The 52,879-nt window shown below is 62.9% G+C and carries 67 protein-coding genes and 1 tRNA gene (2 of these 68 cut by a window edge); 23 read left to right on the top strand and 45 right to left on the bottom strand.

Annotation, left to right across the window (positions count from 1 at the left end):
• Positions 1–129, top strand: partial view of an oleate hydratase gene (locus tag ACQR0Z_RS23075; RefSeq protein WP_434920162.1) — the final stretch only. 1,431 nt of this gene lie to the left of the window's left edge; 129 of the gene's 1,560 nt are visible here — the last part of the coding sequence; the start codon falls outside the window, past its left edge; the stop codon is at positions 127–129.
• Positions 130–634: 505 nt separating this feature from the next.
• Here the strand turns inward: ACQR0Z_RS23075 and ACQR0Z_RS23070 are convergent.
• Positions 635–1,516 carry an AraC family transcriptional regulator gene (locus ACQR0Z_RS23070; RefSeq protein ID WP_434878648.1) on the bottom strand — a complete coding sequence of 294 codons (882 nt, stop codon included), beginning with the start codon at positions 1,514–1,516 and terminating at the stop codon, positions 635–637.
• Between the two features lie 101 nt (positions 1,517–1,617).
• Positions 1,618–2,493, bottom strand: coding sequence for a class I SAM-dependent methyltransferase (locus ACQR0Z_RS23065; protein WP_434878647.1), 876 nt, complete (start codon positions 2,491–2,493; stop codon positions 1,618–1,620).
• A 533-nt stretch (positions 2,494–3,026) separates the two neighbouring features.
• On the opposite strand from ACQR0Z_RS23065, the gene ACQR0Z_RS23060 reads away from it, so the two are divergent.
• The 4 genes from ACQR0Z_RS23060 to ACQR0Z_RS23045 all read left to right on the top strand — a co-directional run bounded on the left by ACQR0Z_RS23060 (position 3,027) and on the right by ACQR0Z_RS23045 (position 6,272).
• Positions 3,027–3,482, top strand: coding sequence for a helix-turn-helix domain-containing protein (locus ACQR0Z_RS23060; protein ID WP_315729054.1), 456 nt, complete (start codon positions 3,027–3,029; stop codon positions 3,480–3,482).
• A gap of 4 nt (positions 3,483–3,486) precedes the next feature.
• A complete protein-coding gene (locus ACQR0Z_RS23055) occupies positions 3,487–4,077 on the top strand; it encodes a PIN domain-containing protein (RefSeq protein ID WP_434920161.1) in 591 nt (196 codons plus the stop codon).
• A gap of 103 nt (positions 4,078–4,180) precedes the next feature.
• A complete protein-coding gene (locus ACQR0Z_RS23050) occupies positions 4,181–4,540 on the top strand; it encodes a DNA-binding protein (RefSeq protein ID WP_434920160.1) in 360 nt (119 codons plus the stop codon).
• Between the two features lie 235 nt (positions 4,541–4,775).
• Entirely contained in the window at positions 4,776–6,272 is a 1,497-nt protein-coding gene (locus tag ACQR0Z_RS23045) for an AbiV family abortive infection protein (RefSeq protein WP_434920159.1), read from the top strand.
• Here the strand turns inward: ACQR0Z_RS23045 and ACQR0Z_RS23040 are convergent.
• From ACQR0Z_RS23040 to ACQR0Z_RS22965, 16 genes are all read right to left on the bottom strand, one after another.
• Positions 6,178–6,567 carry a hypothetical protein gene (locus tag ACQR0Z_RS23040; RefSeq protein ID WP_434920158.1) on the bottom strand — a complete coding sequence of 130 codons (390 nt, stop codon included), beginning with the start codon at positions 6,565–6,567 and terminating at the stop codon, positions 6,178–6,180. The two genes, ACQR0Z_RS23045 and ACQR0Z_RS23040, sit on opposite strands and share 95 nt — an antisense overlap.
• 2 nt (positions 6,568–6,569) lie before the next feature.
• Positions 6,570–6,794 carry a hypothetical protein gene (locus tag ACQR0Z_RS23035; RefSeq protein ID WP_434920157.1) on the bottom strand — a complete coding sequence of 75 codons (225 nt, stop codon included), beginning with the start codon at positions 6,792–6,794 and terminating at the stop codon, positions 6,570–6,572.
• A 7-nt stretch (positions 6,795–6,801) separates the two neighbouring features.
• The gene (locus tag ACQR0Z_RS23030; RefSeq protein WP_434920156.1) at positions 6,802–7,275 is read right to left on the bottom strand and encodes a hypothetical protein; all 474 of its coding nucleotides are present in this window, start codon (positions 7,273–7,275) and stop codon (positions 6,802–6,804) included.
• Positions 7,275–8,042, bottom strand: coding sequence for a glycoside hydrolase family 108 protein (locus ACQR0Z_RS23025; RefSeq protein WP_434920155.1), 768 nt, complete (start codon positions 8,040–8,042; stop codon positions 7,275–7,277). The genes ACQR0Z_RS23030 and ACQR0Z_RS23025 overlap by 1 nt, the downstream gene beginning before the upstream one ends.
• Positions 8,043–8,259: 217 nt before the next feature.
• Complete coding sequence (locus tag ACQR0Z_RS23020; RefSeq protein WP_434920154.1) at positions 8,260–9,177, bottom strand: tail fiber protein; 918 nt, start codon at positions 9,175–9,177, stop codon at positions 8,260–8,262.
• Between the two features lie 4 nt (positions 9,178–9,181).
• Positions 9,182–9,832, bottom strand: a complete 651-nt coding sequence (locus ACQR0Z_RS23015) for a phage tail tip lysozyme (protein ID WP_434920153.1) — start codon at positions 9,830–9,832, stop codon at positions 9,182–9,184.
• 164 nt (positions 9,833–9,996) lie between these two features.
• Positions 9,997–13,290: a hypothetical protein gene (locus ACQR0Z_RS23010; protein ID WP_434920152.1), complete on the bottom strand. Its 3,294-nt coding sequence runs from the start codon at positions 13,288–13,290 to the stop codon at positions 9,997–9,999.
• The gene (locus ACQR0Z_RS23005; RefSeq protein WP_434920151.1) at positions 13,291–14,703 is read right to left on the bottom strand and encodes a hypothetical protein; all 1,413 of its coding nucleotides are present in this window, start codon (positions 14,701–14,703) and stop codon (positions 13,291–13,293) included.
• A 4-nt stretch (positions 14,704–14,707) separates the two neighbouring features.
• Positions 14,708–15,568 (bottom strand): tail fiber domain-containing protein, encoded by an 861-nt coding sequence (locus ACQR0Z_RS23000; protein WP_434920150.1) that lies wholly within the window; start codon positions 15,566–15,568, stop codon positions 14,708–14,710.
• 1 nt (position 15,569) lies between these two features.
• Positions 15,570–15,980 carry a hypothetical protein gene (locus ACQR0Z_RS22995; RefSeq protein WP_434920149.1) on the bottom strand — a complete coding sequence of 137 codons (411 nt, stop codon included), beginning with the start codon at positions 15,978–15,980 and terminating at the stop codon, positions 15,570–15,572.
• On the bottom strand, positions 15,964–16,272 hold the full coding sequence (locus ACQR0Z_RS22990; RefSeq protein ID WP_434920148.1) for a hypothetical protein: 309 nt from the start codon (positions 16,270–16,272) through the stop codon (positions 15,964–15,966). The genes ACQR0Z_RS22995 and ACQR0Z_RS22990 overlap by 17 nt, the downstream gene beginning before the upstream one ends.
• Entirely contained in the window at positions 16,269–17,750 is a 1,482-nt protein-coding gene (locus ACQR0Z_RS22985; RefSeq protein ID WP_434920147.1) for a hypothetical protein, read from the bottom strand. The genes ACQR0Z_RS22990 and ACQR0Z_RS22985 overlap by 4 nt, the downstream gene beginning before the upstream one ends.
• A complete protein-coding gene (locus ACQR0Z_RS22980) occupies positions 17,750–18,379 on the bottom strand; it encodes a hypothetical protein (RefSeq protein WP_434920146.1) in 630 nt (209 codons plus the stop codon). Before ACQR0Z_RS22980 ends, ACQR0Z_RS22985 begins: the two co-directional genes overlap by 1 nt.
• Positions 18,380–18,478: 99 nt before the next feature.
• Positions 18,479–18,883, bottom strand: a complete 405-nt coding sequence (locus tag ACQR0Z_RS22975) for a hypothetical protein (protein ID WP_434920145.1) — start codon at positions 18,881–18,883, stop codon at positions 18,479–18,481.
• A gap of 78 nt (positions 18,884–18,961) precedes the next feature.
• The gene (locus ACQR0Z_RS22970) at positions 18,962–20,029 is read right to left on the bottom strand and encodes a N4-gp56 family major capsid protein (protein ID WP_434920144.1); all 1,068 of its coding nucleotides are present in this window, start codon (positions 20,027–20,029) and stop codon (positions 18,962–18,964) included.
• A 171-nt stretch (positions 20,030–20,200) separates the two neighbouring features.
• The gene (locus ACQR0Z_RS22965) at positions 20,201–21,121 is read right to left on the bottom strand and encodes a hypothetical protein (protein ID WP_434920143.1); all 921 of its coding nucleotides are present in this window, start codon (positions 21,119–21,121) and stop codon (positions 20,201–20,203) included.
• A 273-nt stretch (positions 21,122–21,394) separates the two neighbouring features.
• Here ACQR0Z_RS22965 and ACQR0Z_RS22960 point away from each other — a divergent pair, with 273 nt between their 5' ends.
• The 3 genes from ACQR0Z_RS22960 to ACQR0Z_RS22950 are packed head-to-tail and all read left to right on the top strand — an operon-like array spanning position 21,395 to position 23,362.
• Positions 21,395–21,604, top strand: a complete 210-nt coding sequence (locus ACQR0Z_RS22960) for a hypothetical protein (protein ID WP_434920142.1) — start codon at positions 21,395–21,397, stop codon at positions 21,602–21,604.
• Positions 21,605–21,649: 45 nt separating this feature from the next.
• Positions 21,650–22,738 (top strand): radical SAM protein, encoded by a 1,089-nt coding sequence (locus ACQR0Z_RS22955; protein WP_434920141.1) that lies wholly within the window; start codon positions 21,650–21,652, stop codon positions 22,736–22,738.
• 3 nt (positions 22,739–22,741) lie between these two features.
• Positions 22,742–23,362, top strand: coding sequence for a head GIN domain-containing protein (locus tag ACQR0Z_RS22950; RefSeq protein WP_434920140.1), 621 nt, complete (start codon positions 22,742–22,744; stop codon positions 23,360–23,362).
• 84 nt (positions 23,363–23,446) lie between these two features.
• Here ACQR0Z_RS22950 and ACQR0Z_RS22945 read toward each other — a convergent pair whose 3' ends face one another.
• The 8 genes from ACQR0Z_RS22945 to ACQR0Z_RS22910 all read right to left on the bottom strand — a co-directional run bounded on the left by ACQR0Z_RS22945 (position 23,447) and on the right by ACQR0Z_RS22910 (position 30,256).
• On the bottom strand, positions 23,447–24,205 hold the full coding sequence (locus ACQR0Z_RS22945) for a hypothetical protein (protein ID WP_434920139.1): 759 nt from the start codon (positions 24,203–24,205) through the stop codon (positions 23,447–23,449).
• On the bottom strand, positions 24,205–24,345 hold the full coding sequence (locus ACQR0Z_RS22940; protein WP_434920138.1) for a hypothetical protein: 141 nt from the start codon (positions 24,343–24,345) through the stop codon (positions 24,205–24,207). The genes ACQR0Z_RS22945 and ACQR0Z_RS22940 overlap by 1 nt, the downstream gene beginning before the upstream one ends.
• Positions 24,346–24,620: 275 nt before the next feature.
• Entirely contained in the window at positions 24,621–25,979 is a 1,359-nt protein-coding gene (locus tag ACQR0Z_RS22935; RefSeq protein ID WP_434920137.1) for a hypothetical protein, read from the bottom strand.
• Between the two features lie 400 nt (positions 25,980–26,379).
• Positions 26,380–26,613 carry a hypothetical protein gene (locus ACQR0Z_RS22930; protein WP_434920136.1) on the bottom strand — a complete coding sequence of 78 codons (234 nt, stop codon included), beginning with the start codon at positions 26,611–26,613 and terminating at the stop codon, positions 26,380–26,382.
• Between the two features lie 560 nt (positions 26,614–27,173).
• Entirely contained in the window at positions 27,174–28,499 is a 1,326-nt protein-coding gene (locus tag ACQR0Z_RS22925) for a PBSX family phage terminase large subunit (protein ID WP_434920135.1), read from the bottom strand.
• Positions 28,480–28,977: a DNA-packaging protein gene (locus tag ACQR0Z_RS22920; protein ID WP_434920134.1), complete on the bottom strand. Its 498-nt coding sequence runs from the start codon at positions 28,975–28,977 to the stop codon at positions 28,480–28,482. The genes ACQR0Z_RS22925 and ACQR0Z_RS22920 overlap by 20 nt, the downstream gene beginning before the upstream one ends.
• 97 nt (positions 28,978–29,074) lie before the next feature.
• A complete protein-coding gene (locus ACQR0Z_RS22915; RefSeq protein WP_434920133.1) occupies positions 29,075–29,521 on the bottom strand; it encodes a hypothetical protein in 447 nt (148 codons plus the stop codon).
• 393 nt (positions 29,522–29,914) lie between these two features.
• Positions 29,915–30,256, bottom strand: a complete 342-nt coding sequence (locus tag ACQR0Z_RS22910) for a hypothetical protein (protein ID WP_434920132.1) — start codon at positions 30,254–30,256, stop codon at positions 29,915–29,917.
• A 306-nt stretch (positions 30,257–30,562) separates the two neighbouring features.
• Between ACQR0Z_RS22910 and ACQR0Z_RS22905 the strand changes: the two genes are divergently transcribed.
• Complete coding sequence (locus tag ACQR0Z_RS22905; RefSeq protein ID WP_434920131.1) at positions 30,563–30,805, top strand: hypothetical protein; 243 nt, start codon at positions 30,563–30,565, stop codon at positions 30,803–30,805.
• Positions 30,806–31,120: 315 nt separating this feature from the next.
• On the opposite strand, the gene nusG is transcribed toward ACQR0Z_RS22905, so the two are convergent.
• From nusG to ACQR0Z_RS22860, 9 genes are all read right to left on the bottom strand, one after another.
• Entirely contained in the window at positions 31,121–31,720 is a 600-nt protein-coding gene (gene nusG / locus ACQR0Z_RS22900; RefSeq protein ID WP_434920130.1) for a transcription termination/antitermination protein NusG, read from the bottom strand.
• A 207-nt stretch (positions 31,721–31,927) separates the two neighbouring features.
• Positions 31,928–32,593: a hypothetical protein gene (locus ACQR0Z_RS22895; RefSeq protein ID WP_434920129.1), complete on the bottom strand. Its 666-nt coding sequence runs from the start codon at positions 32,591–32,593 to the stop codon at positions 31,928–31,930.
• 181 nt (positions 32,594–32,774) lie between these two features.
• A complete protein-coding gene (locus tag ACQR0Z_RS22890; protein WP_434920128.1) occupies positions 32,775–33,011 on the bottom strand; it encodes a hypothetical protein in 237 nt (78 codons plus the stop codon).
• 22 nt (positions 33,012–33,033) lie between these two features.
• Positions 33,034–33,909, bottom strand: coding sequence for a hypothetical protein (locus ACQR0Z_RS22885; protein ID WP_434920127.1), 876 nt, complete (start codon positions 33,907–33,909; stop codon positions 33,034–33,036).
• A 14-nt stretch (positions 33,910–33,923) separates the two neighbouring features.
• Positions 33,924–34,079 carry a hypothetical protein gene (locus ACQR0Z_RS22880; protein ID WP_434920126.1) on the bottom strand — a complete coding sequence of 52 codons (156 nt, stop codon included), beginning with the start codon at positions 34,077–34,079 and terminating at the stop codon, positions 33,924–33,926.
• Positions 34,080–34,117: 38 nt separating this feature from the next.
• Entirely contained in the window at positions 34,118–34,276 is a 159-nt protein-coding gene (locus ACQR0Z_RS22875; protein WP_434920125.1) for a hypothetical protein, read from the bottom strand.
• 10 nt (positions 34,277–34,286) lie between these two features.
• Positions 34,287–34,574, bottom strand: a complete 288-nt coding sequence (locus tag ACQR0Z_RS22870) for a hypothetical protein (protein WP_434920124.1) — start codon at positions 34,572–34,574, stop codon at positions 34,287–34,289.
• Entirely contained in the window at positions 34,571–34,957 is a 387-nt protein-coding gene (locus tag ACQR0Z_RS22865; RefSeq protein WP_434920123.1) for a helix-turn-helix domain-containing protein, read from the bottom strand. Before ACQR0Z_RS22865 ends, ACQR0Z_RS22870 begins: the two co-directional genes overlap by 4 nt.
• Positions 34,958–34,993: 36 nt before the next feature.
• Complete coding sequence (locus ACQR0Z_RS22860) at positions 34,994–35,356, bottom strand: hypothetical protein (RefSeq protein WP_434920122.1); 363 nt, start codon at positions 35,354–35,356, stop codon at positions 34,994–34,996.
• A 58-nt stretch (positions 35,357–35,414) separates the two neighbouring features.
• Between ACQR0Z_RS22860 and ACQR0Z_RS22855 the strand changes: the two genes are divergently transcribed.
• Positions 35,415–35,657 (top strand): hypothetical protein, encoded by a 243-nt coding sequence (locus ACQR0Z_RS22855; protein ID WP_434920121.1) that lies wholly within the window; start codon positions 35,415–35,417, stop codon positions 35,655–35,657.
• A gap of 5 nt (positions 35,658–35,662) precedes the next feature.
• Here the strand turns inward: ACQR0Z_RS22855 and ACQR0Z_RS22850 are convergent, their stop codons facing one another.
• Entirely contained in the window at positions 35,663–35,890 is a 228-nt protein-coding gene (locus ACQR0Z_RS22850) for a hypothetical protein (RefSeq protein ID WP_434920120.1), read from the bottom strand.
• A gap of 45 nt (positions 35,891–35,935) precedes the next feature.
• Here ACQR0Z_RS22850 and ACQR0Z_RS22845 point away from each other — a divergent pair, with 45 nt between their 5' ends.
• From ACQR0Z_RS22845 to ACQR0Z_RS22800, 10 genes are all read left to right on the top strand, one after another.
• Entirely contained in the window at positions 35,936–36,304 is a 369-nt protein-coding gene (locus ACQR0Z_RS22845; protein WP_315729014.1) for a helix-turn-helix transcriptional regulator, read from the top strand.
• Positions 36,305–36,614: 310 nt separating this feature from the next.
• A complete protein-coding gene (locus ACQR0Z_RS22840; RefSeq protein ID WP_434920119.1) occupies positions 36,615–37,016 on the top strand; it encodes a hypothetical protein in 402 nt (133 codons plus the stop codon).
• A 16-nt stretch (positions 37,017–37,032) separates the two neighbouring features.
• Positions 37,033–37,704 (top strand): SprT-like domain-containing protein, encoded by a 672-nt coding sequence (locus ACQR0Z_RS22835; RefSeq protein WP_434920216.1) that lies wholly within the window; start codon positions 37,033–37,035, stop codon positions 37,702–37,704.
• 28 nt (positions 37,705–37,732) lie between these two features.
• Entirely contained in the window at positions 37,733–38,542 is an 810-nt protein-coding gene (locus ACQR0Z_RS22830) for an ERF family protein (protein ID WP_434920118.1), read from the top strand.
• 11 nt (positions 38,543–38,553) lie between these two features.
• On the top strand, positions 38,554–38,871 hold the full coding sequence (locus tag ACQR0Z_RS22825; protein ID WP_434920117.1) for a YqaJ viral recombinase family protein: 318 nt from the start codon (positions 38,554–38,556) through the stop codon (positions 38,869–38,871).
• Positions 38,872–38,888: 17 nt separating this feature from the next.
• Positions 38,889–39,170, top strand: a complete 282-nt coding sequence (locus ACQR0Z_RS22820) for a hypothetical protein (protein ID WP_434920116.1) — start codon at positions 38,889–38,891, stop codon at positions 39,168–39,170.
• Positions 39,167–39,571: a recombination protein NinB gene (locus ACQR0Z_RS22815; RefSeq protein WP_434920115.1), complete on the top strand. Its 405-nt coding sequence runs from the start codon at positions 39,167–39,169 to the stop codon at positions 39,569–39,571. Before ACQR0Z_RS22820 ends, ACQR0Z_RS22815 begins: the two co-directional genes overlap by 4 nt.
• Positions 39,568–39,963, top strand: coding sequence for a hypothetical protein (locus tag ACQR0Z_RS22810; RefSeq protein ID WP_434920114.1), 396 nt, complete (start codon positions 39,568–39,570; stop codon positions 39,961–39,963). The genes ACQR0Z_RS22815 and ACQR0Z_RS22810 overlap by 4 nt, the downstream gene beginning before the upstream one ends.
• Positions 39,964–40,066: 103 nt before the next feature.
• Complete coding sequence (locus ACQR0Z_RS22805) at positions 40,067–40,300, top strand: hypothetical protein (protein ID WP_315729007.1); 234 nt, start codon at positions 40,067–40,069, stop codon at positions 40,298–40,300.
• Positions 40,290–41,378, top strand: a complete 1,089-nt coding sequence (locus ACQR0Z_RS22800; protein WP_434920113.1) for a tyrosine-type recombinase/integrase — start codon at positions 40,290–40,292, stop codon at positions 41,376–41,378. Before ACQR0Z_RS22805 ends, ACQR0Z_RS22800 begins: the two co-directional genes overlap by 11 nt.
• 65 nt (positions 41,379–41,443) lie before the next feature.
• On the opposite strand, the gene ACQR0Z_RS22795 is transcribed toward ACQR0Z_RS22800, so the two are convergent.
• From ACQR0Z_RS22795 to ACQR0Z_RS22765, 7 genes are all read right to left on the bottom strand, one after another.
• Positions 41,444–41,521 (bottom strand) — tRNA-Pro (locus ACQR0Z_RS22795).
• A gap of 215 nt (positions 41,522–41,736) precedes the next feature.
• Positions 41,737–42,285 (bottom strand): MerR family transcriptional regulator, encoded by a 549-nt coding sequence (locus ACQR0Z_RS22790; protein WP_434920112.1) that lies wholly within the window; start codon positions 42,283–42,285, stop codon positions 41,737–41,739.
• A gap of 116 nt (positions 42,286–42,401) precedes the next feature.
• Positions 42,402–42,761 (bottom strand): integration host factor subunit alpha, encoded by a 360-nt coding sequence (locus ACQR0Z_RS22785; RefSeq protein ID WP_434862164.1) that lies wholly within the window; start codon positions 42,759–42,761, stop codon positions 42,402–42,404.
• A 124-nt stretch (positions 42,762–42,885) separates the two neighbouring features.
• Positions 42,886–43,860: a beta-ketoacyl-ACP synthase III gene (locus ACQR0Z_RS22780; protein WP_434920111.1), complete on the bottom strand. Its 975-nt coding sequence runs from the start codon at positions 43,858–43,860 to the stop codon at positions 42,886–42,888.
• The gene (gene plsX, locus ACQR0Z_RS22775) at positions 43,857–44,918 is read right to left on the bottom strand and encodes a phosphate acyltransferase PlsX (protein ID WP_434920110.1); all 1,062 of its coding nucleotides are present in this window, start codon (positions 44,916–44,918) and stop codon (positions 43,857–43,859) included. The genes ACQR0Z_RS22780 and plsX overlap by 4 nt, the downstream gene beginning before the upstream one ends.
• Positions 44,919–45,238: 320 nt before the next feature.
• Positions 45,239–45,862 (bottom strand): YceD family protein, encoded by a 624-nt coding sequence (locus ACQR0Z_RS22770; RefSeq protein ID WP_434920109.1) that lies wholly within the window; start codon positions 45,860–45,862, stop codon positions 45,239–45,241.
• Between the two features lie 4 nt (positions 45,863–45,866).
• On the bottom strand, positions 45,867–46,403 hold the full coding sequence (locus tag ACQR0Z_RS22765) for a ubiquinol-cytochrome C chaperone family protein (RefSeq protein WP_434862160.1): 537 nt from the start codon (positions 46,401–46,403) through the stop codon (positions 45,867–45,869).
• A 116-nt stretch (positions 46,404–46,519) separates the two neighbouring features.
• Here ACQR0Z_RS22765 and ACQR0Z_RS22760 point away from each other — a divergent pair, with 116 nt between their 5' ends.
• The 3 genes from ACQR0Z_RS22760 (at position 46,520) to ACQR0Z_RS22750 (ending at position 49,445) form a co-directional block, all read left to right on the top strand.
• On the top strand, positions 46,520–47,005 hold the full coding sequence (locus tag ACQR0Z_RS22760; protein ID WP_434862159.1) for an outer membrane protein assembly factor BamE: 486 nt from the start codon (positions 46,520–46,522) through the stop codon (positions 47,003–47,005).
• A gap of 155 nt (positions 47,006–47,160) precedes the next feature.
• Positions 47,161–48,168 carry a Bug family tripartite tricarboxylate transporter substrate binding protein gene (locus tag ACQR0Z_RS22755; RefSeq protein ID WP_434920108.1) on the top strand — a complete coding sequence of 336 codons (1,008 nt, stop codon included), beginning with the start codon at positions 47,161–47,163 and terminating at the stop codon, positions 48,166–48,168.
• Positions 48,169–48,362: 194 nt separating this feature from the next.
• The gene (locus ACQR0Z_RS22750; protein WP_434920107.1) at positions 48,363–49,445 is read left to right on the top strand and encodes a DUF2336 domain-containing protein; all 1,083 of its coding nucleotides are present in this window, start codon (positions 48,363–48,365) and stop codon (positions 49,443–49,445) included.
• A 435-nt stretch (positions 49,446–49,880) separates the two neighbouring features.
• Here ACQR0Z_RS22750 and ACQR0Z_RS22745 read toward each other — a convergent pair whose 3' ends face one another.
• Positions 49,881–52,001, bottom strand: coding sequence for a sodium-translocating pyrophosphatase (locus ACQR0Z_RS22745; RefSeq protein WP_434920106.1), 2,121 nt, complete (start codon positions 51,999–52,001; stop codon positions 49,881–49,883).
• Between the two features lie 204 nt (positions 52,002–52,205).
• A protein-coding gene (gene thiL / locus ACQR0Z_RS22740) for a thiamine-phosphate kinase (RefSeq protein WP_434920105.1) crosses the window boundary here: on the bottom strand, positions 52,206–52,879 show its 3' portion. 319 nt of this gene lie beyond the right edge of the window; the window shows 674 of its 993 coding nt (coding positions 320–993); the start codon falls outside the window, past its right edge — the gene reads right to left on this strand; it ends in the stop codon at positions 52,206–52,208.

Raw genomic sequence — 52,879 nt, 5'->3', positions numbered from 1 at the left:
TATTCGGTGCGCGCAGCGCAGATGGCGGTCTATCAGCTGCTCGACATCAACAGAGCCATTCCGCCGATCACGCGCCACGACAAATCGTTCCGCGTGCTGATCGAGACCGTGGAGAAGGCGTTCGCCTGACGTCGCGGCGCGCGACGCCACCGCCAAAACGAGCGCGCCCGGATCTGGCTGATCCGGGCGCGTCCACAGCTCGCCACTATGTATCCTAGCGTGAATTCGTCAGTAGCCCAGCAGAGCGAGGCCGACATAGCTCACGGCAAACAACGACACGACCGATGTTGCAGCGGCGAAAACGGACAATGAGACTTTCAAAGTCTTGAGGACCATACGCGCCTCCTTCAACGATAAAAGCTGCCATCGGGATAAACCCCGAGGCCGATCCAAAATTTCCTGAAAAATCGACTCGACGGGAGCCGAACATCAGGTTGGTGCGCACGTCTGCGCGAAGGTTCAATGCCGGGGCCACAGTCCCCCGATCGCTCGCGACATCAACGTTAAAAATGATCCAGGGTTCCCGTGATGGAACTGGAACCATTCAAAACCGGAGCAAACGTCCCACCCACTCGGAATGGGATGCCCGCCGGGTGGTGGCCTTCTGCGACGGGTCACATCGTGCCTCGGGGTCTCACTTCAGCGGCAGGAATAGGTCAGCCACGGTCTCGTGCTCGGCAACCTCGGGAAACAGATTCAACCTTTGGCAGTAGATCGGAAAATCTCGCGTCTCCTCGCCGCTGGCTGGAAGCCAGTCGCGGTAGAGGTAGAGAGCGGCCGGCTCGAGATTATGGGTGTTGCCGATGACGCGTAGCACGGCGCAGCGCCCGCCGGGAATTTCGCCGGCCTTGATGTCGAAGCCATGGGCCATGATCGGCCGGTCGGTGCCGACGCAAAGGTCCACGCTGTAGTCGGCGGGCGACGCCGGACGCCGCTCGGAGCGCCAGACCGTGAAGGTCGGATGGGTCTTTGGATGCAGGCCGGCCGCCTTGCGCCACGCGATGAACCTCTGGATGCTCGCGCCGAGTGTCGCGGGGTCGCCACGGTGTTCCACGATCGCCACCGGCGTGGTCGGCACGTCGCGAATCGTCACGTCATCAGGAGAAAAGGTCGTCGTCATCAGCTTGCTCCTCGCTTCGTCGAGAGGCCCGAAGGCCGCAAGCCACGGCTCCCAATCGGGAGACTTCCGGAACGACGACGGCGATTGCCCGAACCGCTGCCGAAAGGCGCGGGCAAAGGCGTCCGGGGCATCGTAGCCCGCATCCAGCGCGACATCCGTCACGCTGTCGGCATCGCTGTAGACCAGCTGATAGCTCGCGCGCTTCATGCGGGCGAGCTGGACATAGCGATGCACGGACAGGCCGAACGTGGCCGTGAACTGCCGGTGAAAATGATACTTGGAATAAGCGGCGAGGCTGCTCAGCGTGTCCAGATCGAGATCATCGTCCAGATGCCGGTCGATGTGATCCAGCACCCGTTGCATCCGGGCGTGGAAGTTTCGCAGCGCCGCCGTCATCGTTCCTTGCTCCGTGGCGGCACCAGCTAACAGCGCCCACGCCGGATACGCTCGACCGATCTTGCGGCTTTGCGGAAAGGCGACGGCCGCGGCGCGCGCGTCTACGGATCGACCGCCGTCACGATCCAGAATGAGGCGGGGACCATGACGCTCGGTCCCTTGGCGTAGCGCGCAAGCGCCTTGCGCACGGCAGCCGTGGCCGCCTCGACGGCTTCGGACCGCTGCCCGGCCACCGCGCGAGAGCTGGGGCCAAGCGCCAACGCGGTCTGCACCGCGCCGTCGAGGCCGCTGCCTGCCGCGAGATCGAGGCTGACATCGCAGCGTTCCAGCCGGACCCGTCGCAGGCCAGCCTCGGTCATCACCCTCTCGACCCATTCGGCGGCGCCGAAAGCAAAATCGTCCGGCGCATGCGGCCGCAATCCCGGCAGCTTGGCGACGTAATCATAGGCCGCCTGCAGCGGCTCAAGCGCCCACGGATTGTCGCGCAGCTCCCCCCAGCAGGCGAATGCGACACGGCCCTCGGAACGCAGCGCGTTGCGGATGTTCAGCACGGCGCGCACGGGGTTGGCGAAGTACATCACGCCGAGCCGTGAAATCACGAGGTCGGCGCTCGCGGCCTTGAAGTGATGCACCATGGCATCGCCCTGCACGAAGCTGACCGGCGCCTCGGCCGGCGCGAGCTCGTGGGCCGATGTGAGCATGGAAGCGGAGACATCGAGGCCGAGCACGCTGCCGGTGGGGCCGACCTTCTCGGCCGCCGCGATCAGGGTCGCCCCGCAGCCGCAGCCGATGTCGAGCACCCGCTCGCCCGGCTGGATCGCGGCGCGCTCCAGCAGCGCCTCCTGCACCGGCAGGAGCATCGCATCGAGCTCCGCCCGCCGCGCCACCCAGCGCGCCCCGCCCGCACCGTTCCAGAACGCGATCTGCTCGGCGTTCTCGAAATGCCCGAAGGAAGTGTCGGCAATTGCGGCGTCCATGAGCGAGCTCGGCAGGATTTAGAAATGAAAAAGGTCTCCGGCGCTGGCAAGCGGCCGTCGGCCAGAGCTTGGAGTTTAGGCGGGGGTTTGCGGGTTGAAAAGCCGCCCTTGTGCGGCGCAACCGCGCTCGCGGCGCAAGGCGCACTGGGTTTTTTGACCCCAAAACACGTCGGTCTGATTCTGCTTCAGGAGTTCTAATCGATCCGCCACGGCCAGAAGGCTTGGCCGAGGTGCAGGACCGGCTGCTCTCACATCGCAGCGATCTCGAGAAATGGTCGGAGCGGCGGGATTCGAACCCACGACCCCTAGTCCCCCAGGCGCGGGTAAGCCGTTGAATTACATCAATATTCGAGGAAACCGGGTTATCTCCGGACCATTGATCTGATTGAAGTTTTCGGTTCGAATGGAAACCCAAACCACCTCACTACACACCGAAACGCGACCCTCCAACGGAACATTAATGGCTTCGAATGTTTCATATATTGCGAATGCTTCGAATATCGCCTATCTATGCCTTTCCAGAGGGGAGCCATATGACCGTCCCAGCCTATGCTGAGGAACTCGGCGGCCGTTTACCGTCCGAGACCGAAAAGGCATCAGCAAATCAACTGCGTACGATCCTCGCCGCTCATGCCGCGGGGGATACGACCTTGCGCGTTCTCGACGAGCAAAAGCAGACAAAGGAAATCACCTTGGGCCCCGCCCTGTCGGCGCTCCTTATGGAGCTACTCCGACACATTGGGAAAGGCGATGCGGTCACGCTTGTGCCCGTTCACGAGATGCTGACCACGCAGCAAGCAGCCGACATTCTGAACGTCTCGCGACCGTTCCTTATCTCCCTGCTCGATAAGGGGCAGATACCGTACGACACCGTGGGACGTCACCGGCGAATCAAGGCTGAGGACCTGTTCGCATACAAAAAATCTCGGGACGAGAAGCGAAGTAAAGCCCTCTCGGACCTTGCCGAGCTGGACGGGGAGCTACTGTAGGCCCTTGTTCGCCAATCGCTTCACCGCCTTTGTAGACGCCTGCACGCTCGTCAGCGTGCTCAAGCGAAACCTGCTGCTATCCCTGGCAGAGGCGGAATTTTTCCGCCTCCGCTGGTCTGCCGAAGTACTCGACGAGACCCAAAGAGCGCTGAAGGAAATCCATGAGAAGCGCAGACTTCTGGATGCCAGCGACCGTGCGGCTAGAGCCCGTGCGTTCATGGAAGCCGCCTTCGAAGACGCGATGGTCGATGACTACGATCATTTGTTGCCGCTCGCCGTCGAATTGCCCGACCAGGACGATGCGCACGTCTTGGCCGCAGCGGTCAAAACCCAAGCGTCCATGATCGTCACGGAGAATCTGAAGGACTTTCCTTCAAAAATCCTCTCCGCTCTGAACGTCGAAGCAAAATCAGCCGATGAATTCATAGCGGATACGATTGCGCTCGATCCCGGACGAGCTGTCGCGGCAATTCGCCAGATGCGGGAGAGGTTCAAGCGGCCTGAGAAAACCGCCGAAACACTGTTTTTGGAAATGGAGGCCGACGGTTTGCTCGAAACCGTCAACCTGTTGCGGCCCTACGTCGACTCTCTCTGATTGCTCACTACAGAATCGGCTTGCTCGGCCGACATCGGATCATCCGTATGCCCTGCCAGCCGCAAAGGCCGCGAAATTGGCCGCTAACTTGTAGGACTGAGCGATGACCAAAATCAAGCAACACGACGCGGCCGAGTATCTCGATACCCGGAAACGATTGCCGCCTACATCACTAAAGCTCTGGAATCCGGCGATCCCTCTCTCATCGCGATGGCGATCGGTGTCGCCGCTCGCGCTAAGGGTCGGCGAAGTCGCGGAGAAGGTCGGCCTGTCGCGCGAAAATCTCTATTTGTCGTTTGGTGGCGAAGCAAAGCCGAAATTCAGCACCATCCTGAAAGTGCTTCAAGCCGTGGAAATTAGCCTGATCGCCCGGCCGGCACAAAACCAAGCGGCATCAAAAGGGGAAGCTGACGGATTGGTGGAAACCGTTGACCTCCTGAGACCTCACATCGACTCGCGCTAACCACCCCGTGCTGTGAAACTCGTGATCATAGATACCCGTTGGCTTCCGCCCGCAAGTGCCGCTATGGTACTCGTCTTTTAGAAGAGACGAAATCGATGTAAAATATCGTCGGTTCATGCAGGTCTAGCCCCCAACACCCGAGGCGTTCGGTTCGCCAGCGTAAACGTTTCGGTGAGTAGTTCTGAAGAGAGGGGTCTACCGGCGCTTTTGAGCAAATGTGGCCCAGGGGGCGACCTTGGACGAGAAAGTTCTACTTACGCGGCGCCTTTGTCTGGAACAGGCCGAATCCTTTATCACAGCTTCGGAGCGCCTAACGCCGGGGTGGCCTCATATCGTCTATCATCTAAGCTTGCTTGCATTGGAAGAAATTGGAAAAGCGAGCATGATCACAGCGCGAGCTGTACAGCCCCCAGACGCTGACGGAGCCTGGATCGATCGCTCCTTAGAAAATCATCGTCGAAAGTTGCAGTGGGCTGTTTGGTCGCCGATGCTAACGATCGATCCGAAAGATTTCCAGGCTGCGAAAGATTTTGCCGAGCGCGTCCATGCCGTGCGTCTCGCAACGCTTTACGTGGATCCGGCCACCGATCTAACCGATCTTCCTCCTAGAGAACGGGTAACTCACGAAGATGCCGAGAAGATCCTAGATCTAGCTCGTGCTCGTTTGGAGACTGAGCGAACAATTGGAGCACCTACCCTAGAGCCCGACGAGCTCACGGAATGGTTTATTGATTCAATGGCGGACCCGGATCGATCAAGTATCCTACTCTCCGCACCCTTTCGCGCGCAGTACGAGACCCTAAACGGAGATGCGAGGGCGTGGGCAAATTGGGCCAGGAACGAAATCGCGAAATTGGACATGGAAGCCCAACAGCTGTTGGAAGCCGAACTCGCACGCCCCGCAGCTCCGATGTCTTCGGCGAAACAAAAATGGAGAGCGAAATCGGCCGTCTACACACCATCACATTCTCTTCGAGCAAAAGTCCTAGCAAAATGGAATGAGCACATTGAGCCTGTCCAACTTCTTTGGATCGGCAAGAAGGACGAGCTGACACTTCAGATTACACTCCATGACAACATGCCGCTAGCAGCCCTATTTGGTCGGCTTACCACCCTTGCAAAGCTGACCGTCGCGTGCCTCAACATTGGAAGCGCAGGCTATTTTTGGTTTCAGCGGGCGGGCTTCGAACAAAGGATGTTTAAGGAAGTACGCGACCTCGAACGTCACCGTCCGATTGACATTCGTTCGGGGGAGAGCTTTTGGGGGGATGGTCGCGCCGTCGCGCTCTCAGATAGTCACATCGACAACGCCATGCACTGTATGATGGCTTTCGCACCCCTGTCAGAAGTGGATGCCGAGCCGATCTTTGCACCGTACTTCCATGGGCTCGCAATGATCTCCAAATCCGATACGTTTTATCGGTTTGATGATTTGGCACGGCATGAGTTTGTTAGAAGCTTAGCCGGAGCACTTCAACGCTACGGAAACTGGAATGGTAAAGCGGAAGACTTCGAGGAACGACTTCACCAGGGCTTCGCTCCTTTTATGCCCGACCAGCAGCATCGAGACCGTCTTTTCAAAGCCCTACGCACGATTGGCGATCCAGACGAAACGCCGCTTGTAAATTTGCGTTCTGCTAAACAGCTCGCAGACCTATATTTAATCCATACAGCCAAGCGCACTTGGCGAACGATCTTGCACCGCAAAGACGATAAGCAGGCAAAAACCTAACAACAGCGATTATTTCCCGAGAAACGCCTTTCACGCCCATCCACACGACGGCAATAAATCCCGTTGCAAGCGTGCCGATGACAGCCTTAAACGTCAGGCTCTGCGCCTGCTCGACGCTCTTACGCCAGCGCCGTAGGTGCTGGAAATCTGCCCGCAACTCCCTGTGATCCTCATCATCGAGCCCGAACGCGCGGAGGACGGCGGCGGCCGCCTCCTCCGCGAGCGCCTTTGACTGGCCCTGCTGCTCGGCCAGCACCGCGGCGACAATCGCGCGGATTTCCAGCGTGTCGGACATGGCTAAAGCCCTTTCGGCTTGAAGTTTGCGTAGCTGGCGCGAACGCCCTCGTACCAACCGGCGGTCTGGCCGAGCTGATTGCGGATCTGGAGGTCATCGCTGACCGTGAGGCGCAGCATCGCCCGGGTGTCTTTGCCCCTGCATCCTTTGACGCCGTACCAGGGAAACCGGCACTGCGTATCCAGGGCCGGTGGCGGCGGGGCCTCGACGAGCTTTTGAGGCACCATCGGCAGATCACGGGCGGGTGACGGCACGGCCGGAGCCTCGGCCTTGGACGAGGCGCAGCCCGAGAGCATTGCGCACGTCAGCATCAGTGAACTCGCAAGCAGGCCGCGCCGGCAGTGAGGCGATGTAACCCGTGTCGTCTTGATGTTGCGCATTGAAGTCTTCCTGAAGTTGGGCCGCTCGCTTATTGGCGTCGGCCGCCGCTTTGGCCGCGATGTCGAGGTCGCGTTGCTTGATGGCGAGCGTTGCGCGCAGGCTGTTCAGCATTTCCCGCTCACCGGCCACGCGGTGCCCGCAGACGAAGGCCACGCCCAGGCCGACCAGCACGGCAAGCAGGCGCGCAGCCGGAACATAAGCGCCGATGACCGGCAGGTACCGACCGAGCGGAACGAAGCCGACGCCGGCCGATAGCAGGAGCACCAGGCCGTCGAAGGCCAAGGCGAGATCGGACGTCGCGACCGTCCAGAACAGTTGTGAGAGCACTAAATCGCCTCCTTGAGCTTGGCGTTCGTCCACAGCGAATAGAGCGTGAAGCCAACCCCGATCACCGCGCAGGCCAGAAGCACGTACTTCATGACCGAGAGGGTTTCGGAGAATGGCGCGAGCTGTTCCTGAATGGTCTGCACCGTCGCCGCGCCCGCGGAGACCGTCGCCGTTGTTGCCGTCGCCGTCGCCGGGGTCACCGGCGGCGGGGCGACGTCCTCCGTCCGCGCCTTTGCGCAGCCGGTTGGTGCGGCGTGGTGCGGAATGTGGTCATCCTGCAGTGACGGAATCGCCATGGCGGAAGCGACCTGCTCGACGAGATCGACGCGCTTGATCCAGCCATTGCCGAAGGTCGGGAACGTCTTCAGCTTGCGCATGAAGGCCCGCCGCTGGCGGCAGATCGAGGCAACTACCTCGTGCGGGTCCGCGTCATGGGCAGCCAGCAGGGTATGGTCGCCGATGTCCCCGTCATCCTTGACGCCGAGCGCACGTCGTAGCCACTTCACCGACTGAGCCACGCCCGAGTTAACCGCGCCATCGAACACGCAATAGTCGATACCATCCGGCAGCTCGTCGCAGCGCGCGCCATTCCAATATTTCTTGCGGTAGATCTCATTGCGCTCGTCGAGCGTGATCAGCCTGACGTCGCGCGGCGGCTGGCCCTTCAGGCGGCGCCAGGCGCTGTAATCCCGGAAGGTGATGCCCCACATGGTGGCCCCGCCAGGGTCCGCCGGATGATTGGAGTAGCGCCCCTCGCTGCCGAGCACGCGCCGCAGGCAGCGCTCGAAATTCCCATCTGCCAATGCCCTGCCCCCAATGCAAAAAGCCGCCCCGGAACGGGCGGCTGCTGTCGTTGTTTCGTACGATACAAATTGGCGGCTTAGACGACCCGCATGATGTAGTTGCAGAGAATGGTCGGCTGCACGACGTTGTGCGCGGCGTTGCCGCCCGCGCTGGCGGTCGTGTCGAGGCCGTTCGAGCTGTTCACGCGAACGCCGGTCGTGTTGGCGTTGACCGTCGCTGTCGAGGGGTTGTACCAGACCTGAAGGTCTGCTGCGACACCGTCGCGGCACTGTTGGAGAATTTGAACGCATCGGTGCTGTGGCCATGGCCGGGATCGTAGATACCGGCGCCGTGATAGTGGCTCGGCATCTCGTTGACCGTGAGCGCATGCGCATCCTCGCCGCCAGCCGCGCCGAGGGTGTGCCGGATGCTCGCCATGCCGCCCGTAACCAACCGGTTCGCCGTGGTGCCGCCCATATTGTCGGGGCAGGCAGAGACCCGCCCGCGCTTGTCCGGAAGATTGAAGGTCGTCGTGCCATCGCCTGTGCCGTAAGTCGTGCCGATCAACGCAAACAGCGCAGCATAGGCGGCCCGGCTGATGGCCTGGCCGTAGGGAAACGCAAACGAGCTGTTCGGCGCGGTCGGCGCCCAATAATCGATGCCACCGCCGAGCGGAATGCAGTAGGGATTGCCGAAGAAACCTTCGAGATAGAACACGCCATCCGCAGCGCTGTAGAGCGCCGTGTAAGGCGTGCCCTGGATCAGCACGCCCGCCTGCAGCTCGGCCGCGGGCGCCGAACGCAGCGGCTTGGCGCCCAATCCATCGACGTTGAGGGTCACTGGGCCGCTGCCGTTGGTGACATGTGGCGAGAACGCGATCACCTGCCGATCGAGATGGACCAGCGTGTCAAAGGCCTGATAGCTCGCCAGCGTGTAAGCCGTCGCGGTGCCAGCGGTAACGATCGCGCCCGCGACGTCGTCGCGATACTTCGCCAGCGCCGCCATCGCGCCGCGCACGCCGTCGTTGACAGCCGATGGCGCCATACCTTCCGGAAACGGACAGGTCGTGTCGGCATTGCCGTTGTTGCCCGCGATCTGCGACCATTTGAAGAACGTCATAAGCTCAGCCTTTCAGGGAGAACGGCGCCGTTTCCAGGCCAAAGTAATTCGGCCGCGGCGGGAGAATGTTGCGAAGTTGCGGGACGGCTGCGAGAGCGGCCATGTCGAACATCGGCGTGGCCTGCGCCTTCGCTGGTGGCGCCGCCGGCGATGCAGCCGCATCGGGCGCCGGTTGTTGGACAGGGCGGTTAAGGCCGTCTTTAACCGCCCCGTTTACCCCCTGCGCCGGCCCCGCCATCGACAGCGGCACGGCCCTTGATCCGTCGTTCAGGAAGCCCTGCGCATAGGCGAGCCGCCGCCCCTGACTGTCATCGCCATAGCGGATGTAGGGCCTGAGCGCGGCGTTGGCCGATGCAACGTCGCCGGCCGCCTGGAAGCCGGCGGAGCTGCGCTTCTCCTTGCCGCCCATCTCGATACCGATGTAATCGAGCTGGACATTCGGATCATTGGCGGAGGCGCCGCGCGACGCCGCGTAATCACGCAGGCCTTGCAGGCGGTCGAGCCTCCATTGCAGCAGACCTTGTGCGCCTTCCTTGCGATTGAGCCGCGTCGGATCGCCGCCAGACTCCTGGAGAATGTTTCCAGTGAGCGCCGCCGCACGCGCCGGGCTGTAGCCGCGGTCAAGCAGCCCGTGATAGATCTCGTCTCCGTTCATTCAGTTCCCCAGGAGGCGGCGCATATGCGGCCGATCATTTGGCTTTGCATCGTGCTTTTCACAGCCTCGATGGCTGTCGTGAGGTTCGGCGTTCACGCGATGGTTGCTCGCTTCGGCGGTTTGAGCGGAATTGCCCTCGCCGTTGCTGTTTACGTTGCCGTGGTCTATTTCGAGCGGCGCCGGTCCTCGTTGGATTGCTGAATGGCTGCCTGACTGCGCAGGCCTGAAGCGAGCATCAGCCTTTCACTCACCGGCCGCCCTGCTTGAGGCCCGTAGAACAGACGCGTGGCGTTGTGTGCGGCGTTGAGGTTGCCTGCGGCAGTCACAGCCTTGTCCGCTGCGAAGGCCACCGCAGCGCCCGGCAAGCCGCCATGCGTCAGCCCGAGTAGCGGCAACAGCGTTTGACGCAACCCGCCGGCCATCTTCGCCAGCATCGGCGCGGTGCCCGAGGGGTTGGAGGTCCCCTTCACCGGGATCATCTGCTTGTAGACCGCAGCGAGCTTGCGCATCAGATCCAGTTCCTGCGGCGAGTAAAGAACCTGCGCGAGCTGGCCGCCGCTCTCGTTCAAGAATTCGTGCAGCCGCTGAGACAGCGCCTGCGCTTCGAACGGAATTTTCCCCTCGCCCGCGTCCGTCAACTCGCGGAAGGCCAGTTGCCGAAGTCTGTTCCAGCTCTCCGGCGAGAGCTGCTTTTTCAGCCCTTGCGCGATCAGCGGCGCGTTGGCGCCGGTCCCCTTGCCATTGGCCCCCATCAAATCGTTGATGATCTTCTGCGGCGAGGCCGGCGGCGCGCCGTCGGCGCCGGTGTAGCGGCGGATCGCGGCTGCCGCGACGCCCGGATCATTCGGACGCGGCAGCGTCGAGCGCAGCCGCTGCGCATGCTGCGCCAGCGCCGCGCGCTCCTGCCCGTCGAACACGGTCTGAGCCAGGAGCTTGCCCTTTGTGCCCTTCAGAAATTCATCGATGCGCGCCGCCGCCTTCTCCGGAGCGCCTTCCATCAGATGCGCGAACAGCCCCTGCTTGTAGGTCGTGAACTCCGGCGAGTTGCGGCCGAAAATCGAGATGATGCGCTGTGCGATCTGGACCGGCATTTGCCCGCCGGGCCGGCTCAAATCGCCAAAAGCGAGCCTGACAACCGCATCGGGCGTTGCGGCCGTGTCGGAGAACTTGCCGAGGATCTTTTCAACGGCCGCACCGACGGCATCGCCCGAGCCACGCCTGGAGAACTTCGCCTTGTAGTCGGCGAAGGCCGCTCGCGCTTCGCGCTGCATCTCGAGCACCGCCGGCCCGTCGCCCGAGAACTTGCCCTCCTGCACCATGCGCTCAACGCGAGCGCCGAATTGGTCCATGATGTGCTCAAGCGCGTGCACGTCCGCGCCCGAGCCGCCCGCCATCATCTTTCGGCGCGCGTCGCCGTAGAGCGTCACCAGCTCCTTGCGCACCTGCTCAACGTCGCGCATCGTGAAGCCTGCGCCCGGCCGCTGCGCAGTTTTCGGAGCCGCTGCCGGCGGCGCGGCCCGATCGCCAGGAAAGCCGCCGAGCCCGGCCGCGTCCTCTTGCTCCAATTGAGCGAAGGCATGTTCGACCGCCGTATCGGCGTCCACACCCTCGCGCGACATTAACTCAACCGCGCGACGGCGAACGTCCGGATTGAGCTCGCTGTGGCCGGCCGCCGCAAGATCCTCCTCCAAGCCTCGAATGTGCTGCTCGTAATCGTGCTGCTCGCGCTCCGATCGCGCTGCCCGCTCACGCTTGGTCGCGTGCCCCTCGAAACCCTCCGGGTACCGCTTTTGCCCGCGCATTTCTGTATCAATCGCGTCGAGGAAATCGCGCTGCGTCGAGGTGGCGTTGTGATCGCCCCGCAGGTATCCGGCTTCCTCCGCTGCCTCGCGTGCATAATCGAGCGGCCAGCCGCCCTGCCGGACCAGCTTGCGACGCCCGGCTCCATCTACGTTCACGACGTGATTGTGCGCGCCGATCGCCTCCAATTCCGCATCAGGCCCCAAGCCGCCCTTTGACGCGATGAATTCCAGCAGGCTTTGCGACTTTGGCGTTGTGGCCGCCGCCTTCTGGCGGTCATAGGCCGCCGCGACCTGATCGCCGTACTTGGCCCGAACGTCCGCCACGTTCTGCGCGTGCTCGGCGCCGAGATCAGCCACAGCGCCTGGTCGACCGGGACCGACAGCGTTTAGCCGCCGGTCAATTACATCGAGCGCTTTGAGCGAAAGGCTGTGATTGGTCTCGTCGAGCTGCGATACGGGTCGATCCGCGTTCGCAAGCCCGGCCTCAACGTCGTTGCGGAAGCCGGCCGCCGAGCCGGGAGCAAACTCGCCCGGCTGTTCGTCCACCTTGGCATATTTGCCCCGGTAGTCCGCCTTTGCCGCCTCGCGCGCCGCCGCGATCCGATCGGACAGCGTTTCGCCCGCGTCAAAGGCAGACGGCGCGCGCATCTGGCCGCCGGCATCGAGCGAGCGGGCCAGCGACCGCCCTTCGCGCCCGACCTGAGCGACATTGGCCACGTCTGCGGCCTGCTGCGCCTGCTCTTTCGCGATCAATTCGGCGGCAATGCGCTCCGCCGCATCCTGCGGCGAGGCACCAGCGCCGTTCGGATTGAACCCGGCCGCGATGTTGTCGCGCGCCGCGCTCACGCGCGCGTCCTGGAGATCCTTGAAGCCCTGCGCCCGCTCCTGCGCCGGTTCGCCGCGACCGCCGCGCAAGATGATCTGCTCTTCCGCGGAGAGCGCCGGGTTTTGCGTCACCTGAGACTGTGACAGCGGAATTTCGACATCACCGACCCGAGCGATGTTCTGCGCCACCGGCGCGGCCGGTCTCACGCGGTCAGCAATCGCAGCCGCCACCTTGCCCACGCCCCTACCTACCGGCCCAGCAACCCCGCCGATCGCCGCGCCCATGCCGGCCGCTTCAATCGGGCTTTCACCACGGACCGCAGCATCGGCCGCAGCCAGCGCGCCGCCGGAGATCGCACCATTCCTCACCATCTGAGGGAGAGACCCGGCCAGGCCAAACGCCTTCGGCGCGGCCGACATCGGCGCCGTCATCGACGCCACGTTGCCGGCGACGTTGGCGGCCGTGTCGATCACAGGATGGTCCTTCGCGAAACGCTCGTCCATGCCCTGCTGGTCACGCAGCGAATGGGCATAGCGTTCGGAGAACGTCGGCTCCTGCAGCCGATCCTCAGGCGCGAAGAAGCGATTGAGAAGCGGCGCGAGCGTGGCGTTGGTCGCGGCGTCGAGCTTGTTCAGCGCCCCGCCGATGATCGGAACACCAGTCGCGGCCGAGCGCACGAGGTTGTTGGTCGCGACAGGCGCCGGCGGCGCGGCGCCGATCCCGAGTTGGCCCGCGATCTGCTGCACAGCCGCGTTCTGCTGATCGGGCGAGAGCTTCAGAAACTCGTCGCCGACCGTCACCGTGCGGTCTCCGATGGTCAATTCCGGCATCTACTTCACACTCCAGGGGATCGAGGCCCCGCCAATCGAGACGGTCCCGCTCGCGGACGACGGCGCAGTAGGCTGCGGCGCGGCGGCGCGATAGCCGGGCCCGGCGGCGCCGCGCATCTGCTCGATGGCCGCCGTCCGCATCTGGGCTTTCTGCTTCACCACGTCGGGGCCGTCGCCCGGCTGTGGGAACAGCTCCTTATCGTAACGGTCGAACTCGGCTTTCCCGATCGCGGCGCCGGACTCCTGACGCAGCAGCGCCGTGATGAACGCCGACTTCGCCTGATTGTATTTCTGGTACTGCGGCGACTGCGCGAGATTGCCGACGCCGCCGGGCAGCGCATCCAGACCCTTGCCCCACAAGCTCAGGCCTTCGCTCTGCAGGCCGCCCATCGCGCTCTCAGCCTGCTCCATGCGCGCCGCGAACGAGCCGGCCTTGGCCTGCGCCTCCGTCTTCTTGCCGGTCGCTGCATCCGCCGAGGCTTCCGTGATCCGCTTGACGAACTCTTTGCGGTCAACGCCGGGCGGGATCGCGATCGGCTTGCCATCGGGGCCGGTCACGGTCGCGCTATCCTCTCCAGATGCGGGACCCGCGAGCGGCTTGATGGTCCCATCGACCTCGTTGAACACGCCGTACGCCTTGCGGCCGCTGCCGTCCTCACTGGTTGAGACCACCTTGAACTTGTCGCGGCCGTAGAACTGATTGACCAGCGCCTGCATCAGGCCTGGATTGCGCATGGCGGCCTGGACGTCGGCAGGCGAAGCGCCCTTCGCGAGCAGCGCCTTTGACGTCGCATTCGCCGCTTGACCCACCGCATCCGTGCGCTCGCCGCTCGCAAGCGCCGAGACGCCGTTGAACAGTTTCGGAATGAGCCCGTGGCTGTTCTGCATGCTCGCACTCGCAGCGCCGAGCCGATCGAGCAGCCCCGCGCCGCCGAGCGAGAGTGGCGCGGCCGAGGCTGCGGGCGCCGGGCTTGCCGCCCCATCGCCCGCGGGTGCGATGTTCATCGGCGGAGCCAGCGGCCGCGGCGCACCGGATGCGGAGGCCGCAGCAGGAGCGGCGGGCGCAGGAGTCTGCGGAACTGCAGGAGTAGGCGCGCCAGGTGCCGCCGGTCCCGCGATCTGCGACGGCTGCACGTTCATCGAGCCGGGTCCGGCGAAGCTGAATGGCATGACGCCCGCGCCGAAGCCCGAAGCCTTCTTTGCAGCCGGGTCGGCAACTGAGAGCTTGCGCGGATCGCCGAACGGATCGATTGGCAGCACGCTGGAAGGATCGAGCCCCATCGCGCCGTACGAGGCTGCGGCTTCCGCGGCCTGCCGTTGTGGATCAGATACAAGCAATGGCGACGGATACAGCGCCCCCCAGGGCGAGGCCGCAGCATTGCTGCCGGTCAGGAAGTCGAGAATTCCAGCCATCTCATCAAGCTCCAAACAACAGGCTGCTCCACGAGCCCAGGCCCTGCCCGAGCATCGCCATCTGCTGCAGCCCGCTCATTTCCGAGGTGCCCGTTGCAGTCCCGTTCTGCGTGCCGAAGGTCGCAGCGACAGGCGAGACCATGCCGAGCAGAGTCTTGTATTGGTCGAGCGGAATCCCCGAGCGCTGCGCTTCCGCGGCAAGCGTCGTGTTGGCGCCCCAATTTTGATTGTTGAGCGCAGCACCCGCGACGTTGGTACCAGCAGCAATATTGCCATTGGCGGTCGCGTTGTTGCCGTTCAGGATGCCGTAGGTGGTGTTGCCTGCATTGTAGAGCGAGCTGGCCGCGTTCAGCTGATTGGTCTTGTCCGTGTTGTACTGAGCCGCAATCACCGGAGCGACGCCCGCCGCAATGCCTCGGCCGAGCGCCTGCGCATTGCCGGGCGAACCATCGCGTCCCGCCGCCGCCCACGCACCGTTGACCTGATCGGTCACGTCGCGCGTGATCTGGTCGAGCTGAGGTTTGAGCGCAGAATTCGCGCCAATCTCCGAGCCGTTCGCGGTCGAGGTCAACAGCCCCTTGTAGTCGTTGAGGTTGGAGGTGATGGCCGCATCATTCTTGGTCGCTCCGCCGCCGTTCAGAAGCCCGAGCGCGCCTGACGTCAGCGCCGAGGTAAACGGGCTGCCGGCCGCGCCGTTCGCCGACAGTTGATTGATCGCCGAGGTCTGCGCCGTGTTCGGCGTGGTGCCGACGCCGCCGGCAATCGTCGAGAGATTGCCGAGGATGCCGTTGAGCGTCCCCGCGGCCGGTTCGTAGGGCGACAGCTGCGAGGTCTGCGTTTGCGTGGTCTTACTGGTCCCGCCCATGTCATAGAGGCCTTTCGAGAACGACGTTGGAGACGTGATAGTTTCGCAAGGCGCGCACCCATCCCTTGCGGCCGTAGATGCGGACCTTGGCCGCGCCTTCTGCCCTCGCCCATGCTTCGATGGCCGGCAGCAGATCGAGCCAGCGATCCATGTTGGCGCCGCCGCAGGCCGTGATCTGACAGACGAGATGCCGATCCGTGTGGACCAGCAGCGTCACCGCGGCGGCGTCGATGCCGTCGCCTGACGTCGCGAGCCACAAAAGCCCGTCGCCTTCGAGCACATCGCGCTCGAGGTCGGCCGTGTGGCCGAGATCGGTCCGCAGATAGGCCGCGCGCAGCCGCGCTGCGACATGCGGCCAGACTTCGCGCGCCCGCTGCGGCGGAACGCAGACGAGATCAGCCGAGACAGACATAGAAGAAGGTTCGATCCGTCTGAGAATTGTTCGCGTGCGCGATCGTGAACGACTGCTTTCCGACCACGCTGATGAAGGTGCTAGCGAGCGCCGCCGCAGCATTCGCGGTCCGAGGGAACAAGAACACCGCGGATTGCGCGGCACAGTTCGGCGGGTTGACTGTAGTGGTGGTCGCGCCCACCGCGAACGTGACCGTTCCCGTCGCGTTCGATCGGCCGTTGTAGAGGCTCTGGATCGCGAGCGCGAATTTGGACGGGTCCTTTTCCTGGGTCGAGACGCTGTAACCGCTCATCTCGTCCCCACTGGCGCGAGCCCGAGCGGCTCGACGCCGCTCATGAAGGTCCATGTCGTGCCGGCGGGCACGCGGCACTTGAAGCGGCTGTAACGGGTATCCAAGAGCATGTTGCAGATCCCGGTGACGGGATTGAGAAAGCTTTCGGCGCCGACCGTTGCCGCCTGCTGCAGGTTCTCGCGCCGCGACGCCGAGCCGTAGACGGACGTTGCATCCGACACCGGCCGGAAGCCGCGCTTCATCCTGATGCGCCGCCCGTCCGTGCCCTGCTCCGCCGTCTCAAGGCTCGCTTCCAGCATCGGCCCGCGGAAAAAGCTCAGGGTATGGGCTCCGTCGAACGCGGCGAGCTCCGGGACGATCGCCGCCTGGAAGCCGTCGAGCGATTGCGTGATGGCGTCGAGGTTCGTGCCCACCAGGCCGTCGAGCGCTTCGAGCGTCACACCCGGCTGCGACATTTCGAACACCACTTCTCCGGAGACACGCAGCGGAGTGAACTTGTCGAGCACGGCATCGTAGCAGAGCACCTTGTCGAACTGGTTGGTCTGGCCGTTCACCGACTTGTAGAACCACAGGATGCGCGACGAGCGCGGATCGGCCACGCCCTGGAACAGCTGCGGGTTGGCGGCATAGAGATCGGCGAAGAACGTCCGGTCTACGCGCTCACGCCCGATCTGCGCCGGCACACCGCCGGGGTCGACCCGCTGAAAGCCCTTCAGCGAGTAGAAAAACACGGTCGAGCCCGAGCGCACGAGGCTGTAAGGGCCGTAGATGCCGAGCTTCTCCGCAATCTTCTCGATCTGAAACACGCGGGGGTCACCCGGCAGATAGGTCATGCGCCGGATGATCGTGTCCTGCATGATCAGGCCGCTTTCGCCGCCGGCAATGCCGCGGCAGAAGCCGCCGTCCGGCAGGTCCTGCCAGTCGCTGGAGTTGAGCCCAGGAGTCCATGACGTCGGCCCGTTGACGTCGTTGAGGCCCGACCACTGCACCCGGTTCGGATTGGACAGCAGTCCGGTCAGCACCACGAAGCGCCCGACCACGTCGATGTAGCGTGCCTGCGGCGGGTTGCCGGCGAGATCGGCGAACGCCGACGACGTCGTGATGTCGAACACCTGCGGCACCGTGTTCGCCTGGACCGCGATCACCAGATTGTTGAACTGCCGGAACTGCCAGAGGTCCCCGGCCGAGATCGCCGGGTATGATGCGCCGGCCTTGGAGATCCTCGACCACCCGAACGTCGTGTTATTGAGCTGGTAGAGGTCCGTTGCGGTCGCCGCGAACACCACCACCGAGCCGTCGACCCGATAGGCAGCGAAGCCGCCGCGGCACTGCTCGCCGAGCGCCTGCGACAGCGCCGCCAGCGACGGGAACGGCCCGTAGCCGTCATTGCGCGGCACCACGTTGAGCACGCCGCGCCCGGTCGTGGCCTGATAGTCCGAGACATCAGGCCGGTACTCGCCGAAGGGGATGAGGGGCATTAGAACTCCGTCCCGCGAATGCGGCCGGTCGCCGAGCGCGCCGAGGTCTCATAGTCGAGACCAGCTTTGAGGCCGGGTATTTGCGCCTGCATCCGCGCCGCGCCGTCTGCATCCTCCAGCACGTTCATGTAGAGGATCAGCTTGGCCTGCGCCCGGATCAAATTTTCCGCCTCGTTCGTCCAGGCGTTGGCGTCGGTCGAGTTGACCAGCGGCGGCAGCCGGTAGTGCATATGCGGCCGGATCACCCACGCCTGCACCGGCTCCGGGTACATGATGATCTGCCGGTCCGCATAGGTGTAGATCGTGGGCCGGCCATTCGAGACATTCAGCGCGGTCAGGAACTCGAACTCATCCGGCTCGTACCAGTCGAGCGGATAGACGCTCGTCCCCCAGCGCAGGAACAGCCGGTCAATCCGGATGATGTCCGGGATTTGCGCGAGATCGGCGCCGGTATAGGTGCCCTGCCCCGGCACTGTCCGAAACGTCAGGCTCCGGGTCGTGTTGAACCAGAAGCGCTGCCGCTCATACTGCTTGACCGCGTCCTGAATGGCGCCTTGGATCTGGCTTCCGAGATCGCTTCGCGTCAGGTCGCTTGCGATCGCGTTTTGCAGGTCTAGATAATTTGCCATCGTCCACCGCCACGGGCGCAGGAGCCACGGGAGCGGCGGGCGGCTGCCGATCGTCGACAACCGCCGCGCCGTAATGCGTCAGGAACAGCAGCGGGTCCATCACTGCCCGATGTTCAGATCATTGTCCGGCACGTACTCGATGACGACGTAAGCTGCGCCAGCCGTCGCAGCGGCGCCGGTTTGGGTGTAGGTCACCTGGACCTGCTTGTCGGCCGCGAGCGGGCCAAGCGCGGCACCGGTCGGAGCGCTCACGAACTGACCGACTGCGCCCACGGTCTGCGCGTTCACGATGTTGGTGGCGCTGTCGCCGGCCGTGCCGACGCTCAGGGTGTTGGTGGTCGCAGCGTTGAATGCGCTGGTCACCGTTGCGGTCGCGCGGAGGATGATGGCGCCCTTGGGCAGCCAGTTCTTGGAGATGGCCGCGCCGGAGGCGGCATCGTTGAAATTCACCTTGAAGCGCAGATAGTGCACGAGCTGCAGCGCGTTCTTGCGTGCGGTCGACATGAAGGGGGTCCTTTCGAAGGGCATGCAAACGACGACGGCGGCCAATCGGCCGCCGCCTTGGGTCACAATTCGAGTGCGTCAGTGCGCGACCGCGAAGGTGGTCACCGGGATGGTCGCGAAGTCCTGGCCGTTGAAGACCGACTTCTTGATGCCCCACACGGTCTGTGCCGACACGCCAAGTTCACGCTCATAGTCGAAGAGTTCCTCTACCCATTTGAAGTGCGAACCCTTGGCGAACTCCTTGCCGAAGCCGACCGCGCCGGCCTGAGCGCCGCAGAACACGGCGCGCCGCGTGTTCGGCACATAGGCGCCGGCATTGGAGATGCCGAACGGCAGCCGGCTCCACTTGTGCAGGATCACGTTGTTGTACTCACCGAGCGCGCCGGTGTAGATCGGCGATTTCGACGCCGCGCCGCCGGCCAGCGCCGCCTTCTCGATGTCCAGCCACTGGCCGGTCGCCGTGTTCGTGCGGAGATCCGTGGCCTGATAGTTGTGGATGAACATCAGGTATTTCTTCTCGCCGTTGACCTTGATGGGCCGGATCAGCGGCGAGGCCGTCTCCGCCCGCTCCACGCAGGCATCGATCAGGTTCAGGTTGAACTTGGCCGTGTTGTCGCCACCGACCGCGGCGTCGTCGGCATAAGCCGCCGGGCGCACGATCTTGGTTGCGGGCGTCACCGCATTGTTGCCGGCATAGCGCGGGTCGGTCTGCAGGTGATTGCTCGCCAGATGGTTCGCCATGCAGGTGTCGAAGCGGTCACCGAACCAGTCCCGCAGCCCCGACTTGCACTCGTTGCGCAGGTTGAACGGCACGCGCTGTGCATCGATCGTGCGCTTGTTCTTGGCCCGCGTCGCATGCGCCAGCTCGTTGATGACGAGCGCATCGTTGTAGGTGGTCAGGTTCTCTTCGTTGCCCTGCAGGGTCTGGCCTTCGGTCACGCCGTCGCCGGACAGCTGCACCCGCAGGCCGATGGTGACTTTGTCACCGGCGTTCTGGTCAAGTTCGGTCTTGACCTGGATCATGTTCGAGGACTCCTCGCCCATGAACCGGCCGAAATAGGTCTCCTTCAGCGCCTCGACGTTGAGTTTCTTGGCCCACAGCTTGTTGCTGAGGGGATCGTTGACGGCATACTGCGTCACGGACATGCGTGATGTCTCCGAGATTGGAATTTGGTGATGGGGGTTGACCGCGTGACGCTGCGGTCGAGCGCATCACCGAAATTCCGCCCTCGGTGCGGGCTGGCGCTGTGACGGCGCACCGGCCGGAACGCGCGATCGAGGCTCGCGCGAGGCCCTTAATTCACACTGACGGGCAGATCAGCCGCCCATCAGCCGCTTTGCCTTGGCCGGGTGCTTCTCCACCCAGGCCTCGAACTCATCCATCGGCATCGACAGCAGCCGTTCAGCCGTCATGTCGGCGTCGCCAGTCGAGCCGCCGGTAATGTTGAGGCTCTTGTTCGCGGCCTGCCCGCGCGCGATCGCGTCGAGTTTTTCCGCCGCGCCGGTGTCCGGCTTCTTGGCGTCCGCCTTCACGTAACCGCGCTGCGTCGCCAGCGCGTACAGCATCTCGGACGGGCTCTTGCCCTTCTGAAACGCCATCTGCGCAATGGCGAACTCGTCCGCCGTGAGAGCATCGTGCAGCGCCTTCGGATCCTCGTAGCCGATCGCCCGCAGCTCGGCGGCGCGGGAGTTGAGCAAGAACGCATAGGCCGCCTTGAAATCCGGGGTGGTCTGCTCGAACTGCGCCGCGTCGGAGCGATAATCCTGGACGAACTTGGTACGCTCATCGGCCGCTGTCCGCTCCGCCTTCGCGGCCGCGTCCTGCCCGTCGAGACGCGCCTGCAGCGCCTTCACCGCGCCGAAGATGTCATCTTCGGGGTTGGGCGGACCGTCCTGTTGCTGCGGCTGCTCACCGGGCTTGCCACTCGCGCGTTCGAGCACAGCGAAGCGGCCCTCAAAGTTGGCGAGCTTCTCGCGCGCCTCGCGCAACTGCCGGTCGAGATCGCGCCGCCGGGTGCGCTCTTCTTGCAGCGCCGCAAGCGGCACATGCTGCGGTGCCTTATCTTGCGGCTTGGGCGCTGCCTCCGCCGGATTGTCGCCGCTGTTCGGCGCGTCGCTAATACTTGTCGCGGTGCTCTCCGAGCCAGCCTCTACTTCGATGCTACTCTCCCCGCTCGATTCAAAAAAGGCTGCCTCTTCCGGGGAGAGCAAGTCCCCGAACGTCGTCTCATCAGTCATATATCAAACTCTCTGCCGGATCTGCCGGCAACAGGTGCGCGGCACCCGCCCGCGCGCGGAACTTCGGTTAAGGCCAGGATTAGCCAGTACGACGAGTAGTCCAATCGATTGCGCGCCCTACAGCAGGTGATGGTCGTCAACTTTGCAACCACGAGCTATTGACAATCCCTCGTCTGGGTGCATCATTACTGACGCGCAACTTATGTGAGAGGTTTCCGAGCGCGCATCGGTAAAACGTCAGGGGTTAATTCGCACTATAGGGAGAGAAAAAAGATGGCCGGCCAAACAATCATAAACTTCGATGGGCTTTCCGCTGATGCTGCCGATAAGCTCGGCAAGGGCTTAGTAGAGGCCGCCAAAGCAAAGATCGAGGCGATAGTAAAAGCCTCCGAAAAAATGTCACCAGATGATACCTTGAAAGTGGAACGTTTGCTTGGCGGAGTGCTTCGCGCAGACGGCAACTGCGGGAATGGATGCGCCTGATCCGCTTTTTGCAATCAAGACATCGAATTTCTTGAGGATGCGGATATGCTGAGCCGCCTAACGATAAATTCCACCCAAACGTGCAATCTAGGTTGCAAATATTGCTACGCAGCGGGTGGTGATTACGGCGGCCCGGCTATCCGGATATCACCTTCACTCGCTGTCGAAAAATTACGCCAAGCAGCTGAATGTCACTCGATAATAAAGCTGGTTCAATTCATTGGCGGCGAACCCCTCCTCAACCTCTCCGCGATGCAGGCCGTAGCTGAAGAAGCGGTAGCCCTCTATGAGAAGGGCGTCTTGCACGAAAGACCTGCGATCAGCGCAATTACCAATCTCACAATACTTTCTGATGAGCACCTTAGGCTTTTTCAGAATTATCAGTTCCATTTAGTTGTCAGTTTAGATGGACCATCACTCGTTCATAACGAGCTGCGGCCAACAAAGCAGGGGAAGGGTAGCTTTGACGATATCGTACTTAACCTCCAACGCATTAGAGAATGTCGTATCGCCTTCGATATAGAGTGCACTTACACCTATAGGCACCTGGAATCCGGCTTATCAATCATTGATATTCTCAAATACCTTAATGAGTACGATCCTGGCCAAATTGATGTTGTTGTAGTTTCTACAGCACCAGGCGATCAGTTGGGATTTAATGAATACGGACGCTGGCGTGACGCCGTCAGGTTACAGCTAGATGCACTGAACTTTTCGCTTGACGAACTCGAATATGGTCGGATTGTCCCTTATGGCTTGCTGATTGAGACGCTAGGACAGATCAGAGCTCCTGGAACTGACAACTTCTGTCCGGCAGGAGTTACAAACCTTGCGATCGCAAGCGACGGAGATCTCTATCAATGCAATATGTTCACAAACAACCCTCGATACAAAACTTCAATCGAAGCCAACGATGAAGTCATTACCAAATCTCAAATCACGGAGTGCCGTAAGTGTTGGGCTAGGCCCTGGTGTAGGTCTTGTGTTGGCAACATGGAAATCAGAAGCCCTGGTGATCCACATCCTTATTTGCAGCACTGTGAAACGCTTCGAGGAGCCATTTCGATAGTGGCCCAGCGACTCCCAGGCGCTCTAGAAAGCGCGCTTCAAACGGTTTCTCAAACTATAGCGTAATTCATGGCAAGCCGTGAGCTTCTTCTCTCCCCTTTTAGCAGCCTCGCTCTTTCGATTCCCGCATTGGTCGCGGTAACGCAAGGCGACAAGCAGAGGATTAGCGCGCGGGGTGACGATTCTCTTATCGATTTACTTGCCCTCGTTGTTGAGAATCAAAAGTGGAACATCCAATTTTTGTCCCAAAATGCTCCTCCAGGCGAGTTAGAGATCTACGTGACGCTACCGTCCATCGATTCACTTTTTATTCTGGGATCCGGTGACATTCGTTCTCAAGGTGTATTGCAGGTGAGCGATGTGGCGTTGTCGATCCAGGGATCGGGTGGGATGAACCTAGACATTAGGGGAAGGCATGCTGAGACGAGCATCTCTGGATCTGGCAATCTGGAATTGTCGGGTCAATTGGACGATTGCTCAGTTGTTATTTCCGGTTCTGGAAACTATCTGGCTCTCGGCCTCGCGTCACGGGACGCGAATGTTAAGATATCGGGGTCTGGAATTGCTGAGTTGTTCGTGACGAATAAACTAAGCGCGAGAATTAGCGGAAGCGGTAATGTATACTACGTTGGCGCCCCAGTACTCGACGTGCGGATTACAGGTTCTGGTCGCGTTGTAAGACGAAACTAGCCATTTGCATCGCTCCGCTACATCATTTGACCGCGACAGTGTACGGGCGGCCAGTCCCCGCAAGATAGTATTGATTGCTATTAATTATGACGCGATAAGAATGATTGTTTTCTCCTCTCGCCGTTTCTCGGTCACCCGCACCGCTCGTATCTCAGCTTGCGTGCGGTTGGATTGCGGAGTCGGCGCACTGGTCACCGGAGACGGCCTTCCTATCGGCTCGAACTTCAGAGCGCTCCGAAGATCAACGGGCGGCGGCGCCCTCCGCGAGATTTTCGCGAGCTGCTTGGCCTGCTCCAGCTCGAGCCGGAAGTGTCCGACGCCGCCAAGCTTGAACTCGTAGTCGTCGCCTGTACGGAAAAGATCCGTAGGCGATGGCGACAGCACGATTACCGCCCCGGCCGCAGCCTCCAGCACCGTATCGTTCGCGGCAATGGCCGTGGCCTGGAAAGCGCCAAGCGAAGCAATGATCGCCGGCACGAGCGGCGCAGGCTCGAAGGTGATGGCAACGGATGCGCCTGCAGCCAGCGACGTCTGGCTTGTGGCGACCGGGCCACCGCCGAGCGCGACCGCGCCGGTAACCGCCGCTTCCGAGATCGTGAAGGACGCGGCCAAGCCGGTGAACGCGAAGGCCGTGACCGATTCAGGCCACGCCACCCGAAACGTTGCCGTGACGCCCGAGAGCGCGGTTGAGCTGGCCGCGGCGGCCTCCGCGATCGAGAAGCCGGCCGCATTCCCGGAGACGACCAACGAACCCAGGCCGGCCGTCAGAACGACGGCCTGTTGAGCGTGCGGCAGATCGCCGAGGGCGAGCCGCGCAAGCGCGTCAAACCCGAGCAGCGACATTAGTAATACTCGTCAATGATGATGATGCCCGAGCCGCCCGCCCCGCCAGAGCCGCCGCTGTTATTTCCTGGGCCGGCTGTGCCGGCCTGCCCAACCGAGTAGGCATATGAGGCCGCCGGAACGACGATGAGCTTTTCCAAGTAGGCTCCAGCCGCGCCGCCGCCGCCAGCGGCGGTCGATGCGCTAACGTAGCCGCCACCACCGCCACCCCCGCTACCGGAATTCGTGGCCGCAGCGGCGCCGCTTGCACCAGGACTGCCCGGCCATCCACCCGTGCCAGAGCCACCAAAGACAGATGCGCCGCCAGTAGCCCCTGTCGCCGACGTACTGGCTCCTGCCCCGAAGCCGGCGCCGTAACCAGACGGTCCCGTCGCACCACTGATGTTGATGTCACCCCCCCGTCGCGGCTCCGCCACTATTGGAGGCCCCGCCACCACCGCTGCCGCCGGCTCCGCCGCCCGCGGAGAGGAACGAGGTGCCGAACGTCGAGGCTGTGCCGGCACTGCCGTTCGATCCCGAGACACCGCCGCCACCTCCGCCGCCGCCACCGCCGATCATGCGCACCAAAAGCGCCTTGCATCCGGTTTTCGTGGTGGCCGCGCTCGACGGCAATTCCGCCCTTGGCGCTGGTGTTCATGATGTGCATCGTCTGCGACATCCACTTGTTGGACCAGCGCGCCGGGTCCTTCATGGCGCGGACGATGCCAAAGAACGAGTTCTTGTTGCGGTCGCGCTTGCCCGTGATGCACTTGAACGAGAAGTGTCCCTTGACCGGCGCGTCGCCGATTTCGAGCAGCGCATTCCCGAGGTAGGCCTGACGGAACACCTTCCGGGTGGTCTTGACCACCTTAGGCATCTGCACGCCAGCGAGCTTATATTTCTGCTGCCAGTCCCGGTATTCGTCGGTCGAGAGCGTCAGGCTGCTGTCCGGGTTGGACGGGTCCACCATCAGATAAGCTGGCACCCGCTCCCACCATTGGGCGCGGACCAGCGTCACCGTGTTATCGTCGGCGTCGCCATCGGTCCGGTTATTCTCGGGGCGGCTGTAGAAATTCGCGTCGTTCTCATGCGGCGACGCGCCATCCCGCCGGTCGTCAACCCAGGTGGCGTTGTAATCCGCATCCTCGAACGGCCGATCAGGATCGCCAGGGCACAGCGCCCGCGCCTCGTCGATCGGCACGTCACGCCGGATATGGAAGATCCGGCGTGCATCCACGAGGTTGCGCTTCTTGGCGCCGCTGTCCCACACCATTTCGAGCGGGTCGACGCGGTCGACCTTGGGCTGGCCCTCCGGATCGTCTTCATAGTCGAGCCGGGTTTCGGTCCAGCCCATACCGCACACGACGGTATCCCGGAATGCGTCGCTCTCCTCGTCCTCCGCGTCGCACTGCTGCCGAAACCACTTCGCCGCCGAGGTCAGCAGCTCGTTGACCTTCACGGCGCCCTGCTGGCGCGGCAGGTACTGCACCTCCTGACGGTTGGCGACCTCCTGCCCCGCGACACTGTCGACCGTGACGCCGATCCGGTTGAACACCACGATCGGCCGGTTCATCTCCTTGAGGATGTTCTTGTCATCCTCCGTCAGCTGCTCGCCGGCCTCGAAGGCGAAGTCCTCCCGCGCCTCTTTCCGCCAACGAGTCTGACCGTGGCTATCATAGTCGCGCTTGAGCCAGCCCTTCAGCATTCCAAACAGCGCGTCAGCATCGATCGCCACGTTGGTAGCCGCGCTCTCACGCCCGCCGCTGCCGGCGTCGTTTTGCAGTTTGTCGATCATTGAATCCTTTCGGGATCGGCGAATACGCCACGCAGCGCGCGCATTTCTAAGAATTCACAACCAAGACTTGATTTCGATCAACGTACTCATAGACGGCTGCGGGCAACTTCTGAAAAATCTTCGCTTATCAGGGTGGATCGCATGGCCTGCTATGAAAGGCTCCTAGCGCTCGTGGGCGCGTCGTTGATTTACGGAATTGTGGACAACGCGGCGGCGCAGTCGAGCTTCGATCTCCCGCGTAGCGGGGCCTCAGACATCCCTAACGTGGCCGTCCCGAAACCCAAGCCCGGCTTTGATCGCTGTCTCGGAGGGGCTGAATGGGATGGACAGCGCTGCAACTGCCCAGCCGGTACAAGTTGGGTTGGAAGCAGTTGCAAGCAAAGCGGGAGTCGAAATGGTGTTAGCACAGGAAGATAGCAGCGATGAGCGCAGCCAACCGACACCCAGATGGCTCATTGGCGCTCAGGTAGCGCTGGTGTTCCTGATGTTGCCCAGCTTGAGCCCGATCGCACATGCCGAAGGCGAGAACGAATGCACCCGCCGGGCGACTTTGCTGAGGCAGGCCATTGCCAAATGCGAGAGGTTGATACACCACGCCCACAACGAGTGCCCGATCACGGTCGACTTTGAGCACCGAACGGTCTCCTTGGACCAAGCCAAACGTCTAGCAGACGACTATGAATCCGCGGCATCTAGAGTGGTCTGGAAACAAGTGCCTGGCTACTTTGAAGCGCCGCGGGCCGGAACTCCGCAAACATGCAGCACTTTCCTCGGAGACGAGATTTCCAAGACAACGATCGTTCATTGGTGCCGAGAGAGAGAACAGCCTTTTGCGCTTCCTGTCCCTGGTCGCGGGGAGGCTAGCTTCAATTGCATCTGTCATTGGAGACCTCTCTATAGCGTCGTCGAGAGGTTATGCAGGCTTCCCGTCACCGAAGAAACCGTGGCGTGCGGATTGCGTCAAACGCGGAGCATTACTCGGCAGCAGACGCTTTACCAGCGCGAAGGAATACTGTCGAACTCTCATCCTACCACCCCCGGACTCACCACCGGTTCGGGTTGTTTGTGCAGGCCGCCGGAGGGCGGAAAAGAAGATACGTGCTACTAGTCGGCAGCCTGCCAAACAAGCATTGCCGAAGGGCGCATGATTTGTCCTCCTCGGCCGGCAACAGCTCACAATGCTTGGATTCACCCTTAGACACTCTCCCATGACCCGCCACGGGAACGCCAGCGTGAGCCGAAATAAGGCCGTCGAGCAGGCGAACGCCCAGGCGGCCCATCATAAGCAATACACATAAGCCCGAAGGCGTCGGCACCGTGTGAACTCCAATCGTGGTTTGGTCCGAGGCCCACGTTGCGCTCGTCGTCCGAGCGCCTCTCGTGATACCAGCCGAGCGCCTCGCGGCCGGCTTCCGTGGTGCTTTCGTTGAAGAACACACGCGGGAAGATGCGCCGGGCGGTCTCGATGCGAGCCCGAGCAGCGCCGGCGCCTTGGTTCGGGATCACGATCACGTCGAAGCCAGCCTCTCGCAGTGCGCCCTCATAGGAGGTTGCGAACACCTTGTCCCCTTGCGCGCCGTCGTGCGGCAGATAGATCAGCGCATTGTCGTACTTGCGCTCCCGGAGCCAAGCCACGTGCGTTGCGAGTGGCTGGCCTTGGGCCTCGTAGTAGTCGAGGACGTTGACCTTCTGCCCGACGAACTGCGCAATCCAGATCGCCGCCGCGTCCGCCCGCGCGCCCGTCCCGCCGATGTCGAAGAACGCCTGCACCCGCATGAGCGGATCACGCGGGACGAAGTCGACACGTTTCTCGGCCTTCGCCAGCGCCAAACTGGGAACGTAATATGCGCCCTCGACCACGGTCCGGAAGCCACCTTCCCAGATCCATTCGTACTGATCGGCGCGGTTGGCGAGATCGTCGCGCCGCGTCTTGTCGAGGATCGAGGGAAACCAGGGGTTATCCCGCCAGTTCAGTTCGATGATGCGGGCGCCTTCCGGCGGCTTCTCCCGAAACCGAACGTGCGTCGCGCTCTTCTTCCGCTCCGGATTCCAGGTGACCCAGATCTCTGCGCCTTCCTCGCGTACGGTCGGGATCGCCTTGACCCATGCCGTCTCCGAGACGTTCTCCGCCTCATCGACCCACAGCAGCAAAATGCGCGCCTTCGATTTGATGCTGTCGAGGTTGTGGCGCAGGCCGACGAAGGCGAAATAGATCCGGCCGCACTTGGTACGGATATAGGTCTCGCCGCAGTCGAAGGCGTCCGCAAGCCAGCGCTCGGACGAGATCGCAGCCTTGACCTCTGCAAAGGACGAGTCCGCGAGCGAGTTCATGAACTCGCGCCCGCAGACGATCATTCCCTCTCGGCCTTCCCTCGCCCACATCAAAGCCCGGACGGCCGTCATCTTCGCGAAGGAGCGCGTCTTGGCAGAACCACGGCCGCCAAAGGCGCCGCGGTACATGGCCTCTCCGGAGAAGACGGGAACGAGCTTGGGCGGCAGCTCAAGCCTTGCCGTCGCCATGGTCAGGCACCGGCGCGGCGACGAGCTCAATCCGCGTGATCTTGTGCTCGTGAGCGATCGGGCCGCCGGCAGCGCCGGTATGCTCCGACTTGTCGGCGAGTCCGAGATCGCGGGCGATGATCGCCGGGTTCAGCAGCTCCGCCGCGGCCCCCTGGAACTTCTGAGTGCGAATGATCTCGTCCGCTCGCGAACAGATTGGGGAAAAGCCTTCCTTCTTCCGATAGTCCTGCCAGGTCGCAGGACAAATATCCAAGAAGATACAAAGACCTGAGACGGTCATTGCACGCATCTTGGGAAGATCGGTCGTCTGGATGCCGTCCTTGGACGAGAACGCCTTGGTCTCGTACAGCGGATTGGCCTCGATCCACTCGAAGTATTCGCAGCAGGCCGCCCATAGCTGGTCGGGCGAGGAGAACGCCGGATTGCGCCCGTGCGAACTGCGAGCCTCCCAAAACCTATTGCCGATCGGAGCGGCCATCACGAGCACCAGCAGTGAACGGCCCACCAGATGAGCGCCGCCAGAACAGCGCAGGCCGCGCCCCCGAGCCGCAGGAACGAGCCGATACCATGAATGTTCACGACGCCTCCCCGAGGGCATTCGTGTACTGCCCCATCATCGCCAGGAAGTCGTCGGTCTGGGCGTCGAACTTGTCAGCGACCGCGCCAACGGCACTCATCGCGTCTCGCTGCCGGGAGAGTGTCGCTCGGAGCCGCTCGACATGCGCCGCCTGGATCTCACTCATCATGCGCACATGCTCATCCATCAGGACTTTGACGGATTGAGCGGCGTTGCCGGTCGTGCTCGCCGGCTGCGGCGCCGCCTGGACGGGCACAGCACCAGGCGCGGGCCTATCCGGGATCATGATCACCGGCGGAAGCTTGATCGCGTCGCGCACCGCCGCCTCGATCGCCTGATCGGGCGCCGCAGCGTCGACACTCGCAGCATAGGCGCCCCAACGGAGCACGATCCGGCCGGACTCGAAGCCCATCGTCAGGGTCTCGATACCAGGGACGTCAGCCATCCTTGCCTTGAGATCAGCAATCGACATTGGGGCGCCTCGCGTGAATGTTTGGGTGCCTCTCCACCCTGTCACGTCGCCTTTGCCGCTTCGCAATATGCAAGCGTGTGTCGGCCCGCGGAACGTTGTGCGGTGTTGGTGCCAGTGCATTGTCCCGCCTGCTCGACCTACTCACCGGTGGAGCGTCGGCTTTCGTTCTAACTCAGAACGCGATTACGAGCGCTGCGGTTGACCAGAGTTGTTAATTGCGCCGTCAGCGAGATCTTCGGGCACAAGCCTCCATGCGGGTGAAGTACGTGAGTTCACTGGCTCGAAGAAGAGAAGCAAAATTGGCGCTCCCGCTCAATCACCTTCTCTGTTGATAAGATGTTTATGATACGAATAACGCCTTCTAGCTCAATGCAGTGTAGAACGAGAGATCCTCGAGAGCCTCAGCGGAGCGCACTCGGACTTCGAAAACTCAAAGACCCATGTCGGCCGATAGTACGCGATGATCGGAAGCCGACTCTTCATATAGTCGAAGAGCTCTTGCTCCATACCGTCAAACTCTGACAGCGAAACCTTAGCAGCCTGCTTGATGCCTAGAGAGTAAGCCGTGCTTATCAAGACACCCCAGGCGACTAAATACTGCTCAAACAGATCCTGCGCGATTAGCGCAGGCAATGTTTCAGCAAAGTCCAGGACTAATCGAGAATCGATTGGATAGTGGTTCGCGAACGCTGGATGGATGCTCATCATGCCACTCACCTGCTTGCGATTTCAGCATTGATTCTTGGAACCAAGAGCACAATAAATCAATCATTTCGGCATACTTTTTACGCTTAAATCGCATAATTTTGGCACACATCCCCTTGAGCCGTATAAAAATACCTCTATTTATATAGACTTAGCCTCTAATTCGCTCGCCGGTAACCGCAAGCAATAAGACCGTACAGATCAACCTCTAAGGCATAATTTTTACTTGAAAATTACGCCGTAATGGCATACTTCTTAAGTCCTTGATAGTGCCCTGCCAAGGCACCTCCATTTTGAGGGTGACATCCGATGAACACCAAACAGGATGCGTCTACCGACCGCGTCCGCATGACGATCGATCTATCTCGCCGGCTGAACGAAAAGATCGAGCAGATCGCCAAAGAAAAGGGCGCATCGAAAGCTGACGTAATGCGTCTCGCGATCGAATTCCTGGAAGCGGGCATAAAGGCAAAGGAAGACGGCCTCAGCGTCGGCGGCTGGGGAACCGACGACAAGGGCAACCGACACGAACGCGAGTTCGTTGGTTGGTGATCATCGAAGGGCGGCACGAAAGTGCCGCCCTTCTTTCTCGGAGCCAAAGATATGAGCGTTATTAAGGAGCAAGTACCGCTAAAGCCGGCTACTAAACAGGGGACGGGCGACCTAAGAGAGCTGAGCAACTACCATACTAGGCGCATGACGTATGGTGCAGGAACTGCTATGATATTTGCAGCTCTTCTTACGTGCTTCTACATTGTTCTTCACGGTGGCTATTCAGAAAAACTAGAAAACCAAGCCTGGACGTTGGCCACATTTATACTTGGCGCGGTCGTTGGCGTCCTATATCGCAACAACGATTGATTGGAGTCAGCGCCTCAGCCAATTCTGTTGGCAGGCTAAATCGCCGCACTGTGGTTGATCTCTGCGCGTGTGCCGAACATAATAGCCGAACGCAGGTCGAACCGAGTTGCGCGCGATGATTTTTTCCCTACGACCGTTATGAAAGCGAACTAGCAGCTTTCTATCCTTTTCGTAAGCGGTAACCGTCGCGAGCCAGTTTTCAAATTCACCTTCAACAATCGCAACCCGAGCCCCCACTGGAATCGGTACGTGGTCGATCTCGTCGAACTCGCCAGCCATTTGCCGATGCAACAGATCCTCAACCTCTGCCCGAGGCATCGGCCAGGGCGTGCCAGCGCTCGAAATGATCGCCTCGACGCCGCGCGTTGCGGTTAGCGGGCCGAATGACTGCTGCGGATAACTCACCTCAACGAACATATACGATCCGAGCAAGGGCCGCTCGACCGCCTTCTTGACCCGCGCGTGGCTCACCCAGCGCCGGAGCTTCGGAAGGAAGACGCGGTAGCCGATCGCGGAAAGCGCGTTCTCAACCTGCCGATGGCTGTTCGGCTGGACCATGATGCAGAACCACTGCGGCCCGTTGAATGAGATTTGCGGCTCTTGCATCGTTCCCTCCCCCGTTGGCATCGAGATGTTCTGTCTGATTTGCGATTCGTGCCGAAGCGCCCCCTGCGAGTTGCCCCCAGCCTGCCAACAGATTTCTTGAACTTAACTTGATGCTATCCGACGCCCGCGCACCAGACGCAACCGGACTTTCCCGACAGAAAGTGCTATTCGGTCTTGACGCGAAGCAGACCGTTAAACCGCAAAGTGTCAGATGTGACCAATTAATTTTGCGCCGAGCGCAAAGGCACCTGCCACCAGAGCCGCCAGGCCAACGAGAACACCCCACAGCTGCGCTAGCCGAAGGCCACCTACCAACTCCCGTATAGTAAGGTCGGCAGGCGATTTCGACGGCGGATCATTGACAGCTTTGATTGGAGCCGCTTGGTAGGCATCTACTTTCGATTTCCAGTCCGAGAGGACGCCGTTAAATTCATTCGTGGTCAATGCCGATGGAACGGGCTTGATCGACTGCACATACCAATCGTAGCCCCGCTCCAGCAGTCCCTCGCTCTTTAGCCCTGACTCGACAAGAACCATGAGCGGAAGCCGTCGACTGTATGCCATTGCCGCTTCGATATGGTTCCATGGCGTTGGCAACCTGACGTTAGACAACTGCGTTTCGCTGGGACCGCCCCGCTTGTCGATCCCCGATGGGAAGAACGTGCGTTCGAGAGCAATGACGACGGCACCATGGCAATTATCGAACAATTCAACCACCTTCTTCAGTGGTGCATCAGAACTAAAGGCGTTCCGGCCAACAGTTTGTGGGTTGAGACCTTCGCTTCGTAGTCTATCTTCAACAGCACGAACGAACGCCTCTTGCTCCTCGTTAGACGCCGCGCCGACGCTTAGAAAGACGTTCCGAGTTGCCATATACGCCTCCTGAAAAGCTAGCAGGTGATAAGGTTATCGGGAACTACGGCGCTGACGCAATCCTCCGCCATTATAGCCGTTTTTGGCCCATGGCTGCCCTGAACGTAGACCGAGAGGCATCCGCGGCCAGCGACGACAGTGCATTTTATGGATCAAATATTGACCAACCAAGGGACAGTGCTCAGCGTTTCCGGCCAAACCGTTGCTCGAACTCCGCCCGTTCCCGCAGCTGCCTCATGCGCCGCGCCTCCGCTGCCTCAGCGAGCCGGCGCGGCTGCATGCGGGCCTCGCACTCACGGTAGACTTCGGCGACGCTCGGCAGGAAGTCGCAGCGGATCGGCAGGCCTGTCGCCGGGTGCGTCGCGTCGCGGATGACGTCCTCGGGATAGCGCGCCAGCACCGCGGTAATGGCCGCCACGTATGTTTCCGGATCGTAGGCATCAGCCCGCCGATAGCAGCCGAGCAGGAGCCGGGCGCGCTCCGCTGCGTATCTGGTCAACGTGCCCGGGGCCGTCGTCGAACCGGTTGAGGGTTTCAACGAGGCGGTCAGCGGCTTGAATGACGTTTCCGGCTTGTGGCCTTCCATGACTTGCGATCCTTACGGTTGGGGCTGGTTTGACTTCGACGACGGGCACAGGAGCACGCTGGCGCGCGACCTCCTCGGCGATGGCTTTCTCGAAAAACTGGACGCTGGCGGCAGGCGAGCCCGTCTTGCGCGCCGCGGCCCCCTTCACCGCGGCTGTGATGATTTCCGGCGACCAACCCTGGTTGAGCCAGGTCTGCACGCGCAGCGGCGCGCCGCACCAGCCAGGGGGCCAGAACGCCGGATCGTGGCCGGCGATGATCAGCAGCTGCTCGGCGAGATCCGACGCCGCCTTGGCGATCAGCGAGCCCGTGCGCGGCTCGTCAGCAACAGCAATATCTGTTTCTGTATCTGTCTCTGCTTCTGGGGGCGTTACTGTAACGGCCGCTGTAACGTTACACTCGCCGTTCCCTGAAACGTTGCTCTCAACGTTGCGCTTCTTCTCGCGGTGACGTTTCACGCGATCGCTGGAGCTGTCGCTTGCGAACTGGCGCCCGTTCCAATTGTGGGGCGCAATCCCCTCCTCGTCCGGATCGAGGAGACCCGCAGCCTGAAGCGCCCCCAGGATCGAGGCGAGCCGCTCCAGGTCGAGCCGCAGCAGGAACGCCAGATCATCGACCGGCGGCAGCCGCCCGCCATTCTTGGACGCGCAACAGAGCAGCGCGACCCACTGCCAGCGCACGGCCTCCGGCAGCCGCATCACCTTCGGATCGTTGATGACGTCGTCGTACATCCGGAACCATCGGCTCATTGTCCAACCTCAGAGGCAGCGCCGGTCTGTTTTGTTTCGTACGAAACAAAATCTTTCACGGCTTGATCGGGGATTTCGATTTCAACGCACGCGATACGATCGCGGCCGGCCATCCGGTCGGCCAGCCGGCGGGAAGCGTAGACGGAGCCCATCGCTCCATTCAGTGGCCGATAGACGTTCGCCCAGGCCTTCACAGCGCGCCCGCGTCCCGCAGGAGCGCCAGCCTGTTGGTAACGACGCTCTCGGCAACGCGCAGCACGCGCGCAATCGCAAGCGTGTCGAGGCGGTCGCTCCGCCACAGGCGAATGATGACCTCGTCCAAGGTGGACGGCAGCTCGAGCATGCTCATCGCGGCGCCCTCAATCGACATAGGCGTGGATTGGCGCGGCCTTGGCGACGCGCTGGCGCGTTTCGAACAGGCCGGCGGCCTTCGGATGGCACGAGGCGAACCAGCGCGACAGCAGCGCCGTCCAATGGTCATTGCATTTGAAGGCGCGCTCGCCCTGCTCTACCTGCCGGTGCCAGCGGATGCGATGCAGGATCGCGTCGGCGGAGTAGCGCACGAAACCCTGATCCACGAGCCCCAGCGCGATCGCCTCGAACTGGTCGCAGACCTCGACAGGGACGCCCTCTGGGTACGCGCTCATTGCTGCACCCCCGTGATGATCTGGAACAGCGTCGCGACCTCATGGGCGAGATCGGCATCCAGCAGCATGGCGCGCTCGATGTTCCGCACACCGTGCACGACGGTCGAATGGTCGCGGCCGCCAAGGAGCCGCCCGATCGTGGGAAAAGACAGCGGCGTCAGCTGCTTTCCCAGGTACATCGCAACATGGCGCGGCCGGACGACGTCGGAAGTGCGACGCTCGCACCGGATATCGAGCGCCGAGACGTGATAGAATTGGCAGACAGCCTTGATGATGCTGGCCAAGCTCGGATAAGCCACGTCCGCCAGCAACGATTGGGCAGGCGCGACAGTCAGATTGCGCAGCGCGGCCGCCTCACGCCGCTCCAAGGTCGCCGACTGCATGGGAGTGAGGGCGCTCATTGCGCGCCCTCAAAGGCTTCACTCGGGCCGACCTTCGCCGCACAGCATGCGAGCCACGCGCTCAAGGCGAGCAATGTCCTCGCGATAATAGTTCGGGTCAGTTGCATTCATTCCACCGATCAGAGCTCGATATTTCTCGGCCAGCGCGAGCGCTTCGTTGCGCGCCGCGATGATCGCCGCCGCTCTCCGGACATCGCGCGCCGCGTGATGTTCCGGATCGTTGATTTCCCCGTACCAAAGGCCCTTCACCATTCGGAACGAGACCGTTTCCGTGCGCGTCTTCAGCGCCTCCTTGATCGTTCTGGGCACCCGCGAGAGCCAGCTTTCGCGCGTGTCACCCCACCGCCTGGAGCCTGCCAGGATCGCTATTTCGGTACGCATCACTTCACTCCGGAACGCTTTTCCAACTTTTGGAATCGCTATGGATTCGAATCACGCCATGACGAACGACAATGACAATGAGCCCCTGACCTTCCAGCCGGTCGCAGCCTTCACCGCGCTGCTGTTAGGTCGAGACGAAAAGCAGGATGAACAACGAGGCTGTGGTCCCGAGACCGGTGACCAGGATCAGGAGAAGCGCGACCAGCACCGCGCATATGTCGAGCAGCGCCTGCGAGAGCTTGCCGCGTTTGAGGGACGAGCCAGCGGCCAAATTCCCCGACGTTCCATCAAACGAGGATGAAGGCGTCATGCCGCCGCCCTCGACCGCTTTGCGGTCATGCCCCAAAGGGACTCCGGCGCACACATGCCGCGCGCGTTCAGCGCCCGCGAGAGCGCCATCTGGGTACGCCAAGGGAATTTCCCGAATGTCTTCCACATCGAGACGGTCTTCGGGCGCGCGCCGGTCAACTCGGCAACGGGGATATTCCCACCCAATGCCGCGATAACTTCAGCCGTAGTTGCGAGCTGCTTCATGCTCCACAGCATATTCCAAGAATTTTGGAATTCAAAGAGCCAAAAATGTTTCTTGGCGAAATTTTTTGGAAACGTGCAATTTTAAGAGCTATGGAAGCAACGCGAGCCGACTCGAAAGAAGCTGTTGCCGCCCGACTGCGCTTGCTCCGCCAAGTCGTAGCCGGCGGCAATCAAACCGCGTTTGCTGCCCGCCTTGGCATCGAGGTCAAGCGCTGGAACAATTTTGAGCGAGGATCGCCACTCTCGAAAGAAGTGGCGATCCTGATCGTGCAGAAGTTTCCGGACATCACCCTAGACTGGCTGTTTCTCGGACGATCTGACGGTTTGACCGTCAAACGTCAGCGGGAGCTTGAGCAGGCTGGAAATAGCGGGATTACCCCGGCGGGCCGCCCCTCCTCATCGCGCGGCGGCTGACCCTTCTCGGCAGCCAAGAACTCCAGCACCAAGGTCTTCGCCAGATCCAAAACGGCGATAGCGTCTTTGGTGTTCTCAGGTAATTGCGCCACGATCTGAACCGCGTGACGCCTATGCCAATTCTCTTCCATTCGCAGCCGTTTCAACTTGTGTCTGAAGCTCGCACCAAATCATGGGCACGCTAGATGCCGCAACCGCGAAAGAGGTAACATAATAGTGGAACTAATTCCAAATTATTTTGAAAATTCGCTTGAGTTTCCAAAATTCTTGGAATATTACTCGTGCATTCCAGATCGCACGAGGCCACGAAATGTCCGGCTACTACGCAGCAAACCCGCACCACGCCGCACCAGATTTCTCTGAGGATCGCGAGCGCCTGGAACGCTGCGAGGAGTCGGCGGCGTGGTTCTTCAATGACGCCACGAAGGCCCAAAAGGCCGCCTACGATAAGGCGATGGCCGATCTGCGGTTCTTGACCGGCCCGCGCTATGATCGCGCCCGCGCCGAGGCTGATCGCTCTTGGCGCGAGGGCACCGCTGATGCCCGCGCGCTGTACGAAGAGACCCTTCAGGACCTGCTCCGCGACGGCGAAGTCTCCGAGGAAACGGCCGAGAAGTGGGACACGCTCGAAGCCGCGCAGTCGGCCAAGGCTGCTCACACTGCGATGATGTCGCAGTTTGACACCGCGCTTCGCATGCTCCGGAGCGCGTGATCATGGGCGCTCTTGTATCGTACGAAACACAAATTCCGATGGACGCCGGCCCGACCGCGAGCTGAACCGCGCCTATGATTTCTTCAACGATCGGCTGTTCGGCGGAGAGCTTCCGCGCTGCCTGATCACCATGCAGCGGCACAAGGGCGCCTACGGATACTTCTCGCCGGATCGCTTCGGCTCGCGTGATGGCGAGGTCGCCGACGAGATCGCGCTGAACCCGACCCATTTCGCGCATCGGACGCTGCGCGAGATCATGTCGACGCTGGTGCACGAGATGGTGCACCTCTGGCAAAAGCACTTCGGCAAGATGCCGCGCGGCGCCTACCACGACAGGCAGTGGGCGAAGAAGATGCACGAGGTGGGCCTGCACCCGTCATCGACCGGCGGTCCCGGCGGCAAAGAGACTGGGCAGAAGGTTTCCCACTTCATCAAGGATGACGGCCCGTTCGCCCGTGCCTTCGCCGATTTCGAGCAACTCGGTATGAACGAGCTGTTCGGCGATCGTTTCGCCGAGAGCGAGAAGGCCGCGAAGTCCCGCGCCAAGAAGCGCGCCAGCAAGACCAAGTTCACCTGCGAGCAGTGCGACCTCAACGCATGGGCCAAGCCCGATGCGCGCCTGATCTGCGGCGAGTGCTCCGAGCCGATGGTTTGCGAGGAGCCCGACGAAAACGAGCAGGACGACTAACCCGCCTCCCCTCTCCGGAGTATCCCACATGACTGTCATCGAGACCTCAACAGCGCTCGCCGAGCGCAAGCCCCGTGCCGTGCGCCGCCCGCCCGCCGCGGTCCCCGCGGCCGCCGGCCCGTTGGACATCGTCCGCGCCGCTCTCGAAACCGGCAACGTGGACATGTACCGCGAGGCTGTCGCGCTGATGAAGGAAATGGACGCCTTCGCCGCGCGCAAGGCGTTCAACAATGCGCTCGCCGACGCTAAGGCGCAGCTTCCGATCATCCGCAAAAACAAGCTGGTCGACTTCGAGAACCGCGCCGGCGACCGCACCACCTATTGGCATGAGGATCTGGCCCAGGTGGTCGACACCGTCGCACCGATCCTGAGCAGCCACGGGCTTTCCCATCGCTGGCGGCTGCAGGGCAAGCCGGGCGAGCCGGTCACCGTGACGTGCATCATTTCGCACCGCGACGGCCACCACGAGGAGAACACCCTTTCCGCGGGCGCCGACACCTCAGGCGGCAAGAACCCGATCCAGGGCGTGAAATCGGCCGTCTCCTATCTGGAGCGGATTACGCTCATGGCCTCGCTTGGCCTTGCCTCGAAGGGCGATGACGACGACGGCTGCAGCACCAGCGAGCAGACCGCGCCGCCGGCTGCATACGAGCCACCGCCGGGTGCAATCACCGAGCCGCAGGCAGACAACATCCGCGAGCTGCTCGAAAGCCTCCGCGTCAGCAAGACCGCCTTCCTGACATGGGCTCGGCAGAAGCGGATCGAGGACATCCCGGCCGACCACTACGAGTCGTGCGTTTCGAAAATCAGGGAAGTCGGACAGCAGGTGCGGAAATGAGCGAGGCAACCATGCAGGTCATCAACTGCGAACAGAACTCGGCCGAATGGTTGCGCGCCCGCATGGGCATCCCGACCGCGTCGCAGTTCTCAACCGTCCTAGCCAAGGGGGAAGGCGAGACGCGCCGAACCTACCTGCTCAAGCTGGCCGGCGAGATCATCACGGGCGAGCCGATGGAGAGCTTTTCGAATGAGCACACCGAACGCGGCCACAGAATGGAGGCCGAGGCCCGCGACCTCTACGCCTTCCAGACCGGCGCCGCGCTGGAGCGCGTCGGCTTCATCCGCAGCGGCCGCGCCGGCTGCTCGCCTGACAGCCTGACAGCCTGATCGGCGACACCGGCGGCTTGGAAATCAAGACCAAGCTGCCGCACCTGCTCGCCGAGCTCATCCTGAAGGACGAGTTTCCGGCCGAGCACAAAGCCCAGGTTCAGGGCACGCTCTGGCTCAGCGGCCGCGAGTGGTGGGACATCTCCGTCTATTGGCCGGGCATGCCGCAGTTTGTGAAACGCGCCTATCGGGACGAGCCCTACATCCAACGGCTGGTCGTCGAGGTCGAGCGGTTCAACGCCGAGCTCGACGAGATCGTGACGCAGATCCGCAAGCGCGGCGAGGCGCTGGCAGCATGACCGGACGCGCGCAGATCGTCATTCAGCGACGCTCGGATCGCGAATTGGCGATCCAGTGGGCGAACCGCGCGGCGCCGGGAACACGCATCGAGTTCAAGGGGCCACAGCGCACCGTCGAGCAGAACGACCGCATGTGGGCGATGTTGACCGACATCGCCCGGCAGAAGCGGCTCAACGGCCGCCGCTACTCGACCGATCAGTGGAAGGTGATCTTCCTGCACGCCTGCGGGAAGGAGGTGCAGTTCGTGCCCTCGCTCGATGGCTCGACCTTCCTTCCCTATGGGCAATCGTCGTCCGACCTCTCCGTCAAGGAGATGTCGGAGCTGATCGAATTCATGTTCGCATGGGGCGCCGAGAACGGCGTGGCCTGGAGCGATCCGAAGCAGGCGGAGGCGCAATGAACCTCCGCGGTCACGAGCGGACTGAGTTTCCGCAATCGGTGCGCAAGGCGGCATTCATCCGCTGCTGCAAGCAGGGCACTCAGCCCGGCGTTCCTCAGTGCGAGAGCTGCGGCAACGTCCTGCGCTCCGGCGCGATCATCTTCGAGCACGTCATTCCGGACGGGCTCGGAGGCCTGCCGGTGCTGGAGAACTGCAAGATTCACTGCACCGTCTGCGCCGACATCAAGACGCACACCGAGGACAACCCGCGCATGCGGAAGGCCGACCGCGTGCTGAAGCGCGCCTACGGGCTCGAGCCGACGACGCGCGCAAAGATCAAGAACCGAGGGTTTCCGAAGGCGCCGCCGCAGCGGAGGGCCTCAGCACCAATCAGGAAATGGAAGGGCTTCTAGGAATGCCGCGTCATCCGAGTTGGCGAACCCTGGCGTTCGTCGTGCTGTATTTCGCGCTCGCGATCGTTGGTCTTGCGATCGAGTTTTGGACGGAGTCGCGTTGATGCTGACGAAGCGCGGACTGACCAAGCGGGAAGCCGCCGAATATTGCGGCTGTGAGACGTTGGCGGCGTTCGACGGCTGGCGCCAAAAGGGCATCGTGCCTCCGGCGATCCCGGGCACCAATCGATGGGATCGAAAGGCTCTGGATGCCGCTCTTGACCGCGCGTCGGGCCTTGTGACCGACAATCGCGAACTCTCGCCCTATCAGCTCTGGAAGGCGCAGAATGCGGGGTAAGCAAAAACCCTTCAAGCTCAAGGGCATCAAGCGCGTCACGAAGAGGCTCGCGGACGGTTCGGTCAAGGTCTATCTCTATCATCGACCGACTGGCGAGCCGCTCGACCCCAACGATCTGGTTCAGAGCTACGCAGCCGCCGAAAAAAAGGTGATGGTTCGCGGACGGCACACTTTGCTCGCGTTGATCCGACGGTTCGACACCTCGACCTATTTCGACGGCTTATCCGAGACCACCCGCAGGGAATATCACTGGAAGCTGAAGCGCGTTGAAGCCCGTTGGGGATCTTGCCCAATCGATACCTTCAACGATCCTGACGACGCGCTCGAATTCCGGCGAGATGCGCTCGCTTGGCATGACGAGTTGGGCAAGACCTCGCGCCGTTCGGCCGACAACCTCATGGCGACGCTGGCGCGCGTCCTCTCCTTCGCCAAGGAGAACAGCGAGATCAAGCATAACCCGCTCGACACGTTCCGGCGGCTCTACAAGAACGACCGTTCCGAAATGGTCTGGTCGGACGAGCTGCAGCAACGCTTCATCGAGACCGCTCGGCCGGCGATGGTCACAGCCCTCTACCTGGTCCGCAACACCGGCCAACGCGCCGCCGACATCCGGCAATTCCCTTGGGTGAAGTACGACGGCGAGCGCATCGAGGTCCGCCAGAGCAAGACCGGGAAGCTGCTCAAGATCCCCGCGACGCGCGAGCTGAAAGCGCACCTCAACGGCCTGCCGCGCCGCGGCTCCCTGGTGATGCTGACGCCGACCGGGAAGGCGTTCACGAAGCGCTATTTCAACGAATGCTGGCGGGCGGACGCCGACAAGATCGGCGCGGGCGAGCTGAATTTTCACGACCTCCGCGGCACCGCGGCGACACGCCTCGCGGAGGCCGGCGGCACGGCCATGGAGATTGCCTCCGTTCTCGGATGGTCGATCGAGCGGGCACAGAGAATCATCGCCACATACATTGCGCGCAGCGGGGTTCTCGCCGCCAATGCCATTGCCAAGCTCGAACAGCACCGGGACAAGCGGCACAACGAGACGCCCGATCAGAACGTTCGAAGCATAAAAAATGGAAACTGAGCGGAAACCGGCTCGGCCGGAAACCGAGGCCCAGATTTCAACTCGTTGATTTTATGTGAGAAAAATGGTCGGAGCGGCGGGATTCGAACCCACGACCCCTAGTCCCCCAGACTAGTGCGCTAACCGGGCTGCGCCACGCTCCGACGGCCGATCCTGTAGCCGTGATCGGGATGGGATGCAAGGTACGGCGGGTGGGTTTTGCGGGGGTGATGGGGAGAGCGGAGGTTGGGGACCCCCACCCCCGACCCCTCCCCGCAAGGGGGAGGGAGCGCAGCCGACTCGCGGCGCCCGACTCGGATCTGCATTGGCAAATGGATGCCAGGATCGACAGGCCTGTTTTTTGAGGGGCAGCCGCCCCTCAAACCTCCTTCATCGCCCGGTCGAGCAGCGCGCGGCAGTCGAGCAGGTCCTTGAGCACGACTTCGAGCTTTTCGCGTTCCTCCGGCTTCATGCCGGCGCGGGTGGGCGGGCCGACGCGGAAGGTGTCGAGGATGTCGTCCTCGGTGTCGACAAAGCGGAAATCGATGCCCTCCTCCTCTTCATCCTCCGATTCGACCTCGGCCTCGCCGATCGGCTCCTCCTCCATCATCGCCTGGCCGAGGGTTTCCTCGAGCGCGCCGAAGGAGACGGCCGCGGAGGTATCCGCCAGCCCCTGGACCGACTTGACGCCGTACTCCTTTAGGATGCGCTGCACGCCCTTGATCGTGTAGCCTTCGCTGTAGAGCAGACGGCGGATGCCCTTGAGCAAATCCACGTCGTCGGGCCGGTAATAGCGCCGGCCCCCGCTTCGCTTCATCGGCTTGATCTGGGCGAACCGGGTCTCCCAAAACCGCAGCACGTGCTGCGGGATGTCGAGCTCCTGCGCGACCTCGCTGATCGTCCGAAACGCATCCGGCGCCTTGTCCAAATGCCCGTTCCCCTTCGATCGTGCTGACAAGATATGACGCTAGGCTACGCTGACAATGAGACTGATCCGGCCGACCGCTCGGGTCAGGCCACGCTTTCGGCCGCGATCGTCCGCGGCTACTCGGTCTCGGCAGAAAGCTCCGAGGGAGCCGCCTCGCCGTTCATCTTGCCGTTGGACTGCTGGCCGTTGATGCGCTGCTTCAGGATCGCGGACGGCTTGAACACCATCACCCGCCGCGGCGAGATCGGCACCTCGGTGCCGGTCTTGGGATTGCGTCCGATGCGCTGACCCTTCTTGCGCACCATGAACGACCCGAATGACGACAGCTTGACCGTCTCGCCCCGCTCGAGACAATCGGTGATCTCCTTCAAGACCAGCTCGACGAAGGCGGACGACTCCGTCCGCGACAGGCCCACCTTCTGGTAGACTGCCTCGCACAGATCGACGCGTGTGACTGTTTTTCCGGTTCCCGCCATCGCCTGCCCCAAACTCTCGGCGAATAATTCGGCCCGGAAATTAAGAGGTTAAGCCGCCTTGGTCAACAGCAGCGTGAAGCCAAGTGTGGCGGTTAAGTCGATAAAATCCCGCCCTGCGGCAAGCTTACCAGCGCACCAGGGCCGAGCCCCAGGTGAAGCCGCCGCCCATCGCCTCCAGGAGAACGAGGTCGCCCTTCTTGATCCGGCCGTCCTTGACCGCCACGTCGAGCGCCAGCGGGATCGAGGCAGCCGAGGTATTGCCGTGCCGGTCGACCGTCAGCACCACCTTTTCAGGCGCGATGTGCAGCTTATGCGCGGAGGCGTCGATGATTCGCTTGTTGGCCTGGTGCGGCACGAACCAGTCGATGGTCTGGGCGGACTGGCCGGTGGCCTCAAAGGCGTCGACGATGACGTCGGTGATCATGCCGACGGCGTGCTTGAACACCTCGCGGCCTTCCATGCGCAGATGGCCCACCGTCTGGGTCGAGGACGGACCGCCATCGACATAGAGCTTGGCCTTGTGGCGGCCGTCCGAGCGCAAATGTGTGGTCAGCACGCCGCGATCCGCTGACGTGCCGTCCTGCTTCTGCGCATCCAGCACCAGCGCGCCGGCGCCGTCGCCGAACAGCACGCAGGTGGTGCGGTCGTTCCAGTCGAGGATGCGCGAGAAGGTCTCGGCGCCGATCACCAGCGCCCGCTTGAACGCACCGCTGCGCAGGAAATTGTCGGCGGTCGCGAGCGCAAAGACGAAGCCGGAGCACACCGCCTGCAGGTCGAACGCTGCACCATGATGGATGCCGAGACCGTTCTGCACGGCAACGGCCGTGGCGGGAAAGGTGTTGTCCGGCGTCGAGGTGCCCAGCACGATCAGGTCGATCGACTGTGGATCGACATCGGCGGCGGCAAGCGCGGCACGCGCGGCATTGATCGCGAGGTGAGAGGTGAATTCGCCGTCGGCTGCGACATGGCGCTCCCGGATCCCGGTGCGCTGAACGATCCATTCGTCCGAGGTCTCGATGCGGCTTGCCAACTCGGCATTGGTCACGACCCGCTGCGGAAGATAGGAGCCACAGCCGAGCACGACCGAACGTATTGTCACGAGACAGCCTCCTGGGCGACGGGTGCGGACGCGAGAGCGCCGCCGTCGCGATTGAGTGTTTGATTGATCTTGGTCAGGAGATCGCAGCGGGCCATCTCATAGCCAACCCTGACGGCCGAGGCAAAGCCCTCGGCATCGGTTCCACCATGGCTCTTGACGACGATGCCCTTGAGCCCGAGCACCACGCTGCCGTTGGAGCGGCGCGGATCGAGCCGGGCGCGCAGCGCGGCGAAGGCGCCGCGGGCGAACAGATAGCCGATCCGGGCCATGGCGCTGGCCTGGATCGCGCCGCGCAGGAATTCGGTGACTTGGCGCGCCGTGCCCTCGGCGGCCTTCAGCGCGATATTGCCGCTGAAACCTTCGGTGACGACCACGTCGGCTGCGCCCTTGCCGATGCCGTCGCCCTCGACGAAGCCGATATAGTCGAGCTGCGGCAGGTTCATCGCGCGTAATTGCTCGGCCGCCTCGCGGATCTCCTCATGGCCCTTCATCTCCTCGACGCCGATATTGAGGAGGCCGACGGTCGGTTTCGGCTTGTTGAACAGCACGCTCGCCAGCGCGCTGCCCATCACCGAGAGCGCGACGAGGTGGTGCGCATCGCCGCCGATGGTCGCGCCGAGGTCGAGCACGACCGATTCGCCGCGCGTGGTCGGCCAGATCGCCGCCAGGGCCGGACGGTCGATGCCCTCCAGCGTGCGCAGGCAGAAGCGGGCCATCGCCACCAGCGCGCCGGTGTTGCCGGCGGAGACCGCGACGTCGGCCTCGCCCTTCTTGACGGCTTCGATGGCGAGCCACATCGACGAGGTCTTGCGGCCCCGCCGCAGCGCCTGGCTCGGCTTGTCCTCCATGCTGATGGCGACATCGGTGTGAATGACGCGCGACACCGCCTTCAGGCGCGGATGCCGGTCGAGTTCGGCCGCGATCTTGGCGCTGTCGCCGAACAGCAGGAATTCGGTGTCCGGATGGCGGCTCAGCGCGATCGCGGCTCCGGGGATGACGACGGCCGCGCCGAAATCCCCGCCCATGGCGTCCAGCGCGATTCGAACCTTTTGAGGCATGACGTCCCGGAAACCTGATCTCGAGCTTGATCTCGTCTTGGCCGCGTCTCGTTCGGCCGTGTTGGCGGTCGTTCTTGGTGGCACTGCGCGGCCAGGGAACGGGCCCGAGGCCGGCAGCGCGGTTTGTCGCACCCCGGCCCGGCGCGACAATAGCGTCTCTCCGTGTCGAAACAACCTCCCGGGCGCGTGGCATTTTGCAACCGCGCGACCTGGCGGAGGTCGTGAGGCCGACGGTGTTCCCTATCGAAATCAGTCACTTGAAGCGATTTCGGAAGGCTTTGTGGCAGCGCGGGCGCGTGGCCGGCCTGCACATTCGGACATCAATCCTCATCCGTTTTCTTCGCGGGCGTGCCGATCGGCGTTGCTCCCGCTGGCGTTTTCAACGCCTTCAGCGCCGCGAAGGGGTGGTCCTCCGGGGCGACGGCCGTGGCCGGCGGCTCGAACATGGCGCCCGGCTTGCGCGGATAGGGATCGATCCCGAGGAACAGCGCGTCGGCGGCGAGCCGGCCGAGGTCAATCTGGCCGCCCACGATCGGCTCCGGCGGGTCGGCGGTGTCGACCTCGCTGTTCGAATCGTCCTCGACGAAATCCGCGAGCTCCGGAATCTGGTCCGGCGGCGCGAACATCTGGTCGATCGGCTCGTCGATCTCGGTCTCGATCGGATCTAGCGTGACCACGCAGGTCTGGCCGATACGAGCGCGCACCCGCCCCTCGACATGCACCTTGCCATCGCGCTTCTGCTTCACGTCGAACGAGGCATGCGCCGACAGCACCTCGCGCAGTTCGCCGATCTCGGCCAGCGCACGCCGGGTGGCCGCGTCGGCCTCGATCTCGCGATGCAGCCCGGCGTCCGGGATCTGCGCCACGATCACGGGCGGCGCCCGCCACGGATCCTTCGAGGGATCTCGTCCCGGCTCGCGGGATGCGTCTCTGTCTCTGCTCATGTCGTCAGTCCTGCTGAACCGGTCGCGGGAAGCGCCAGGCCGCGCCGAGCAGCTTGGCGTCGTCGAGGCCAGCGAGCTGTGCTGCGACCCGGCCCGCATAGGCGGCAAGCCCTGCCGCGCTGTCCGGATGGTCTCCGTTCAAGATATTCTTCTGCAGCGCCTCCGCCAGCCGGGCCTCGCTCTCGGACCAGGCCAAGTCATAGGCGGCGGTGCGGCCATAAAATGCCTCGCCGAACTTCTGCATGCGCTTGGGCACGGTGAGGTCGCCGACCCCCATCTCGCGCAGATTGTCGTCCATGTCGTCGCAGAACCGGTCGAACAGCGCCTGCGACAGCTCGGTCCCCACCCCGCGCAGCCTGCGGAGCACCAGCCAGAGGTGCAGAATCAGCAGATCGAGCCGCCCATCGACCGTGTCGGGGACATTTAAGTGCCTATAAAACAACGGCTCTCGGGTTTGCGCCACGATCATGCCATAGATCGGCTCGATGGTCCCGCGCGGGGACGGTCCGGACTTCCTGAAACGGTTGAATGGCCAGAGCATGAGGATTCCGCGGCTGAGAGTTCCGAGCTTGCTCGGGGGCATGTTGCAATCCGCGACTTTGCCCGGTACGTCAACGCCCTGCCCGACGCAAGGGGACGGGATCCGATCTTAAGAAGATGACCCAGACAATGCGAACGACTGCCCGCCTGCTCTCCCGCGGCCTGAGCCCCCGTCTGCGCACCCGTGCGCTCACTCTTGGCGCGATCGCGCTGATGGGCCTGGCGCTCGCCGCCTGCACGGGCGAGCAGTTCCAGAAGGGCTACATCATGCCGCCCGGCGCGCTCGAGCAGATCCCGATCGGGGCGAGCCAGGACCAGGTGCTGATCGTGATGGGCACGCCCTCGACCGTCGCGACGCTCGATGGCGAAGTGTTCTATTACATCTCGCAGCGCGCCGAACGCCCGGTCGCCTTCATGAACCAGAAGGTCGTCGATCAGCGCGTCATCGCGATCTATTTCGACAAGAACCGCCAGGTCCGCCGCCTCGCCAATTACGGCATGAAGGACGGCAAGATCTTCGACTTCGTCAGCCGCACCACGCCGACCTCCGGCCAGGAGCTCAGCTACCTGACGCCGCTGTTCAAGCTGCTCAGCTTCAACTGATCGACCTGATCGCCGCGTCCCGGAATATGATTCCGGGGCACGGCAGGAAGTGCCGCTGCTGCGCTGATTGGCGCAGCCGATGTCGCATGCCTGCGCTTGCTCTGGCGGCGCAATCGTCCCTACCCTCCCGCAAAACAGAAGCCCGGGAGGAATCATTGACCCATCGCATCGCGCTGTCGCGCCGCAAGCTATTGTCCGGCGCCGCCGCGCTCTCGGCCGCCGCCCTTCTGCCGCGCACGAGCCTCGCCGACTGGCGACCCACCGAGACCGTGAAGCTGATCGTGCCGGCCGCGCCGGGCGGCAGCACCGACGTGATGGGCCGCCTGCTGGCCGCGCATCTGCAGACCGCGTGGGGACAATCGGCCGTGGTCGAGAATCGCTCGGGCGGCGGCGGGACGATCGGCACCGCCGAGGTCGCGCGCAACACCAAGGGCGACGGCTACACGATCCTGATCGGCAATCCCGGACCCAACGCGATCGCCTATTCGATCTTCCGCAACCTCGCCTACAAGCCGGATCAGCTGCAGGCGGTGTCGAACATGATCCGCATCCCCAACATCGTCTCCGCGCATCCCTCGACCGGGATCAAATCGATTCCCGAGCTGATCGCCTATCTCAAGGCCAATCCGGACAAGCTGAACTACGGCTCGTCCGGCGTCGGCCAGAGCCCGCATCTCACCGGCGCCTGGTTCCTCCAGCTCACCGGCCTGAAGATGACGCACATTCCGTTCCGCGGCGCCGGGCCTGCGTTGCAGGCGGCGCTTGCAGGCGACATCCAAATTCTGTTCGACAATCTGTTTCCGTCGCTGCCGCAGATCCAGGACGGCAAGCTGACCGGGCTGTGCGTGACCACGCCGGAACGCAGCGCCAATGCGCCCGAGCTGCCAACCATGCGCGAGAGCGCGCCGGAGCTCGCCAAATTCGACGTCTCGTCCTGGTTCGGCGTGTTCCTGCCCAAGGCCTGCCCGCCAGAGATCGTCAATGCCCTCAATTTGCAGGTCAAGGCGCTGCTGGAGCGCGAGGACATCCGCAAGAATATCGCGGCGATGGGCGCACGAGGCGATTACGGCACACCGCAGCAGTTCGGCGAGTTCGTGCAGGCCGAGACCGCGAAATTCGCCTCGATCATCCAGAAGGAAGGGCTGCAGATGGATGTGCAGTGATGCCGGCCCCGAAGAGTATAAAGGTAAGGCGCGTGGTGTAACGGCACCTTAAGCGAGATGATGCGATAGATGGTCGCCGCGTGTCTTTGATCTGGTTTTGAGATACCGTCAGCGGATGCCGGATCGCCCCCCCTGGAGGCCGATCCGATCCCCGGTGGGCAGGCCACGGCGACATCCATCGCATGAGCCGCGCCTTGCCTAACAAAGTCCTGCATCAGCTCGAAGACATCCTCGCCAGCCGCTACGTGTCGCGGCGCTCGGAGATCATCGACCGCGTCACCGACCTGTTCGTGGTGGGCTCCGGCAAATTCACCGAAGAGCATGTCGACCTGTTCGACCACGTGCTGTTCAAGCTGCTCGACAACGTCGCCGTCGCCGCACGGGCGCAGCTCGGCAGCCGCCTTGCGGCGCTGCCCGATGCGCCGCCGCGCCTGATCAATTTACTGGCCAGCGACGAGACGATTGCGGTCGCCGGGCCCGTGCTGCGCCAGAGCGACCGGCTCGACGAGCAGACGCTGGTCGCCACCGCGCAGAGAAGCAGTCAGGAACATCTGCTGGCGATCTCAGGCCGCAAGATCCTGACCGAGGCGGTTACCGACGTGTTGGTCGATCGCGGCGACCAGGCCGTGGTGTCGAACACCGCCAACAATGATGGCGCCCGCTTCTCCGATCACGGTTTCTCCGGCCTGGTGGCGAAGGCCTCCGACGATCCGGGGCTGGCGATGAAGCTGTGGAGCCGCCCCGACAGTCCGCGCGAAGTGCTGGTACGGCTGTTCGTCGAAGCCTCGGATGCCGTCCGCAATCAACTCGCGTCGGCTGACAGCGCCCGCGCAGAAATCGTCGAGCTCGCGGTCGCCCAGGCGTCCGGCCATCTGCAGGCCGCGGCGCGAACGCGCTCGACCGATTTCGCGAACGCCAAGGCCTATGTCGAGCAATTGCATGCCACCGGCCAGCTGCACGAGGCGCAACTGCACGGCTTCGCCAAGGAAGGCAGCTTCGACAAGGTCACCCTGGCGCTGTCCCTGATGTGCAAGCTGCCGCTCGACGTCGTCGAACGCGCCTTCGCGCGCAAGCAGCCGGATCAGTTGCTGGTGCTCGCCAAGGCGCCCGATCTGTCCTGGGTCACCACGACGACCTTGCTGTTCATGCAGGCCCATGTCAGCGGCAGCGCGCGCCCGCAGCTTGACCAGCACCTGGCGAGCTTCACGGCGATGCAGCCGCGCATGGCGCAGAGCATGTTGCAGAACTATCGGGTGCGGCAGAACGCGGCGGAGTAGGACGCCTCATCGGCGGACGTTTTTGCAAAGACGCCACCTCTGCAACGTCATCCCGAACTTGGCTCCGCGCCCTCTCCTCCTCGTCGTTCCGGGGCGTGCTTGACGGCGAAATGGCGCAGCCATTTTGTCGGCAGGCACGAGCCCGGAACCCATCGCCACCACCGGTCATGGCAAGGCTCGGATATGCGTGGCGCTCGTCTTCAACTCACGGCGGCCTGGGGTTATGGATTCCGGGCTCATTCGCGCTGCTTCAAAATGGCTGCGCCATTTTGCGCGCGAATGCCCCGGAATGACGGCGCGGAAAGGGTCACGTCGCCAAGGTAGGCACCAGCTGCGCTCTGTCCCGTTTCAGCCGACGCCACGTGCATCAGCCAGAAATCAAAAACCCCGCGGCTCGCACCGCGGGGTCTTTAGTTGTCGGCACCGTTCTGCTGTTCAGTGCGCCAGGATCGCCAGCAGCAGCAGGGCGACGATGTTGGTGATCTTGATCATCGGGTTCACGGCGGGGCCCGCCGTGTCCTTGTAGGGATCGCCGACGGTGTCACCGGTGACCGCCGACTTGTGGGCGTCCGAGCCCTTGCCGCCGAAATGGCCGTCCTCGATGTACTTCTTGGCGTTGTCCCAGGCGCCGCCGCCCGAAGTCATCGAGATCGCGACGAACAGGCCCGTGACGATGACGCCGAGCAGCATGGCGCCGACGGCCGAGAACGCCGCCGACTTGCCGGCCGCGCCGCCGCCCGCGATCGCGTAGATCAGGAAGTAGACGACGATCGGTGACAGCACCGGCAGCAGCGAGGGGATGATCATCTCCTTGATCGCCGCCTTGGTGAGCAGGTCGACCGCCTTGCCGTAGTCCGGCTTGTCGGTGCCCTGCATGATGCCCGGCTTCTCGCGGAACTGACGGCGCACTTCCTCCACGATCGCGCCGGCGGCGCGGCCGACGGCGGTCATGCCCATCGCGCCGAACAGATACGGCAGCAGGCCGCCGAACAGCAGGCCGACCACGACGTAAGGGTTGTTCAGCGAGAAGTCCGGCTTGATGCCCGCGAAGTACGGATGCTTGGCGGAGTCGGCGATGAAGAACTGCAGGTCCTGGTTATAGGCCGCGAACAGCACCAGCGCGCCGAGACCGGCGGAGCCGATCGCGTAGCCCTTGGTGACGGCCTTGGTGGTATTGCCGACCGCGTCGAGCGCGTCGGTCGACTTGCGGACCTCCTTGGGCAGACCGGCCATCTCGGCGATGCCGCCGGCGTTGTCGGTGACCGGGCCGAAGGCGTCGAGAGCGACGATCATGCCGGCCAGCGCCAGCATCGTCGTGGTCGCGATCGCGATGCCGAACAGGCCGGCGAGGCTGTAGGTGACCAGGATGCCGGCGATGATCACGAGCGCGGGCAGCGCGGTCGCTTCCATCGAGATGGCGAGACCCTGGATGACGTTGGTGCCGTGACCGGTGACCGAGGCCGCCGCGATCGACTTGACCGGGCGGAAGTCGGTGCCGGTGTAGTACTCGGTGATCCAGATGATCAGGCCGGTCACGACGAGACCGACGACGCCGCAGACGAACAGCGCCGTGCCGGTGTAGTCGACGCCGTCGAGCTTGCCGAAGCCGATCAGCCAGACAATCGCGATGGCGAGGCCGGCGAGCGACAGCACGCCGGTCGCGATCAGGCCCTTGTACAGCGCGCCCATGATCGACTGGCTGGCGCCGAGCTTGACGAAGAAGGTGCCGGCGATCGAGGTGATGATGCAGATGCCGCCGATGGCGAGCGGCAGGGTCATCATGTTGGTCAGCAGCGACGATTTGGCGAAGAAGATCGCGGCCAGCACCATGGTGGCGACGGCGGTCACCGCATAGGTCTCGAACAGGTCCGCGGCCATGCCGGCGCAGTCACCGACATTGTCGCCGACGTTGTCGGCGATGGTCGCGGGGTTGCGCGGATCATCCTCGGGAATGCCGGCTTCGACCTTGCCGACGAGGTCACCGCCGACGTCGGCGCCCTTGGTGAAGATGCCGCCGCCGAGACGGGCGAAGATCGAGATCAGCGAGGCGCCGAAGCCGAGCGCGACCAGCGCGTCGATCACGGTGCGGCTGTCGGGCGCGAGCTTCATGAAGCCGGTGAGGATTCCGAAGTAGATGGTGACGCCGAGCAGCGCCAGACCCGCCACCAGCAGACCGGTGATGGCGCCGGCCTTGAAAGCGAGCTCGAGACCGCCGGCAAGCGAGGTGGTCGCCGCCTGCGCGGTGCGCACGTTGGCGCGCACAGAGACGTTCATGCCGATGAAGCCGGCGGCGCCGGAGAGGATCGCGCCGATCGCAAAGCCGACGGCGACGAGCATGCCGAGGAAATAAGCAAGGAGCACGAAGATCACGACGCCGACGATTCCGATCGTCGTGTATTGGCGGCGAAGATAGGCCTGTGCGCCTTCGGCCACGGCCGCCGCGATTTCCTGCATGCGCGCATTGCCGGCGTCGGCGCTGAGCACAGATTGCGTGGCCCAGATCGCATAGACGATCGACAGCGCTCCGCAGAGCACGATCACCCATAAAGCTGACATTTAGTTTCCTCGGCTCTTTGCTTTTTTGAACTACGTCACGCCGCGATGGTGCGACGCACGCCCCCTTGTCAGGCCGCTCCGGGCGGAGCCGCCTCGAACGCGGTGAAGCTTGCCAAAATCGCCATGATGACGCAACGCCGCGACGCCTGAACCGCTCCAAATTCAGACGCTTCTTTGGTCGCACTGTGCGGTTGCGAATAGGTGTCAGAAGTGGCTGTAGGACAGCCGTTGCAAGCTGACTGGACGGCCCTGCGCGTCAAGGAAGCGCGGCGCTTGCGGGCCCTCGACAATGGCGCCGATGTCGGCGACGGCGATGCCGGCGGTGTTGGCTGCAGCGCGGTAGGCGTCGCATTGCGCTGCGGGAACAGTGCAGAGGATCTCGTAGTCGTCGCCGCCGGAGATCAGGGTTTCCAGTTGGACTGATTGCGCAGCAACAAGCCGTGCGGCTGCTGATGAGATCGGAACATGTGACAGGGCGATGTCGGCGCTGACGGACGAGGCAGCACAAAGCTTGGTCAGGTCGCCGGCAAGGCCATCGGAGACGTCCATTGACGCCGTCGCATAGTCTCGAACGGCCGCCGCCAGCGCGGTGCGCGGCTGCGGCACGCGATAACGGCTGATCAGCATGTCCCGCGCGGCGGGATCGGCATCCAGCGCGGCCACCCCTGCTCTGCCCTGAAGAATGCGCAGGCCGAGCGCGGCGTCACCGATCGTGCCGGTGACCATGACCCTATCGCCCGGCCGAGCCCCGAAGCGATGCACCATGCGGTCCTTGGGCACGCGACCCCACGCCGTGACCGAGATCATGACGGGTCCGGGCGTCGACACGGTGTCACCGCCGAGCAGCGGGCAACCGAACGCGGCCGCATCCTCGCCGA

Source organism: Bradyrhizobium sp. HKCCYLS3077 (assembly GCF_051167555.1).
Lineage (GTDB): Bacteria > Pseudomonadota > Alphaproteobacteria > Rhizobiales > Xanthobacteraceae > Bradyrhizobium.
The sequence above is the reverse complement of the archived record's forward strand: the minus strand, read 5'-3'. Positions and strand labels throughout refer to the sequence as shown.

Bases quoted from the DNA above. Each gene is read 5' to 3' on its own strand.
- ACQR0Z_RS23070 (WP_434878648.1), bottom strand. From the start codon at position 1,516: ATGACGGCGGCGCTGCGAAACTTCCACGCCCGGATGCAACGGGTGCTG.
- ACQR0Z_RS23065 (WP_434878647.1), bottom strand. From the start codon at position 2,493: ATGGACGCCGCAATTGCCGACACTTCCTTCGGGCATTTCGAGAACGCC.
- ACQR0Z_RS23060 (WP_315729054.1), top strand. From the start codon at position 3,027: ATGACCGTCCCAGCCTATGCTGAGGAACTCGGCGGCCGTTTACCGTCC.
- ACQR0Z_RS23050 (WP_434920160.1), top strand. From the start codon at position 4,181: ATGACCAAAATCAAGCAACACGACGCGGCCGAGTATCTCGATACCCGG.
- ACQR0Z_RS23040 (WP_434920158.1), bottom strand. From the start codon at position 6,567: ATGTCCGACACGCTGGAAATCCGCGCGATTGTCGCCGCGGTGCTGGCC.
- ACQR0Z_RS23035 (WP_434920157.1), bottom strand. From the start codon at position 6,794: ATGGTGCCTCAAAAGCTCGTCGAGGCCCCGCCGCCACCGGCCCTGGAT.
- ACQR0Z_RS23020 (WP_434920154.1), bottom strand. From the start codon at position 9,177: ATGACGTTCTTCAAATGGTCGCAGATCGCGGGCAACAACGGCAATGCC.
- ACQR0Z_RS23015 (WP_434920153.1), bottom strand. From the start codon at position 9,832: ATGAACGGAGACGAGATCTATCACGGGCTGCTTGACCGCGGCTACAGC.
- ACQR0Z_RS23010 (WP_434920152.1), bottom strand. From the start codon at position 13,290: ATGCCGGAATTGACCATCGGAGACCGCACGGTGACGGTCGGCGACGAG.
- ACQR0Z_RS23005 (WP_434920151.1), bottom strand. From the start codon at position 14,703: ATGGCTGGAATTCTCGACTTCCTGACCGGCAGCAATGCTGCGGCCTCG.
- ACQR0Z_RS23000 (WP_434920150.1), bottom strand. From the start codon at position 15,568: ATGGGCGGGACCAGTAAGACCACGCAAACGCAGACCTCGCAGCTGTCG.
- ACQR0Z_RS22995 (WP_434920149.1), bottom strand. From the start codon at position 15,980: ATGTCTGTCTCGGCTGATCTCGTCTGCGTTCCGCCGCAGCGGGCGCGC.
- ACQR0Z_RS22990 (WP_434920148.1), bottom strand. From the start codon at position 16,272: ATGAGCGGTTACAGCGTCTCGACCCAGGAAAAGGACCCGTCCAAATTC.
- ACQR0Z_RS22985 (WP_434920147.1), bottom strand. From the start codon at position 17,750: ATGCCCCTCATCCCCTTCGGCGAGTACCGGCCTGATGTCTCGGACTAT.
- ACQR0Z_RS22980 (WP_434920146.1), bottom strand. From the start codon at position 18,379: ATGGCAAATTATCTAGACCTGCAAAACGCGATCGCAAGCGACCTGACG.
- ACQR0Z_RS22975 (WP_434920145.1), bottom strand. From the start codon at position 18,883: ATGTCGACCGCACGCAAGAACGCGCTGCAGCTCGTGCACTATCTGCGC.
- ACQR0Z_RS22970 (WP_434920144.1), bottom strand. From the start codon at position 20,029: ATGTCCGTGACGCAGTATGCCGTCAACGATCCCCTCAGCAACAAGCTG.
- ACQR0Z_RS22965 (WP_434920143.1), bottom strand. From the start codon at position 21,121: ATGACTGATGAGACGACGTTCGGGGACTTGCTCTCCCCGGAAGAGGCA.
- ACQR0Z_RS22960 (WP_434920142.1), top strand. From the start codon at position 21,395: ATGGCCGGCCAAACAATCATAAACTTCGATGGGCTTTCCGCTGATGCT.
- ACQR0Z_RS22955 (WP_434920141.1), top strand. From the start codon at position 21,650: ATGCTGAGCCGCCTAACGATAAATTCCACCCAAACGTGCAATCTAGGT.
- ACQR0Z_RS22950 (WP_434920140.1), top strand. From the start codon at position 22,742: ATGGCAAGCCGTGAGCTTCTTCTCTCCCCTTTTAGCAGCCTCGCTCTT.
- ACQR0Z_RS22945 (WP_434920139.1), bottom strand. From the start codon at position 24,205: ATGTCGCTGCTCGGGTTTGACGCGCTTGCGCGGCTCGCCCTCGGCGAT.
- ACQR0Z_RS22935 (WP_434920137.1), bottom strand. From the start codon at position 25,979: ATGATCGACAAACTGCAAAACGACGCCGGCAGCGGCGGGCGTGAGAGC.
- ACQR0Z_RS22925 (WP_434920135.1), bottom strand. From the start codon at position 28,499: ATGGCGACGGCAAGGCTTGAGCTGCCGCCCAAGCTCGTTCCCGTCTTC.
- ACQR0Z_RS22920 (WP_434920134.1), bottom strand. From the start codon at position 28,977: ATGGCCGCTCCGATCGGCAATAGGTTTTGGGAGGCTCGCAGTTCGCAC.
- ACQR0Z_RS22915 (WP_434920133.1), bottom strand. From the start codon at position 29,521: ATGGCTGACGTCCCTGGTATCGAGACCCTGACGATGGGCTTCGAGTCC.
- ACQR0Z_RS22910 (WP_434920132.1), bottom strand. From the start codon at position 30,256: ATGATGAGCATCCATCCAGCGTTCGCGAACCACTATCCAATCGATTCT.
- ACQR0Z_RS22905 (WP_434920131.1), top strand. From the start codon at position 30,563: ATGAACACCAAACAGGATGCGTCTACCGACCGCGTCCGCATGACGATC.
- nusG (WP_434920130.1), bottom strand. From the start codon at position 31,720: ATGCAAGAGCCGCAAATCTCATTCAACGGGCCGCAGTGGTTCTGCATC.
- ACQR0Z_RS22895 (WP_434920129.1), bottom strand. From the start codon at position 32,593: ATGGCAACTCGGAACGTCTTTCTAAGCGTCGGCGCGGCGTCTAACGAG.
- ACQR0Z_RS22885 (WP_434920127.1), bottom strand. From the start codon at position 33,909: ATGTACGACGACGTCATCAACGATCCGAAGGTGATGCGGCTGCCGGAG.
- ACQR0Z_RS22880 (WP_434920126.1), bottom strand. From the start codon at position 34,079: ATGGGCTCCGTCTACGCTTCCCGCCGGCTGGCCGACCGGATGGCCGGC.
- ACQR0Z_RS22875 (WP_434920125.1), bottom strand. From the start codon at position 34,276: ATGAGCATGCTCGAGCTGCCGTCCACCTTGGACGAGGTCATCATTCGC.
- ACQR0Z_RS22870 (WP_434920124.1), bottom strand. From the start codon at position 34,574: ATGAGCGCGTACCCAGAGGGCGTCCCTGTCGAGGTCTGCGACCAGTTC.
- ACQR0Z_RS22865 (WP_434920123.1), bottom strand. From the start codon at position 34,957: ATGCAGTCGGCGACCTTGGAGCGGCGTGAGGCGGCCGCGCTGCGCAAT.
- ACQR0Z_RS22860 (WP_434920122.1), bottom strand. From the start codon at position 35,356: ATGCGTACCGAAATAGCGATCCTGGCAGGCTCCAGGCGGTGGGGTGAC.
- ACQR0Z_RS22855 (WP_434920121.1), top strand. From the start codon at position 35,415: ATGACGAACGACAATGACAATGAGCCCCTGACCTTCCAGCCGGTCGCA.
- ACQR0Z_RS22850 (WP_434920120.1), bottom strand. From the start codon at position 35,890: ATGAAGCAGCTCGCAACTACGGCTGAAGTTATCGCGGCATTGGGTGGG.
- ACQR0Z_RS22845 (WP_315729014.1), top strand. From the start codon at position 35,936: ATGTTTCTTGGCGAAATTTTTTGGAAACGTGCAATTTTAAGAGCTATG.
- ACQR0Z_RS22840 (WP_434920119.1), top strand. From the start codon at position 36,615: ATGTCCGGCTACTACGCAGCAAACCCGCACCACGCCGCACCAGATTTC.
- ACQR0Z_RS22830 (WP_434920118.1), top strand. From the start codon at position 37,733: ATGACTGTCATCGAGACCTCAACAGCGCTCGCCGAGCGCAAGCCCCGT.
- ACQR0Z_RS22825 (WP_434920117.1), top strand. From the start codon at position 38,554: ATGCAGGTCATCAACTGCGAACAGAACTCGGCCGAATGGTTGCGCGCC.
- ACQR0Z_RS22815 (WP_434920115.1), top strand. From the start codon at position 39,167: ATGACCGGACGCGCGCAGATCGTCATTCAGCGACGCTCGGATCGCGAA.
- ACQR0Z_RS22810 (WP_434920114.1), top strand. From the start codon at position 39,568: ATGAACCTCCGCGGTCACGAGCGGACTGAGTTTCCGCAATCGGTGCGC.
- ACQR0Z_RS22805 (WP_315729007.1), top strand. From the start codon at position 40,067: ATGCTGACGAAGCGCGGACTGACCAAGCGGGAAGCCGCCGAATATTGC.
- ACQR0Z_RS22800 (WP_434920113.1), top strand. From the start codon at position 40,290: ATGCGGGGTAAGCAAAAACCCTTCAAGCTCAAGGGCATCAAGCGCGTC.
- ACQR0Z_RS22785 (WP_434862164.1), bottom strand. From the start codon at position 42,761: ATGGCGGGAACCGGAAAAACAGTCACACGCGTCGATCTGTGCGAGGCA.
- plsX (WP_434920110.1), bottom strand. From the start codon at position 44,918: ATGCCTCAAAAGGTTCGAATCGCGCTGGACGCCATGGGCGGGGATTTC.
- ACQR0Z_RS22770 (WP_434920109.1), bottom strand. From the start codon at position 45,862: ATGAGCAGAGACAGAGACGCATCCCGCGAGCCGGGACGAGATCCCTCG.
- ACQR0Z_RS22765 (WP_434862160.1), bottom strand. From the start codon at position 46,403: ATGCTCTGGCCATTCAACCGTTTCAGGAAGTCCGGACCGTCCCCGCGC.
- ACQR0Z_RS22760 (WP_434862159.1), top strand. From the start codon at position 46,520: ATGACCCAGACAATGCGAACGACTGCCCGCCTGCTCTCCCGCGGCCTG.
- ACQR0Z_RS22745 (WP_434920106.1), bottom strand. From the start codon at position 52,001: ATGTCAGCTTTATGGGTGATCGTGCTCTGCGGAGCGCTGTCGATCGTC.